At 27.0% G+C, this 57,671-nt stretch carries 64 protein-coding genes (2 of these 64 running past the window's edge); 43 read left to right on the forward strand and 21 right to left on the reverse strand.

Going from position 1 to position 57,671, the window contains the following annotated elements:
* The 6 genes from coaBC to CJ670_RS03945 form a co-directional block, all read right to left on the reverse strand.
* A protein-coding gene (gene coaBC, locus CJ670_RS03920) for a bifunctional phosphopantothenoylcysteine decarboxylase/phosphopantothenate--cysteine ligase CoaBC (RefSeq protein ID WP_105938921.1) crosses the window boundary here: on the reverse strand, nt 1-659 show its 5' portion. The gene continues 553 nt to the left of window position 1, outside the view; 659 of the gene's 1,212 nt are visible here — the first part of the coding sequence; it begins with the start codon at nt 657-659; its stop codon lies beyond the left edge, outside the window.
* 3 nt (nt 660-662) lie between these two features.
* Nucleotides 663-1,979 (reverse strand): bifunctional UDP-N-acetylglucosamine diphosphorylase/glucosamine-1-phosphate N-acetyltransferase GlmU, encoded by a 1,317-nt coding sequence (gene glmU, locus CJ670_RS03925; protein WP_105938922.1) that lies wholly within the window; start codon nt 1,977-1,979, stop codon nt 663-665.
* A 12-nt stretch (nt 1,980-1,991) separates the two neighbouring features.
* The gene (locus tag CJ670_RS03930; RefSeq protein ID WP_105938923.1) at nt 1,992-3,935 is read right to left on the reverse strand and encodes an ankyrin repeat domain-containing protein; all 1,944 of its coding nucleotides are present in this window, start codon (nt 3,933-3,935) and stop codon (nt 1,992-1,994) included.
* Nucleotides 3,936-4,007: 72 nt separating this feature from the next.
* Nucleotides 4,008-5,558, reverse strand: coding sequence for a helicase-related protein (locus CJ670_RS03935; protein ID WP_105938924.1), 1,551 nt, complete (start codon nt 5,556-5,558; stop codon nt 4,008-4,010).
* Between the two features lies 1 nt (nt 5,559).
* A complete protein-coding gene (locus CJ670_RS03940) occupies nt 5,560-5,805 on the reverse strand; it encodes a type II toxin-antitoxin system RelE family toxin (protein ID WP_066221451.1) in 246 nt (81 codons plus the stop codon).
* Entirely contained in the window at nt 5,789-5,983 is a 195-nt protein-coding gene (locus tag CJ670_RS03945) for a hypothetical protein (RefSeq protein ID WP_066221448.1), read from the reverse strand. Before CJ670_RS03945 ends, CJ670_RS03940 begins: the two co-directional genes overlap by 17 nt.
* 88 nt (nt 5,984-6,071) lie before the next feature.
* Between CJ670_RS03945 and trmA the strand changes: the two genes are divergently transcribed.
* From trmA to CJ670_RS03970, 5 genes are all read left to right on the forward strand, one after another.
* Entirely contained in the window at nt 6,072-7,208 is a 1,137-nt protein-coding gene (gene trmA, locus CJ670_RS03950; RefSeq protein ID WP_105938925.1) for a tRNA (uridine(54)-C5)-methyltransferase TrmA, read from the forward strand.
* 27 nt (nt 7,209-7,235) lie between these two features.
* Nucleotides 7,236-7,472, forward strand: a complete 237-nt coding sequence (locus CJ670_RS03955) for a hypothetical protein (RefSeq protein ID WP_066168219.1) — start codon at nt 7,236-7,238, stop codon at nt 7,470-7,472.
* Nucleotides 7,469-7,744, forward strand: a complete 276-nt coding sequence (locus CJ670_RS03960; protein WP_105913310.1) for a type II toxin-antitoxin system RelE/ParE family toxin — start codon at nt 7,469-7,471, stop codon at nt 7,742-7,744. The genes CJ670_RS03955 and CJ670_RS03960 overlap by 4 nt, the downstream gene beginning before the upstream one ends.
* 190 nt (nt 7,745-7,934) lie before the next feature.
* On the forward strand, nt 7,935-8,777 hold the full coding sequence (locus CJ670_RS03965) for a flagellin (RefSeq protein ID WP_105938926.1): 843 nt from the start codon (nt 7,935-7,937) through the stop codon (nt 8,775-8,777).
* 210 nt (nt 8,778-8,987) lie between these two features.
* Nucleotides 8,988-9,830 (forward strand): flagellin, encoded by an 843-nt coding sequence (locus tag CJ670_RS03970; protein WP_105938927.1) that lies wholly within the window; start codon nt 8,988-8,990, stop codon nt 9,828-9,830.
* Between the two features lie 10 nt (nt 9,831-9,840).
* On the opposite strand, the gene CJ670_RS03975 is transcribed toward CJ670_RS03970, so the two are convergent.
* Complete coding sequence (locus CJ670_RS03975; protein WP_105938928.1) at nt 9,841-11,862, reverse strand: motility associated factor glycosyltransferase family protein; 2,022 nt, start codon at nt 11,860-11,862, stop codon at nt 9,841-9,843.
* 137 nt (nt 11,863-11,999) lie between these two features.
* On the opposite strand from CJ670_RS03975, the gene CJ670_RS03980 reads away from it, so the two are divergent.
* The 23 genes from CJ670_RS03980 (at nt 12,000) to CJ670_RS04090 (ending at nt 32,197) form a co-directional block, all read left to right on the forward strand.
* Nucleotides 12,000-13,025, forward strand: coding sequence for a hypothetical protein (locus tag CJ670_RS03980; RefSeq protein WP_105938929.1), 1,026 nt, complete (start codon nt 12,000-12,002; stop codon nt 13,023-13,025).
* Complete coding sequence (locus CJ670_RS03985; RefSeq protein ID WP_105938930.1) at nt 13,022-14,041, forward strand: TDP-N-acetylfucosamine:lipid II N-acetylfucosaminyltransferase family protein; 1,020 nt, start codon at nt 13,022-13,024, stop codon at nt 14,039-14,041. Before CJ670_RS03980 ends, CJ670_RS03985 begins: the two co-directional genes overlap by 4 nt.
* A complete protein-coding gene (locus CJ670_RS03990; RefSeq protein ID WP_105938931.1) occupies nt 14,034-15,107 on the forward strand; it encodes a DegT/DnrJ/EryC1/StrS family aminotransferase in 1,074 nt (357 codons plus the stop codon). Before CJ670_RS03985 ends, CJ670_RS03990 begins: the two co-directional genes overlap by 8 nt.
* On the forward strand, nt 15,107-15,796 hold the full coding sequence (locus tag CJ670_RS03995; RefSeq protein ID WP_105938932.1) for a WbqC family protein: 690 nt from the start codon (nt 15,107-15,109) through the stop codon (nt 15,794-15,796). Before CJ670_RS03990 ends, CJ670_RS03995 begins: the two co-directional genes overlap by 1 nt.
* Nucleotides 15,797-15,813: 17 nt before the next feature.
* Nucleotides 15,814-16,473, forward strand: a complete 660-nt coding sequence (locus CJ670_RS04000; protein WP_105938933.1) for an acetyltransferase — start codon at nt 15,814-15,816, stop codon at nt 16,471-16,473.
* A complete protein-coding gene (locus tag CJ670_RS04005) occupies nt 16,473-17,111 on the forward strand; it encodes a class I SAM-dependent methyltransferase (RefSeq protein WP_105938934.1) in 639 nt (212 codons plus the stop codon). The genes CJ670_RS04000 and CJ670_RS04005 overlap by 1 nt, the downstream gene beginning before the upstream one ends.
* A 30-nt stretch (nt 17,112-17,141) precedes the next feature.
* The gene (locus CJ670_RS04010; RefSeq protein WP_207763607.1) at nt 17,142-18,062 is read left to right on the forward strand and encodes a glycoside hydrolase family protein; all 921 of its coding nucleotides are present in this window, start codon (nt 17,142-17,144) and stop codon (nt 18,060-18,062) included.
* A gap of 1 nt (nt 18,063) precedes the next feature.
* A complete protein-coding gene (locus CJ670_RS04015; protein WP_165785175.1) occupies nt 18,064-18,870 on the forward strand; it encodes an FkbM family methyltransferase in 807 nt (268 codons plus the stop codon).
* Complete coding sequence (locus CJ670_RS04020; RefSeq protein WP_105938937.1) at nt 18,863-19,627, forward strand: phytanoyl-CoA dioxygenase family protein; 765 nt, start codon at nt 18,863-18,865, stop codon at nt 19,625-19,627. The genes CJ670_RS04015 and CJ670_RS04020 overlap by 8 nt, the downstream gene beginning before the upstream one ends.
* The gene (locus CJ670_RS04025; RefSeq protein ID WP_105938938.1) at nt 19,624-20,313 is read left to right on the forward strand and encodes a methyltransferase domain-containing protein; all 690 of its coding nucleotides are present in this window, start codon (nt 19,624-19,626) and stop codon (nt 20,311-20,313) included. The genes CJ670_RS04020 and CJ670_RS04025 overlap by 4 nt, the downstream gene beginning before the upstream one ends.
* Nucleotides 20,310-21,479 (forward strand): nucleotide sugar dehydrogenase, encoded by a 1,170-nt coding sequence (locus tag CJ670_RS04030; RefSeq protein ID WP_105938939.1) that lies wholly within the window; start codon nt 20,310-20,312, stop codon nt 21,477-21,479. Before CJ670_RS04025 ends, CJ670_RS04030 begins: the two co-directional genes overlap by 4 nt.
* A gap of 10 nt (nt 21,480-21,489) precedes the next feature.
* Nucleotides 21,490-22,293: a glycosyltransferase family 2 protein gene (locus CJ670_RS04035; protein ID WP_165785176.1), complete on the forward strand. Its 804-nt coding sequence runs from the start codon at nt 21,490-21,492 to the stop codon at nt 22,291-22,293.
* A 22-nt stretch (nt 22,294-22,315) separates the two neighbouring features.
* Entirely contained in the window at nt 22,316-23,161 is an 846-nt protein-coding gene (locus CJ670_RS04040; RefSeq protein ID WP_105938941.1) for a hypothetical protein, read from the forward strand.
* A 1-nt stretch (nt 23,162) separates the two neighbouring features.
* The gene (locus CJ670_RS10985) at nt 23,163-23,591 is read left to right on the forward strand and encodes a cupin domain-containing protein (protein ID WP_105938942.1); all 429 of its coding nucleotides are present in this window, start codon (nt 23,163-23,165) and stop codon (nt 23,589-23,591) included.
* Complete coding sequence (locus CJ670_RS04050) at nt 23,592-24,713, forward strand: DegT/DnrJ/EryC1/StrS family aminotransferase (RefSeq protein ID WP_105938943.1); 1,122 nt, start codon at nt 23,592-23,594, stop codon at nt 24,711-24,713.
* On the forward strand, nt 24,710-25,468 hold the full coding sequence (locus CJ670_RS04055) for a class I SAM-dependent DNA methyltransferase (RefSeq protein WP_105938944.1): 759 nt from the start codon (nt 24,710-24,712) through the stop codon (nt 25,466-25,468). Before CJ670_RS04050 ends, CJ670_RS04055 begins: the two co-directional genes overlap by 4 nt.
* The gene (locus CJ670_RS04060; RefSeq protein WP_105938945.1) at nt 25,450-26,892 is read left to right on the forward strand and encodes a glycosyltransferase; all 1,443 of its coding nucleotides are present in this window, start codon (nt 25,450-25,452) and stop codon (nt 26,890-26,892) included. Before CJ670_RS04055 ends, CJ670_RS04060 begins: the two co-directional genes overlap by 19 nt.
* Before the next feature lie 63 nt (nt 26,893-26,955).
* On the forward strand, nt 26,956-27,189 hold the full coding sequence (locus CJ670_RS04065) for a type II toxin-antitoxin system Phd/YefM family antitoxin (RefSeq protein ID WP_105938946.1): 234 nt from the start codon (nt 26,956-26,958) through the stop codon (nt 27,187-27,189).
* Complete coding sequence (locus CJ670_RS04070) at nt 27,179-27,568, forward strand: type II toxin-antitoxin system VapC family toxin (RefSeq protein ID WP_105938947.1); 390 nt, start codon at nt 27,179-27,181, stop codon at nt 27,566-27,568. The genes CJ670_RS04065 and CJ670_RS04070 overlap by 11 nt, the downstream gene beginning before the upstream one ends.
* A 21-nt stretch (nt 27,569-27,589) precedes the next feature.
* Nucleotides 27,590-29,026: a mannose-1-phosphate guanylyltransferase/mannose-6-phosphate isomerase gene (locus CJ670_RS04075; protein WP_105938948.1), complete on the forward strand. Its 1,437-nt coding sequence runs from the start codon at nt 27,590-27,592 to the stop codon at nt 29,024-29,026.
* Nucleotides 28,968-30,161, forward strand: coding sequence for a GDP-mannose 4,6-dehydratase (gene gmd, locus CJ670_RS04080; RefSeq protein ID WP_425352270.1), 1,194 nt, complete (start codon nt 28,968-28,970; stop codon nt 30,159-30,161). The genes CJ670_RS04075 and gmd overlap by 59 nt, the downstream gene beginning before the upstream one ends.
* Nucleotides 30,154-31,131, forward strand: a complete 978-nt coding sequence (locus CJ670_RS04085; protein ID WP_105938949.1) for a GDP-L-fucose synthase family protein — start codon at nt 30,154-30,156, stop codon at nt 31,129-31,131. Before gmd ends, CJ670_RS04085 begins: the two co-directional genes overlap by 8 nt.
* Complete coding sequence (locus CJ670_RS04090; protein ID WP_207763608.1) at nt 31,103-32,197, forward strand: glycosyltransferase family 2 protein; 1,095 nt, start codon at nt 31,103-31,105, stop codon at nt 32,195-32,197. Before CJ670_RS04085 ends, CJ670_RS04090 begins: the two co-directional genes overlap by 29 nt.
* Here the strand turns inward: CJ670_RS04090 and CJ670_RS04095 are convergent.
* Both CJ670_RS04095 and CJ670_RS04100 read right to left on the reverse strand, forming a co-directional pair.
* The gene (locus CJ670_RS04095; RefSeq protein ID WP_105938950.1) at nt 32,187-33,464 is read right to left on the reverse strand and encodes a radical SAM/SPASM domain-containing protein; all 1,278 of its coding nucleotides are present in this window, start codon (nt 33,462-33,464) and stop codon (nt 32,187-32,189) included. The genes CJ670_RS04090 and CJ670_RS04095 overlap by 11 nt on opposite strands.
* Nucleotides 33,461-34,810, reverse strand: coding sequence for a capsular polysaccharide export protein, LipB/KpsS family (locus CJ670_RS04100; RefSeq protein WP_105938951.1), 1,350 nt, complete (start codon nt 34,808-34,810; stop codon nt 33,461-33,463). Before CJ670_RS04100 ends, CJ670_RS04095 begins: the two co-directional genes overlap by 4 nt.
* Nucleotides 34,811-34,900: 90 nt before the next feature.
* Here CJ670_RS04100 and CJ670_RS04105 point away from each other — a divergent pair, with 90 nt between their 5' ends.
* From CJ670_RS04105 to CJ670_RS04115, 3 genes are read left to right on the forward strand one after another with little or no spacing between them, the layout of a single operon-like run.
* Nucleotides 34,901-35,851 (forward strand): hypothetical protein, encoded by a 951-nt coding sequence (locus tag CJ670_RS04105; protein WP_105938952.1) that lies wholly within the window; start codon nt 34,901-34,903, stop codon nt 35,849-35,851.
* A 5-nt stretch (nt 35,852-35,856) separates the two neighbouring features.
* On the forward strand, nt 35,857-36,906 hold the full coding sequence (locus CJ670_RS04110; RefSeq protein ID WP_105938953.1) for an N-acetylneuraminate synthase family protein: 1,050 nt from the start codon (nt 35,857-35,859) through the stop codon (nt 36,904-36,906).
* Entirely contained in the window at nt 36,882-37,529 is a 648-nt protein-coding gene (locus tag CJ670_RS04115; protein ID WP_165785177.1) for an MBL fold metallo-hydrolase, read from the forward strand. The genes CJ670_RS04110 and CJ670_RS04115 overlap by 25 nt, the downstream gene beginning before the upstream one ends.
* Here CJ670_RS04115 and CJ670_RS04120 read toward each other — a convergent pair.
* Together CJ670_RS04120 and CJ670_RS04125 are read right to left on the reverse strand one after the other, a co-directional pair.
* Nucleotides 37,522-38,280 carry a GNAT family N-acetyltransferase gene (locus CJ670_RS04120; RefSeq protein ID WP_105938955.1) on the reverse strand — a complete coding sequence of 253 codons (759 nt, stop codon included), beginning with the start codon at nt 38,278-38,280 and terminating at the stop codon, nt 37,522-37,524. The two genes, CJ670_RS04115 and CJ670_RS04120, sit on opposite strands and share 8 nt — an antisense overlap.
* The gene (locus CJ670_RS04125; RefSeq protein ID WP_105938956.1) at nt 38,277-39,785 is read right to left on the reverse strand and encodes an amino acid adenylation domain-containing protein; all 1,509 of its coding nucleotides are present in this window, start codon (nt 39,783-39,785) and stop codon (nt 38,277-38,279) included. Before CJ670_RS04125 ends, CJ670_RS04120 begins: the two co-directional genes overlap by 4 nt.
* Before the next feature lie 92 nt (nt 39,786-39,877).
* Between CJ670_RS04125 and CJ670_RS04130 the strand changes: the two genes are divergently transcribed.
* The 8 genes from CJ670_RS04130 to CJ670_RS04165 are packed head-to-tail and all read left to right on the forward strand — an operon-like array spanning nt 39,878 to nt 45,640.
* A complete protein-coding gene (locus CJ670_RS04130) occupies nt 39,878-40,096 on the forward strand; it encodes an acyl carrier protein (protein ID WP_105938957.1) in 219 nt (72 codons plus the stop codon).
* Entirely contained in the window at nt 40,096-41,172 is a 1,077-nt protein-coding gene (locus CJ670_RS04135) for a 3-oxoacyl-ACP synthase III family protein (protein WP_105938958.1), read from the forward strand. Before CJ670_RS04130 ends, CJ670_RS04135 begins: the two co-directional genes overlap by 1 nt.
* Nucleotides 41,159-41,884: an SDR family oxidoreductase gene (locus CJ670_RS04140; RefSeq protein WP_165785178.1), complete on the forward strand. Its 726-nt coding sequence runs from the start codon at nt 41,159-41,161 to the stop codon at nt 41,882-41,884. Before CJ670_RS04135 ends, CJ670_RS04140 begins: the two co-directional genes overlap by 14 nt.
* Nucleotides 41,881-42,642: an SDR family oxidoreductase gene (locus CJ670_RS04145; RefSeq protein WP_105938960.1), complete on the forward strand. Its 762-nt coding sequence runs from the start codon at nt 41,881-41,883 to the stop codon at nt 42,640-42,642. The genes CJ670_RS04140 and CJ670_RS04145 overlap by 4 nt, the downstream gene beginning before the upstream one ends.
* Nucleotides 42,639-43,481 (forward strand): AAC(3) family N-acetyltransferase, encoded by an 843-nt coding sequence (locus tag CJ670_RS04150; protein WP_105938961.1) that lies wholly within the window; start codon nt 42,639-42,641, stop codon nt 43,479-43,481. The genes CJ670_RS04145 and CJ670_RS04150 overlap by 4 nt, the downstream gene beginning before the upstream one ends.
* 16 nt (nt 43,482-43,497) lie before the next feature.
* On the forward strand, nt 43,498-43,731 hold the full coding sequence (locus CJ670_RS04155) for an acyl carrier protein (RefSeq protein ID WP_207763609.1): 234 nt from the start codon (nt 43,498-43,500) through the stop codon (nt 43,729-43,731).
* Nucleotides 43,724-44,548 (forward strand): hypothetical protein, encoded by an 825-nt coding sequence (locus tag CJ670_RS04160; RefSeq protein ID WP_105938963.1) that lies wholly within the window; start codon nt 43,724-43,726, stop codon nt 44,546-44,548. Before CJ670_RS04155 ends, CJ670_RS04160 begins: the two co-directional genes overlap by 8 nt.
* Before the next feature lie 21 nt (nt 44,549-44,569).
* Complete coding sequence (locus CJ670_RS04165) at nt 44,570-45,640, forward strand: 3-oxoacyl-[acyl-carrier-protein] synthase III C-terminal domain-containing protein (protein WP_105938964.1); 1,071 nt, start codon at nt 44,570-44,572, stop codon at nt 45,638-45,640.
* A 5-nt stretch (nt 45,641-45,645) separates the two neighbouring features.
* Here CJ670_RS04165 and CJ670_RS04170 read toward each other — a convergent pair whose 3' ends face one another.
* Genes CJ670_RS04170 through pseB form a run of 5 tightly spaced genes read right to left on the reverse strand, consistent with a single transcriptional unit; the run spans nt 45,646 to nt 50,388 of the window.
* Nucleotides 45,646-46,200: a hypothetical protein gene (locus CJ670_RS04170; protein ID WP_105938965.1), complete on the reverse strand. Its 555-nt coding sequence runs from the start codon at nt 46,198-46,200 to the stop codon at nt 45,646-45,648.
* Nucleotides 46,201-46,215: 15 nt separating this feature from the next.
* Complete coding sequence (pseF, locus tag CJ670_RS04175) at nt 46,216-46,917, reverse strand: pseudaminic acid cytidylyltransferase (RefSeq protein ID WP_105938966.1); 702 nt, start codon at nt 46,915-46,917, stop codon at nt 46,216-46,218.
* Nucleotides 46,907-48,271 (reverse strand): RNA-binding domain-containing protein, encoded by a 1,365-nt coding sequence (locus tag CJ670_RS04180; RefSeq protein WP_207763610.1) that lies wholly within the window; start codon nt 48,269-48,271, stop codon nt 46,907-46,909. The genes pseF and CJ670_RS04180 overlap by 11 nt, the downstream gene beginning before the upstream one ends.
* Nucleotides 48,272-49,399 carry a UDP-4-amino-4,6-dideoxy-N-acetyl-beta-L-altrosamine transaminase gene (gene pseC / locus CJ670_RS04185; RefSeq protein ID WP_105938967.1) on the reverse strand — a complete coding sequence of 376 codons (1,128 nt, stop codon included), beginning with the start codon at nt 49,397-49,399 and terminating at the stop codon, nt 48,272-48,274. It abuts the gene before it with no gap.
* Nucleotides 49,396-50,388 (reverse strand): UDP-N-acetylglucosamine 4,6-dehydratase (inverting), encoded by a 993-nt coding sequence (gene pseB / locus CJ670_RS04190; protein ID WP_105938968.1) that lies wholly within the window; start codon nt 50,386-50,388, stop codon nt 49,396-49,398. Before pseB ends, pseC begins: the two co-directional genes overlap by 4 nt.
* 106 nt (nt 50,389-50,494) lie before the next feature.
* Here pseB and CJ670_RS04195 point away from each other — a divergent pair, with 106 nt between their 5' ends.
* Entirely contained in the window at nt 50,495-50,683 is a 189-nt protein-coding gene (locus tag CJ670_RS04195) for a hypothetical protein (protein ID WP_066402957.1), read from the forward strand.
* A 93-nt stretch (nt 50,684-50,776) separates the two neighbouring features.
* Nucleotides 50,777-51,826 carry a recombinase RecA gene (gene recA / locus CJ670_RS04200; RefSeq protein WP_105925930.1) on the forward strand — a complete coding sequence of 350 codons (1,050 nt, stop codon included), beginning with the start codon at nt 50,777-50,779 and terminating at the stop codon, nt 51,824-51,826.
* 149 nt (nt 51,827-51,975) lie between these two features.
* Here the strand turns inward: recA and CJ670_RS04205 are convergent, their stop codons facing one another.
* From CJ670_RS04205 to topA, 3 genes are read right to left on the reverse strand one after another with little or no spacing between them, the layout of a single operon-like run.
* Nucleotides 51,976-52,845 (reverse strand): biotin synthase, encoded by an 870-nt coding sequence (locus CJ670_RS04205; protein WP_105938969.1) that lies wholly within the window; start codon nt 52,843-52,845, stop codon nt 51,976-51,978.
* A complete protein-coding gene (locus tag CJ670_RS04210) occupies nt 52,835-53,347 on the reverse strand; it encodes a metallophosphoesterase family protein (RefSeq protein ID WP_105938970.1) in 513 nt (170 codons plus the stop codon). The genes CJ670_RS04205 and CJ670_RS04210 overlap by 11 nt, the downstream gene beginning before the upstream one ends.
* Nucleotides 53,348-55,681 (reverse strand): type I DNA topoisomerase, encoded by a 2,334-nt coding sequence (topA, locus tag CJ670_RS04215; RefSeq protein WP_105938971.1) that lies wholly within the window; start codon nt 55,679-55,681, stop codon nt 53,348-53,350. It abuts the gene before it with no gap.
* A gap of 254 nt (nt 55,682-55,935) precedes the next feature.
* On the opposite strand from topA, the gene CJ670_RS04220 reads away from it, so the two are divergent.
* Both CJ670_RS04220 and CJ670_RS04225 read left to right on the forward strand, forming a co-directional pair.
* Nucleotides 55,936-56,196 (forward strand): type II toxin-antitoxin system RelB/DinJ family antitoxin, encoded by a 261-nt coding sequence (locus CJ670_RS04220; protein ID WP_105938972.1) that lies wholly within the window; start codon nt 55,936-55,938, stop codon nt 56,194-56,196.
* A gap of 1 nt (nt 56,197) precedes the next feature.
* Nucleotides 56,198-56,473 carry a type II toxin-antitoxin system YafQ family toxin gene (locus CJ670_RS04225; protein ID WP_105912346.1) on the forward strand — a complete coding sequence of 92 codons (276 nt, stop codon included), beginning with the start codon at nt 56,198-56,200 and terminating at the stop codon, nt 56,471-56,473.
* An 11-nt stretch (nt 56,474-56,484) separates the two neighbouring features.
* On the opposite strand, the gene CJ670_RS04230 is transcribed toward CJ670_RS04225, so the two are convergent.
* Together CJ670_RS04230 and CJ670_RS04235 are read right to left on the reverse strand one after the other, a co-directional pair.
* Nucleotides 56,485-57,282, reverse strand: coding sequence for a UDP-N-acetylmuramate dehydrogenase (locus CJ670_RS04230; RefSeq protein ID WP_105938973.1), 798 nt, complete (start codon nt 57,280-57,282; stop codon nt 56,485-56,487).
* On the reverse strand, nt 57,279-57,671 hold the end of the coding sequence (locus tag CJ670_RS04235) for a menaquinone biosynthesis family protein (RefSeq protein ID WP_105938974.1). It continues 474 nt past the right edge of the window; the window shows 393 of its 867 coding nt (coding positions 475-867); the start codon falls outside the window, past its right edge; the stop codon is at nt 57,279-57,281. Before CJ670_RS04235 ends, CJ670_RS04230 begins: the two co-directional genes overlap by 4 nt.

Consider the following 57,671-nt stretch of genomic DNA (forward strand, 5'->3'; position numbering starts at 1 on the left):
CTTGATGCCATTTTTCCACTTGAAAAGTTTGAAATATATCTTACATCATCAATTTTTTCTATTGTTCCTCCACCACTTAAAACAGCTCTTCTATTTTCCCAGTAAGAAGTTTTTAGAAGTTCTTTGCAAGTTTTATGAAAAATATCAATTGGCTCAAGCATTGCACCATTTCCAACATCTTTACAAACTAACTCTTTTGTTTGTGTTTGTAAAACTTCAAATCCAAATTCTTTTAATTTGTTTATACTTTTAATAGTAATAGGATTTTCAATCATATTTGTATTTGCAGCAGGTGCAATAATAATTTTCTTTTTACAAGCAAGAACTGTTTGAAGTAGTAAATTATCAGCAATTCCACAAGATATTTTATTTATTGTATTTGCACTAGCTGGTGCAATTACTAAAATATCAGCCCATTTTGTTATATCTATATGATTATAATCACTATTTTTATCCCAGTTTTCACTATTTTCATCTAAAATCTTATTTTGACTAATTGCTTCAAAAGTTATTGGATTTATAAACTTTTTAGCACCATCACTCATAATTACTTTTACATTTGCACCAGCTTTTATATAAAGTCTTATTAGCTCTAAACTTTTATATATTGCAATTGAACCAGTAACTCCTATAAGAATTTTTTTATCTTTTAAAATCACTATTTATTTCTCTTCTTTTACTTTTTTGGCTTTATCAAAATGTTTATAAAAATATCCATCAATAGTTTTTGCTTTTGCTCTTGTTAAATAAAGTTCACCTTTTTTTACATTTCCAGTTACTGTTGAACCAGCTGCTATTAAAACATCATCTTCAATTTTTACAGGTGCAACAAATTGTGTGTCACTTCCTACAAAAACATTTTTCCCAATAATTGTTTGATATTTATTTACCCCATCATAATTACAAGTAATTGTTCCACACCCTATATTTGTGCCCTCATCTATAGAACAATCACCAAGATATGATAAATGCCCAGCTTTTACACCATTTAAAATAGCTTTTTTTGTCTCAACAAAGTTTCCAATATGAGTTTTATTTATTTCACTAAGCGGTCGTATTCTTGCCATTGGTCCAACATCACTATCTTTTATAATTGAGTCTTCAACTACACTATTTGTTTTGATATGAGAGTTTATAATTTTTGAGTTTCCAAGCAAACTTACACCATTTTCAATTATACTTTCGCCTTCAATTTCAACACTCTCTTCTATATAGATAGTTTCAGGCAATCTCATAATAACACCAGCTTTTAGAAACTCTTTTTTTATTCTATTTTGATGAATTACCTCAGCATCAGCTAACTCAACTTTTGAATTAACTCCTTTAAAATTCTCTTCATTTACAATCAAAGGTTTTAGAACCTTACCTTGATTAATTGCCATTTCTACTAAATCAGTTATGTAGTACTCTTTTTGGGCATTGTTATTATCTAGTTTTGCTAAGTTTTCAAGTAAAAAATTTGTTTCAAACTGATAAATTCCTGCATTTGCTGTTGTGATTTTAAGCTCTTCAATACTTGCATCTTTTTGTTCAACTATTTTTTTTACATTTTCATTTTCAATAATTACTCTTCCATATCCATCTGCACTTTCAAGCTTCAAAACAGACATTACAATAGTTGCATTTGGTATATCAAATTTCTCTAGCTCACTTGCTTGAATTAGTGGCATATCTGCATTTAAAACCAAAGTTTTCTCATATTTTGGTGTTATTCCCATAACAGCACCACCAGTTCCAGGGTAGTTTTTATGGTCTTGAATTACAAAATTTATGTTTGAAAAATATTTTTCTATTTCAGCTTTTACACGTTCAAATTGGTGATATAAAACAACTGTAATATCATCACTTAATTTTAAAGCCTCTTTAATTGAGTAATAAATCATAGGTTTTCCAGAGATTTTATGTAAAACCTTTGGTATATCTGATTTCATTCTTGTTCCTTGACCAGCTGCAAGGATTATTATAGATTTTTGATTCAAAAAAATTCCTTATTATTTTTTAAGCAAAGCTTCATTTATCTCTTTTTTAAAGTTTGTAACAACTTCAATAAGAGCATTTTTCATCTTACTATCACTAATATCTTCTGCTGCAACTAATTTATCAAGTATCTTCTCTTTACTTTTGAAAAATTCAGCTACTTTTTTATTTTTTGGATTGTTATTGTACATCAAAACTCCAGAAGAAATAAGAGTTATTACAAGTCTAGTATGTCCCAAAATTGCGGCATAGTTTAATATATTAAATCCACTATTATCAGGTTCATTCATATTTGCACCTGCTAGGATTAACCATCTTGCTATCTCATAATTTCCTTTCCATTGAGTGTGATGAAGAGCAGTTCGTCCGTGATTATCTTTTATATCAAGATTTGCTTTTTTTATCATTAATTTTTCAACAATAAGCAAATCATCAGCTATTACAGCTTTATGAATAACAGTTCTTCCATCTTTATCTTGAATATCCATATTTATTCTATACTTTAAAAAATTTTGTAACCTTTTAATAAAATATGCTTTCAAAGTTCTATCTTCTATTCTTAAACCCTCATCAACCATATACATCAAAGGAGTGTTTCCATCGAAATCTTTATAATTTAAATCTACTTTATACTCAACCAAAATATCAAGAATTTCAAAACTATCATAAGGAACCAAATCAAAAACTAGATTTTTTCCATCTACTCTTGTATAGCTTATATCAGCTTCATAAACTAATAGTTTTTTCAATAATATATCAAATCCACCATCTTCTTGTACATATTCATCTAAACTTTGATTTCTTGCTTTTTCGCCTTTTGAGATTAAGATAATTTCTATAAGATTGTCTACAATTGTTCTAAAATATTTGTCTCTTTGGTTTAAATTTGCACCTTTTAGGATTAAAAAATCTATTATTTTATTGTTTGAATAACCTTTTAAAACCTCTATATGAAATAAACTTCTATGATGCTCATCAAAAATATTTAAACTAGCTCCACAATTTAATAGAAACTCTGCATTTGTAAAATTTTTTCTCTCTAACTCTTTTTGTAAAGCAGTTTTTCCATATTTATCTAAAGTATCAACTTTAAATCCTAATTCAATAATTTGAAGAGCTAAAGACGAGTAATCATCTTTTGGATTTATAAGCATATATCTTTTATCTTCAATATCTTTATCATATTTTTGTAAAACCATTATGTAAAAAATTTCATCTAAAATAGATTTATCTCTATTATCAACTACATTAAAGTTTATTCCTCTTTTTGCTAAATGCTTTAGAAGTATCTCATTTTTCATACCTTGCAAAATAGTGTTATATAAAACATTTTGACCATTTTTATCTAAAATATTTAAATTTATTCCAATATTTATCAAAGCTAAAGCAAGTCTTAAATCATCTTTTAAAACAGCTTCAAAAAGTGCTGTTTGTCCATTTTTATCTACTGCATTTATATCTTTTACATTGTCAATAACTTTTTTCAAAGTCTCTAAATTTCCATTTTCTATGGCATCAAAAACTACATTTCTGCCATCACTATCTTTTATATCAAAATCCAAATTGTAGTGCAAAAGTATTTGAAAAACTTTATCATTTCCTAAAAGTACACTATCTTGCAATATTGTTCTACCAGCAGAGTTTTTTCTATTTCCATCAAAACCATTGTCTAGTAAAAATTTTATCATCATAAAATCATATTTTTCACAAGCCTCACTTAGTACTGTTTTGCCAAGTTTATCCTCTTTGTACATATCTATACCTAGGCTTATCAAAATTTTTATTGCGTTAAAATTTTTTTTAGCAGCAAAGAAAAAAAGATAATTTCTTCCTTTTTCATCAACTGCATTTATATTTACACCATTTGCAATATATTTTTTGAGTTTATCGATATTGATATTTGAAGACATCAACTCTTTTACAAATGCATCTTCATCGGCCCTAAAAAAACCTAGCACAATACTTTCCTTATTCTAAATATTCATCTTTATATTTATCTTCATTATGGATATATTCTATCAAAAAATATATTAAACTCTTTTTCTTCTTCTAGAGTAAGAATTATTGTTTTTATCCTCTTTATCTTTATAAAAAGGTTTTTCATCTCTTTTTTCATCTATTAAAACACCTTTTAAAGATTTTTCAATAAATCTATTAAAAGATTCTCTCAAAATAAAAGCCTTATCATGGTCAGGAAAAAGATCAGGCAGTTTATACGAAAGCCAAAGATATAAAGATATTTTTTTCACTTCATCTTCAACCAAAAGCAGATCTTTTTGTGTAATTGCCTTTTTTGGTAAAGTAATTGATGGTTTATAATGATTTGGTCTTTTTTTAATCACACTTGCAATATATGAGCTATAAGCTTGAACTATAATAGTTGATTTTGTAGTAATTGGAGCTTGTGCCAAAAGATATTTCTCTTCTAAACTCAAACCATCTTTACTATCAACAATTCTTGAAGCTTCAAGCATACTTGATAGATTTGCAGCTTCAAAAGGACCAGCAAATTTCATATTTAAAGCAAAAAAATTTAAAACTTTTGTAAGTGATTTTGTCTTTAAATGCATTGAAAGATTTTCTAGTTGAGAGTTATTTATTTTTACTTTAAATGGTGGTTTTATTGTTTTTATAGAAGCTGTAAACTCCTCTTTTATATACTCTAAAACATCTCTTCGTGTAGCTCCTAAATATCCAGCTTCAAATAATCCAAATCTTCCAGCACGACCTGCTATTTGAACTATCTCATTTACACTTATTTTTCTTTTACTAACTCCATCAAATTTTGTATCAGTTGTGAAAAGTATAGTTTTTATAGGTAAATTTAATCCCATACTAATAGCATCTGTTGCAATTAAAATTTGACTCTCACCTCGTCTAAATCTACTTGCTTCATCACGTCTAACCTCAGGAGAAAGATTTCCATAAATTACAGATACAGAGTATTTTTTTTGCAGTTTTTGTTTTAGTTTTAAAACTTCGGCTCTTGAAAAAGCTATCAAAGCTGTTCCTTTTTCAAGTTTTTCAAGAGGTGTCCATTTTTCAAGAACCAACAAAGGATTTTTTCTTTTATGTCTTACAACCTCTAGCTCTTCATCTAAATATTGAACTATCTTTTTTACAGCTTCAAGAGCATTTACACTTCCAGTCATAATAACTTTTTTAGCAGGAACTCCAATAATAGCATTCACCCAAGCCCAACCTCTATCGTTGTCTTCAAGCATTTGAACTTCATCAATAACTGCAACATCAACTTCAAGGTCAAAATCCAACATCTCAATTGTTGAGCAAATATGAGCTGCTTCTTCATTTAAAATCTGCTCTTCACCTGTGATTAATGAAGCATCAATATTTGACTCTTTTAAATCTTCATACCCTTCAAGTGCCAAAAGTCTCAAAGGTGCAAGATACAATCCACTATTTGCCTCTTTTAATTTTTTCATAGCATTATAAGTTTTTCCACTATTTGTTGGGCCAACATAAAATTCTAATTTTCGATTCATACTTCTTGCTAGTGGATAAAGTGTTTTTAAATCACAATTTAATAAATCTTTTAGTTGTTCTTGCCAATTTTCTTTCATTTTATAAATAACTCTCTTTTCTGTGTAAAACTCTACCAATTATTAAATTATCATCTTCAATATCAAAAAGAACTCTATAATCACCAATTCTATATCTATATGCTGGTTCAAAATTTGTTAATTTTTTAATATTTGTAAGATTTGGAAATTTTTTAAGCTCTAATATTTTTTTCTCAATTTTTGTTTTAAAAGGTTCGCTAATAGATTTTAAATCTTTTATAGCGCTACTTCTAATTACAATTTTCATTTTTTAAATACTCTTCAAAATCTATTGTTTCATCTTCTCTTGAAGCTTTTAAAAGTTTTAAATCATCTAAATCCTCTTTAGAAACTATCTCTAATCCATCATTTTTAAAATGTTCTAAAAGCCATAAAACTTTATCTTTTAAAATTTCATCTTTTATATTTATTACAAATGAGTTCATAAAGTCTCCTTTTTTAAAATTCCTAAATTATATCTACTTTTACCAATATTTACATATAATACGAACTTTAAAAAAAGGATAAAATCTTATGAACTGTAAATATTTTGGCTCTTGTGCTTCTTGTACACTTTATGATAAAAATTATGATGAACAACTAAACTACAAAATCCAAAGAGAAAAAAATAGATTTTCAAATATTGTAAATTGCGATTTTGATATTATAAAAAGTGCTTCAAAAAACTTTAGAAATAGAGCTGAATTTAGGATTTGGTGGGAAAAAGATGAGCAAAATAACAAAGATATTTTAACTTACGCTATGAATGATTTTAATAAAGAGATTTTAAAAATCGATTCATGTGAGATAGTAAGCGAAGATATAAAAAATCTTATGCCAAAACTCTTAACTGAGCTTGAAAAATCTATGATTTTGTCTTTTAGGCTTTTTGCTATTGAGTTTTTGGTTAGTTCAACTTCTGATATGCTTGTAACTTTGATTTATCACAAAAAACTTGAAGATGAGTGGATAAATCTTGCACGTGAAATTGAGCAAAAATTAAATATAAAAATAATTGGAAGAAGCAGAAAACAAAAAATAGTTTTAAGTAGCGATTTTATAAACGAGAGCTTAAATATAAACAATCAAGAGTTCAAATTTGCCTATGAAGAGAATGGTTTTACTCAACCAAATACTTCTGTAAATATAAAAATGATTGAGTGGGTTTTAAATAATATAGAAAAGTCAAATAAAGATTTATGCGAACTTTATTGTGGTGGTGGAAACTTTACAATTCCACTTTCAAAAAAATTCAATAAAGTATTAGCAACAGAGATTTCAAAAACATCGATAAAATCAGCTTTGAGAAATTGTAGTTTAAATGGTATAAACAATATTGAATTTATAAGAATGAGCTCTGAAGAGTTTGTTGAGGCTTTAAATGAAGTTAGAGTTTTTAATAGATTAAAAAATATAGATTTAAAATCTTATGATTTTGATACTATTTTTATGGACCCACCAAGAAGTGGACTTGATGATACAACAAGAGCTTTAGCAAAAAATTTCGAAAATATTATCTATATATCTTGCAACCCTGAAACTTTACATAGAGACTTAGAAGAGCTTTTAAAAACCCATAAAATAGTAAGATTTGCCCTATTTGACCAGTTTGCATATAGTGAGCATATAGAGTGTGGTGTGATTTTGGAAAAATATAGTTTTGTAGTATAATCAAAAATCAAAATAAAAGGAGAACTTATGAGTATATCTTCAACTTTACGACTAAATGCAAATGAATTAGATAATAATTTCGTTGAATCTATTAAAACTCTTTTTAAAGGAAAAGATATAGAAATAGTTACAAAAGTTATTGATAAAGAATTTGAAAAAGAAAAACTAGAATATCAACAAGCTTTAAAAGATGTTGAAGCTGGAATAGTACTTGAATTAGATGAAGATTATTGGAAAAATATTGATAAGTATATAGAAAAATGAAAATACTATATTCAGAAAAATTCAATATGGATTTAAAATCTATTTTAGATTTCATATCTGAAGATAGCAAGAAAAATGCAAAACAGTTTGCTAAAGATTTAAGAGAAATTATAAATCAAATTCCACCATTTTTATATAAATATAGACAATCTATCTATTTTGATAATATTTCAATTAGAGATTGTATGTTTAAAGGATATGTAATACCTTACAAAATATCTAAAAACTCAATTACTCTTTTAGGAATTACAAAATATAAAGAAAACTTGTAAAAGCAAAATTAATTTAAACTAATTTTAAGAAAAGTTATATAATACTTCGTTTATAAATTTAGGGTTGAATTCAATCCGAAGAGAGTAAAAGAGATTTTACAATCTATGCTAGGTAAAACTAGAATGTTTTTAGGCTTGAATATTTTTACAATATTCATAAAATATTTTACAAATTCATAAAGGAATTATTATGAGAATTAATACAAACGTATCTTCACTTGGTGCTCAAGAAGCATCTAAAAATACAAATGCTAACATAAGTAGCTCTTTAGAAAAACTTAGTTCTGGTTTAAAAATAAACAAGGCTTCTGATGATGCTTCTGGTCTTGCTATTGCTGATAAACTAAGAACTCAAGCTTCAAGTATAAATCAAGGTGTTGCAAATGGTAATTCAGCAATATCTCTTTTACAAATAGCTGATAAGTCTATGGCTGAGCAATCAAAAATTTTAGATACTGTGAAATCTAAATTAATTCAAGCAAATACGGCAACTACTTCAGCTGACGGTAGAGAATCAATTAGAAAAGATATTAATAAATTATTAACTCAACTAGATAATATAGCAAAACAAACAAATTATAATGGTACTAATCTAATATCTAATTCTGCTGGTAATGCTGCTGCTGCAACACTTAATTTCCAAGTTGGAGAGAAGAGCACCGATATTATTACTATGTCAGCAGTTGATTCTAATACTACAGGATTAGGTGTTGATTCTCTTAAAGGACTTGGTGCAAATGCACTAACTTCTTCTTTAGCAGGATCTAACCAAGCTACAGTTGATACTGCTATTACTAGGCTAAATGGATACAGAGGAGACATAGGTTCTACTCAAAATCAAGTTGAATCAGCTGTAAGAAACTTAATGACTCAGGCTACAAATATAAAAGCAGCTGAGTCTGTTATTAGAGATGTTGATTATGCTGAAGAGAGTGCAAACTTTAATAAACTAAACATAGTTTCTCAAGCTGGTTCTTATGCAATCAGCCAAGCGAATGCTACTCAACAAAACGTTCTTAGACTACTTCAGTAGTTTGGAAATTGGACTTTAGTCCAATCTTTAATATAATAATGGGACTTAAGTCCCTGTTCCGAATAAGTTCTCTTTTATTAAAAAGTGGAGAAAAATCTCCACTTTTTCTTTTTTTAATATTCATTTAAACTAATTTTATGAATTAGTTTGTAATAATTGTCTAATAAAGTTTTATTTACACTAAAATAAATCAAAAATAAGGACAAACTTATGAAAATTAACACAAACGTATCTTCACTTACAGCTCAAGAAGCAGCTAAAAATACAAATGCTAGTATAAGTAGCTCTTTAGAAAAATTAAGTACGGGTTTAAAAATCAATAAAGCTAGTGATGATGCTTCTGGTCTTGCAATTGCTGATAAACTTAGAACTCAAGCTACAAGTATAAATCAAGGTGTTGCAAATGGTAATTCAGCAATATCTCTTTTACAAATTGCTGATAAATCTATGGCTGAGCAATCAAAAATTCTAGATACTGTAAAATCAAAACTAATTCAAGCAAATACTTCAACTACTTCAGCTGACGGTAGAGAATCAATTAGAAAAGATATTAATAAGTTATTGACTCAATTAGATAATATAGCAAAACAAACAAATTATAATAGTACTAATCTAATATCTAATGCAGCTGGTAATGCAGCTGGTGTTCCTCTAAATTTCCAAATTGGAGAGAAAAGCACGGATATTATTAGCATGGGTGCTGTAAATTCTAATACTACTGGATTAGGTATTAATGCTCTGGCAACACTTGGTGCAAATTTACTAACTTCTGGTCTAGCAGCATCTAACCAAACTACAGTTGATACTGCTATTACAACACTAAATGGATACAGAGGAGACATAGGTTCTACTCAAAATCAAGTTGAATCAGCTGTTAGAAACTTAATGACTCAAGCTACAAATATTAAAAATGCTGAGTCTGTTATTAGAGATGTTGATTATGCCGAAGAGAGTGCAAACTTTAACAAACTAAACATAGTTTCTCAAGCTGGTTCTTATGCAATCAGCCAGGCGAATGCTGTTTCTCAAAATGTTCTTAGACTACTTCAGTAGTCTAAGTTTATTAAACTACTCTTTTTAGACACAAAATATAATCATCTATTAAAACTTCTATTTGATTTATAAAAATTTCTTTTATTTTTTGTACTTTTTTATATTCTTGGTTTAACCCTCTATCATTAAAATGATAATTTAGATACGGTATAACTATCTCTATATATTTATATAATACTAAAAATAAAGGGTAATCAAAATCTTTAATTAAATATATAAAGTTTATTGATACTTCTCTAAATTCTAAAAAACTTTTGTTTTCAGTTGCCTTAAGTTCATCTAAATAGTTTTTTATATCTTTCTCTAAAATAGTTATTTTTGTTATATATTTTTGTTTATCTTCAATACTAAAACTATTTTTTATAAAAAATTTTAGCTTCTCTTTTATATTTAAACTATCTTTATCTATTTTTTCAAACTCTTTTATATTCAGATTATCTATTTTTTGTGGAATAGTTCCTTGAAAAAATGCACCACTAGAAGATAGATTAAATATTTTTGTATCGCTTTTCTTATTAATTAAAATCTCTTGCAAATAATATATAGAATTATAAAAAGTTGGAATAGTAGAAACTTGTGTTTTTAAATTACCTTTTACTTTAAAAATTGTTTTTCTATTTTCTAAAATATTTTCTTTATTTTCTCTATTTAAATTAACTTTTCTTATTCCAGAACCAGCTTCTTTAGAGTGTGTTTCTCCTGTATCTTGGTTTAATGCTAAATCAAGTCCTACAAGATAAATACTTTTTATATTTAATTGTAAAAGAATATATAATGTTATTTCTCCTATACTAAAACCTTCTACAGTATCTATTTCTTCAAAAAAAGAGCCAAGTCCTTCATATAGAATTAAATTTTTATCTTTTAATCTTTTTAAAATCTTTTCATTAGTTAAGGTAGAAGCTAGAAAAACTGTATTTTTATCTGCTTTTTCTATCGTTGATTCTGGAAATTGAATTCTTTCTAGCCATTTTTGCTCATCAACAGTTGTTACTAAATCTACTTTAATTTCTCTATTTAGAAGCTTTTTATATACCGAACCAATAGTTACAATAAAAAACTTATCCTGATTTTGTTTAATCCACTCTATATTTTCATCCAAAGATGGACCAGCTGCTAAATATAAAACTGGTATATCTTCCAAAGCCTTAAAGCCTTGCTTAGTTTTATTAAACTGTAAAAAATAATATTTATCTTTTATATATTTTGTAGTTCTATTTAAGTAAACATAGATATACCTCAAATAACTATATTGAGAGCTTCTCATAGAAGATAGAATTGCTATAAATAAATCTAAATAATCTTGTAAATAGTTTCCTATTTCTAAATATTTTATAGCGTAGTTTGAAAATCTATTAAAATCTAAAAATTGTTTGATTTTTTTTTCTACTTCAGTAGTATCATCCATAATAGAAAAAATAACACCTTTATTTGCAATAATTTTATAATCTAAAGTAAACAAAGATAGTCTAAAAGTCTCAAGATTTTTTTCAAAAATCATATATGATTCAGCATTAATTTTTTGTGCAATTTCTGGAATATGCCTTCCTGTTAAGACTCCAAAAAAAACAAATTTTTCTATTTTTTTATACTTTTTAGTTGGATTATCTACATAATCATTTAAGGCTATTGAAAATTCTTGCATGTTTTTTTGTAACAATGAGTCATACTCTCCAACTTGTTCATTTGACAAATTTATACTTGGACTATTTTTATATCTTCTAAAATGGTTTTCTATATTCAAAATAGTTTTTGAACTTGAAAAATCTACATTTTTTATCAATTCATTATTTATTTTTGTTGGTTTTTTCCCATACAAATATTTATTTGTTTGATTATCAAAAATATCAAAATCACCATTTTCCTTGATAAATTCCAACTCATATCTCTCTTTATATTCACCTGTTTCAATCATTCTTGATAGTTTTTCAACTCTTTGAAAAAGATCATTGTCATACTCACTTAAAAAAGCCATATTTGCTAGGAAAGTGGTTGTAAGAGCATTTTGTAATTTGATTTCTTCATCTGTCATAGTTTATTACCTTTTAATCTATTTTTAATTATAAAGAATTGCATTATAGCTTATAAATATATAAAATATTAAAATAGATGTTTACCTATTTTAATAACATATTTGATAAAATTGATACAAAATTAAAAAGGTAGAAAATGATTAGTCCTATACAAACTGGTAAAACTTATGGTGTTCTTCATAAAGAGAGTTATTTTTCATTTTTAGGTTTTGCAAAAAAAGTAGGAAGTGACGAAACACAAAAAATAGATGTTTTTTTAGATAACAAACTAATTGATACTATAGAAGCAAATAAGTTTATAGAAAAAATCGATGATATGTATGATGTTGAAAGTAAAGCTTTCAGATATCATCTACCGACAAAATATATATGTAAAAAATCTATTATATCTTTTAAAAATCATGACTCTGGTGAGGAGCTTCTAAACTCTCCATATACTTTGATTGATAAAACTCATGAAAAATTTAATGAAACTAAATTTTTACATAGTTTGAGTGAACCTTTAAGCGAAGAGTTAAAAAATATGTATAAACAAAATAGTGTGGGATTTTTGGCTACTAAGGAGAATTTGGAAGATGAAGAGTTTGTCGAATATGTAAATGAAATAATAAAAGATTTTCCAGAGTATGATTTTAAGGCTTTATATTTTGATAAGAATTCAATAAAAGAGATAAAAAATAAGTTTCAACATAGCAATTTAAATTTAATAGAACTAAAAAGTGCAAAAGATATTTTTGAAAACTTAGAAGTATATTTAAGTAATTATGAAAAAACATTTAAAGATAGATTTGAAATGCCTATTATGAATCTTTTAAGATATAAATCAAATGATATTCTACTATTAACTTTAGGGCTTAGTAGAGATAAAAATCTTACTTTACGAGAATTTGAAAATCAAAATAAAGCATATTTTAAAAAACTACTAAATAATCTTGAATATTTAGGTTTCAATAAAGATGATATAGATAAATATGGAAATAGTTTTAATGCAATAAGTTTTAAATCATATAGTGAAAAATATAATATAAATATAAATTTTAATTTAGATGAATCTACTAGAATAGCTTATATTTACTATCATTTAAAATTAGGTTATAAAAATCATATTTATTTTAAAGAAATTATAAATAGAGTAAAAAAATCCATAGAAGTACAAAAATGAATGAAAATAAAATACTACATGTGATGATTCTTGATAAGTTTTTAGCTCCATTTATAGATTTTGTAGATGAAAATTTTGGAAGAGAGAATCATCACTATGTATTTATCACGAGTGAAAAATATGAGTACGGATTAACTCCTGAACACAAAGTAGAATTTTTGCATACAGATGATGATATATTTATAACACTTTTAGACTATATGAAAATGGCAAAAAAAATTATACTTCATGGACTTTGGAGAGACAAAGTTGATATATTACTCTATTTCAATCAAGAATTACTTAAAAAATGCTACTGGGTTATGTGGGGTGGGGATTTTTATTTTCCTGAAAAACAAACTTGGTTTAGAAATCAAATTATTAAAAATATTCGTAATTTCATAACTTTAAATATATATGATTTTGAATATGTCAAAAACAAATACTTTACATTTGGTACTTTATGGAAATGCCCATTTTATCCAAAGAATCTTTTTAAAGAAATTTCTACGTTTAAGGTTAATCAAAAATTAAAAATTTTAGTTGGAAATTCTGCTACGATTACAAATAGACATGAAGAAATATTTAATTTACTTACTAATTTAGAAAATAAAGAATTTGAAATCTATTGTCCTTTATCTTATGGAGATAAAATTTATGCAAACAAAATCATACAATTGGGAAAACTTTTATTTAAAAATGATTTTCATCATATTGATAGATTATTAACTCCACAAGATTATTTAGATTTTTTAGAAACAATAGACTTAGCAATTTTTAATCATAATAGGCAACAAGGAGGAGGAAATATTATTTCACTTTTAGGCTTAGGAAAAACTGTTTATCTAAATCGGGAAAATAATATGTATGATTTATTCAAAAATATGAATTTAATATTTTATTCTATCGAAGATTTATCAAATGGAATATTGAAATTAATTGACCAAAATGCAAAATTTAATAATATTTCAATAGTTCAGGATAATTATTCTGAAAAAGAAAGTTCAAAACAATGGCAAAAAATATTTAATGATTAATGTAACAAAAACTTATCTACCAAATAAAGAAAAATATTTAAAATATATCGATGAGATATATGAAAATGGTTGGATTACAAACAATGGTCCACTAGTTCAAAAACTAGAAAAAAAATTAGCAAAATATCTTGGAGTTAAAAATATTGTATTAGTTGCAAATGGTACAGTTGCTTTGGAAATAGCGTATAGAACATTAGAATTAAAAGGTTTCGCTATAACTACTCCTTTTAGTTTTGTAGCTACTACAAGTTCACTTGTTACAAATCAACTTTTACCTATTTTTGCTGATATAAACCCAAATAGCTTAAATATTGATCCAAGAAAGATGGAAAAGCAAATTACTAAAAATACATCTGCTATAGTTGCTACTCATGTATTTGGAAATCCTTGTAATGTAGAGGATATAAAAAAGATTGCAAAAAAATACAACCTAAAAGTAGTTTATGATGCAGCTCACGCTTTTGATGTAAAATATAAAGATACCAGTGTATTAAACTATGGAGATATTTCAACTCTTAGTTTCCATGCTACAAAACTTTTTCACACTATTGAAGGTGGTGCTTTAATTATAAATGATGATGAGCTTGTAGAAAAAGCTAGATATCTTATTAACTTTGGTATAAAAAATCAAGAAGAAATACCTCACTTGGGAACAAATGCAAAGATGAATGAATTTGAAGCTGCGATGGGGCTTTGTGTTCTTGATGATATAGAAGAGATAAAAGAAAAACGAAAAGTTATTTTAGAAAAATATAGAAAAGAGTTAAAAGATTTAGTTCAATTTCAAGAGCAAAATGAAAATTCCACAGAGAATTATAGCTATTTTCCAGTAGTTTTCAAAACTGAAGAGCAACTTTTAAAAGTACAAAAAGCTTTAAGCAAAAAAGATATATTTCCTAGAAGATATTTTTATCCTTCACTTGATACACTTGATTATATAGAACCAAAACAAGAGTGCAAAATATCAAGAGATATAAGCAGAAGAATACTTTGTTTACCAATTTTTACTGAACTTAAAGAAAATATCCAAGATACTATTATTGAAATAATAAAGGATAATTTATAATGACATTAGCAATAATGCAACCATATCTTTTCCCATATATTGGCTATTGGCAACTTATAAATGCTGTTGATACTTTTGTATTATATGATGATGTAAATTATATAAATAAAGGATACATAAATAGAAACTATATTTTAGTTGATGGTAAGGCTCAACAGTTTACACTTGAGCTAATAAATGCAAGTCAAAATAAGCTTATAAATGAAATAGAAGTTGGAAACAATAGCAAAAAGCTTTTAAAAACAATAGAGATGGCATATAAAAAGGCACCTTATTTCTTTGATATATTTCCAATAATTGAAGCGATATTAAATAATAAAGAAAAAAATTTAGCTAAATTTATTGGTTACTCTTTGGAAGAGATATCAAATTATTTAAAAATTAATATAAAATTTATATACTCAAGCGACATAGGAAAAGAAAATAGCTTAAAAGCTCAAGATAAAATTATAGATATTTGTAAAAAGTTAGAAGCTAGAGTTTATATTAATTCAATAGGTGGACAAGAACTTTATAATAAAGAGAAGTTTAAAGAAGAAAATATAAAATTAAATTTTTTAAAAACACAATTTATTGAATATAAACAATTTAAAAATGATTTTATATCACATTTATCTGTAATAGATATCTTAATGTTTAATAGTGTGATTGAAATTAAGCAAATGCTATTCAGATATGAACTGATTTAATAAGGAAGGAATAAACAATGGCAAAAGTAATAATTTTTGGAATTGGACAGATAGCTGAGATAGCACACTTTTACTTGACAAATGACAGTGAACATGAAGTGGTAGCTTTTACGGTTGATAAAGAGTTTCTTGAAAAAGAAAAATTTCATGATTTACCAGTAATTGCATATGAAGAATTAATAGAAAAATATCCACCAAATGAATACAAAATGTTTATCCCTATAAGTTATAAAAAAGTAAATAAGTTAAGAGTTCAAAAATTTGCTGATGCAAAATCAAAAGGCTATACATGTGTAAGTTACATTAGCTCAAAAGCTACTTACTATAATACACCAGTAGGTGATAACTGTTTTATATTTGAAAATAATGTCATTCAACCTTTTACTAAAATAGGTGATAACTGTATCCTTTGGAGTGGAAACCATATAGGACATCATACAACTATAGAAGATCACTGTTTTTTAGCTTCACATGTAGTTGTATCTGGAAATGTAACTATTGGTGAAAGTTCCTTTCTTGGTGTAAATTGTACTATAGCTGATAATGTTATTATTGGTAAATCAAATGTCATTGGTTCAAGCGCTGTAATTTTTAATGATACTGATGATAATTCAGTATATTCTCCAATTGAAACAGAAAAATCAAGAGTTCCAAGTAATAGATTGAGAGGTTTTTGATGGAGTATACAAAAATAATAGAACATTATGAAGAGTGTTTTGATAAGTATGGAGACACACCACGAGGAGTGGATTGGACAAAAGAAGAGCAGGTTGAATTTAGATATCAAACAATGCTTGAGCTTGTTAACTTTCGTGAGAAATCATTTCAGGTTACTAAACAAGTTTCCCTTTTAGATTATGGTTGTGGACTTTCACATCTATATGAATTTATACAAAAGAATAATATAAATAATATTGAATATACTGGATTGGAAATATCAAATAAATTTTTTAATGAATCTAAGCAAAAATTTCCTAAAAATAATTATATTCTTGGGGATATCTTAAAAGATAACAATCTTTTACAAAATAAGTACGATTATATTGTTATGAATGGAGTATTTACAGAGAAACGAAATTTGTCATATGAAGATATGTTTGAATATTTTGAAAAAATGGTAGGATTAGTTTATAGTTACTGTAATAAAGGTATATCATTTAATGTGATGTCAAAACAAGTAGATTGGGAAATAGATACTCTTTTTCATGTTCCAATGGATGATATGGCTAATTTTCTGACTAAAAAAATTAGTAGAAACTTTATAATACGAAATGATTATGGACTATATGAATATACAGTTTATTTATATAAGTAGAACAATAATATGAAATGGATTAAAAAAGGTTTGATATATGAGCCGAACACAAGTTTTGAGTGGAATTCAAAAGGTTATGCTTCAGTACCAACTGTATATAAAATTTCCGAAGATGTATTAAGAATATATTTCACCGCAAGAGATATTGACAACAAAACTAATATTTCATATATTGAGGTAGAAGCAGAGAATCCTACAAATATTTTATATACACATGAAAAGTCAGTTCTAAGTTTTGGAAAAATTGGAATGTTTGATGATTGTGGTGCTATGGCTTCACATGTTATCAATGTGGGAAATGAAGTTTGGATGTATTATATAGGCTGGAATGTAAGAAATACAATTGCTTATCACAACTCAATAGGATTAGCTATAAGTAAAGATAGAGGAATGACTTTTGAAAAATTTTCAGAAGGTCCTCTCTTTGATAGGACATATAAAGAACCATATTTTAATGCGGCACCTTTTATATTAAAAGAAAATGGTATTTGGAAAATGTGGTATTTGTCAAATACAGACTGGGTTGAGTATGATGGAAAAAGTGAACCGTTTTATCATATCAAATATGCAGAATCAAATAATGGAATCGATTGGAAAAGAGAAGGTAAAATTGCTATTGACTATAAAGATGAAAATGAGTGTGGGATAGTTAGAGCTTGTGTTTTAAAGGATAATGATACTTATAAAATGTGGTATGCACATAGAAATCTTCAAAACTATAGAACAAATAAAAATAGTAGTTATCGTATAGGGTATGCTGAATCATCTGATGGGATGGATTGGACTAGAAAAGATGATGAAGTTGGAATTGATGTGAGTGAAAGTGGATGGGACAGTGAAATGATAGAGTATCCGTTTGTTTATGATCATAAAGGTAAAAGATATATGATTTACAATGGAAATACATTTGGTAAAACTGGCTTTGGTTATGCTGTATTGGAGGAAAATTAAAATGCAAAAATTTATACCGCTGGAAGAGCTTGTTGAGAAAGAGAAATTAGATTTTATAGAATCTGTAGAAAATATAGATAAATATATAACAAAAGTTAAAATTAGAGATGTTGAATGTTGTTATTTTACAAATTCGAAAAGAACTTTATGGCAAGCAGTTGGTATCGAATATATTGAGCCTGAAATGCTTGATTATATAGAAAGTTTGGAAGAAGATTCAGTTTTTTACGATATTGGTGCTAGCAATGGAATATTTTCAGTGTATGCTATGCAAAAATCTCTAAAGGTATTTTCATTTGAACCAGAAATACAAAATTTTTCACTTTTAGGAGCTAATTCTTATTTGAATAAAAATTCTAAACATCAACATAAATTATTTAATATTGCAATAAGTGATAAAAATAGTATAGGGAATATGTTTATCGCGAAGTTTGAGGGGGGAGGACATATGAAAATTTTAGACAAAGCTAAAAAAGTTGGAGAAAAAGAAAATTTCATACCAGACTTTACTCAAAATGTTTTGACATACAATCTTGATAGTTTCATTGAAAAATATTCATTACCTGCTCCTGAACATATAAAAATCGATGTTGATGGTGCGGAAATGGCGGTAATAAAGGGCGCAATTAATACATTAAAAAATAAAACTTTAAAATCAATATTTATTGAATTAGAAGATAATAATAAATATACTATTGAGATTATAAATATAATTAAAAAATCTGGATTTATCGAATCTAAGAAAGTACAAGTTCAAAATTATGAAGGACTTAATAATTATATTTTTACTAGGAACTTGTATGAATGAGATAATAAAAAATTATTTCGAAAATGGGTTTTATGTAACAAAATCTTTAGTTCCTAAAGAAGTTATTGATGAAACTATAGTAAGTATTAAAAAGCACTTTGATAATCAATTGATATATTTAAATCAAGAGATACCAAATGATATTTATGATTCCATGAAGCTACTTCATAAAGTAGATATTGAAAGGTATAAAAAGACTGCTGGTTCTCTTTGGCGAAAAATGAGCTTATATAATCTTTTACATCATGAAAATATTCAAAACTTTGTAAAAGAAAATTTTGGATGGAATGATATAGTGATACCAGGGGGGCAAGTCGTGCATATACAAGCAGATAGCCTTAAAATACCTAATGGTTACTTTGGCTTAGTAGCTCACCAAGATTTCCCATCTGTTCAAGGTAGCTTAGATGGATTTGTAGTTTGGATTCCACTCGTTGATATAGATGTGAATAGATATCCTCTTGAAGTTATTCCGGGAAGTCATAAAAATGGAGTATTGCCATCTATTGAAAATAATAGTTCAAGCTGGGAAATAAAACCAGAGTGCTATAATGAAGCTGATTTTATACCTGCTGTTTGTGAAGTGGGTGATGTGATATTTATGTCCAACTTTACAGTGCATAGAAGTTCTCAAAAAGGTGATGATAGATTAAGATTGGCATGTAGTACAAGATATGACAATGCAGATGAAGAAACTTTTGCAGATAGATGTTATCCGAGTGCTTATATTAGAACTGTACAAAGAATTTTAATATGAAACCAAGTAAATTTCATCATAATAGAAAACTATATAATTGGGTAGGATATAATATTACAGATAAATGGCTTTTAGAGTACTCAAAACATTATAAAGGAATATTGATTGATTTAGGTTGTGGCACTGCTCCATACAAAGACTTCTTTTTACAATATGCAGATAAATATGTTGGTGTTAATTGGACAAAAACTTTACATAATTCAAAAGCAGATATTATTTCTGATTTAAATAAAAAGATAGAAATAGAAAATGACTTTGCAGATACGATAATTTCAATTTCTGTAATGGAACATCTCTGTGAACCTCAAATATTTTTAAATGAAAGTTATAGAATATTAAAAGATAATGGAACTATAATTTTACAAGTTCCATTTATGTGGTGGGTTCATGAGGCTCCTTATGATTATTTTAGATATACTCCTTATGGATTAAAATATATGTTTGAAAAAGCAGGCTATAAAGATATTCATATACAGCCAACTTCAGGGTTTTTTACTATGTGGTTTTTAAAAATGAATTATTTCAGTCTAAAATGGATAAAAGGTTCAAAAATTCGTAGAAGTTTTACAAGAGGATTGTTAATTCCATTTTGGTATCTTTCACAAAAATTAACTCCATGGCTTGATAGTAAACATAGAGGTTGGTCACTTGAAAGTGCTGGTTTTTTTGTAGTAGCAAAAAAATGAAAATATCAATAGCAGGAACAGGTTATGTAGGCTTATCAAATGGATTACTCTTAGCTCAACATAATGATGTAATAGCTCTTGATATAGTTCCACAAAAAGTAGAAATGCTGAATAATAAAATATCTCCTATAGATGATATTGAGATAGAAGAGTATTTAAAAAAAGATAACATAAATTTTAAAGCTACTTTAGATAAAAATGAAGCTTATAAAGATGCTGATTTTATAATAATAGCAACTCCTACTGATTATGATGCTCAAACTAACTATTTCAACACAAAAAGTGTTGAAGCTGTTATAAAAGATGTACTAGAGATAAATCCAAATGCAACTATGGTTATTAAATCAACTGTTCCAGTTGGATATACAAAAAGCTTAAAAGAGAAATTTAATACCAATAATATAATCTTCTCTCCAGAGTTTTTAAGAGAAGGAAAAGCTCTATATGATAATTTATATCCAAGTAGAATAATTGTAGGTGAGAAATCTGCTAGAGCTGAACTGTTTGCTTCACTACTAGCTCAAGGTGCTATTAAAAAAGATATTCCAATTTTATTTACAGATTCAACTGAAGCAGAAGCTATTAAACTATTTTCAAATACTTACCTTGCTATGAGGGTTGCATATTTTAATGAACTTGACTCTTATGCTCAAATACACAATCTTGATACTAAACAGATAATTGATGGTGTAGGATTAGATCCACGAATTGGAACTCATTATAATAATCCAAGCTTTGGATATGGTGGATATTGTTTACCAAAAGATACAAAACAACTTTTAGCAAACTATAGTGAAGTACCAAGTAATTTAATAGAAGCTATAGTAAAATCTAACTCTACAAGAAAAGATTTTATAGCAGATTCAATAATCTCTAGAAATCCCAAAGTTGTAGGTATCTATAGACTTGTAATGAAAACAGGCTCAGATAACTTTAGAAGCTCTGCAATACAAGGTATAATGAAAAGAATAAAAGCAAAAGGTATTGAAGTAGTAATATATGAACCAGTACTAAATGAAGATACTTTTTTTAACTCAAAAGTAATAAAAGATTTAGATGAGTTTAAAAAAGTATCAGATGTAATAGTAGCAAATAGATTAAGTGAAAAACTCAAAAATGTAGAAGAAAAAGTTTATACTAGAGATATTTTTGGGAATGATGATTAAGGAGCAAAGTTTGAATAATTTATTTATCAGTGTTATTATTCCAATGTATAATAGGTCAAAAACTATTATAGAGTGTTTAGATTCAGTCTGTGCACAAACTTTTAAAAATATTGAAATCATAGTTGTAGATGATTTTTCAACTGATAATTCTATAGATTTAGTATCTTCTTATCGAGATAACCGAGTAAAACTTATAAGACTAGAAAAAAATAGTGGTGCACAAGTAGCACGAAATAGAGGAATTATTGAAGCAAAAGGAGAATGGATAGCTTTTAATGATTCAGATGATTTATGGGAAAAAGATAAACTAGAAATACAAACTAAAGAGCTAGAAAAAATTAATTTTAATAAAGATACTGTTATACATTCAAATTGCTTTTGTTTGGACAAAAATAATAGTAATTTTTGGGAATGGAAATTACCTATTATAGAAAGAGATTCTTATACATCATTACTAGAGAAATCATCTCCTATGTTTCAAGCATTACTCACATCAAAAAAAGCTCTACTAGAAATTGGATTATTAGATGAAAATGTACCTTCTTATCAAGAGTGGGATACTTCTATAAGACTTGCTAAAAAATGTAAATTTATACATATTGAAAAACCTCTATTTACATATATTTTTCATGATGGTGAAACCATCTCAAAAAATCATAAAAGAGATATTGAAGGGTATTTATATATTATAAATAAATTTAAAAAAGAGTTACAAGAATATAATTTTTATGAAAAACATATCAATCAATTATCAAAAAGGGCTAATTCATTTTCACTATTTCAAGAAGCAGAAGAAATTTTAAAAATGATATAATACAAGCTTTTAAGGAGAAATTATGACAAATGATGAAAAAGTACTATTTGGTAAAATTTTAGTCAATCAAATACTAAGCAAAAATATATCTTCTTTAAAAGATGTTGAATTTAAAATATTTTCACAATTTGGAGATGATGGGATAATCCAATGGCTCATCAATAATATAGAAATAGATAATGAATTTTTTGTTGAATTTGGAGTAGAAAATTATAAAGAAGCAAATACAAAATTTCTGATGTTTAATAATAACTGGAGTGGTTTTGTTATGGATGGTTCGAATAACAATATAAAAAATCTTAAAAAACAAGATTATTTTTGGAAATATAACTTAATTGCAAAAGATGTATTTATAACAAAAGATAACATAAATAATTTATTGTTAGAACAAAATATAAATCCTAATATTGGATTGCTTCATATAGATTTAGATGGCAATGATTACTATATTTTTGATGAAATTAATTGTATAAATCCAAACATACTTATTTTAGAATACAATAGTTTATTTGGTATTGATAGAGAGATTTCAGTACCTTATAGAGAAGATTTTAATAGAACAAAAGCCCATTATAGTAATCTATTTTTTGGAGCTTCTCTTAAATCTTTGCACTCTTTAGCATATAAAAAAGGCTTTATCTTTATAGGTTGCAATCAAGCTGGAAATAATGCCTATTTTATAAGAAAAGATAAAATAAATTCAAAAATCAAAGAAGTATCATTAGAAGATGGCTATGTTATCTCAAAATTTAGAGAATCAAGAGATATAAATGGTAGTTTGAATTTCCTTGATAAATTACAAGCTTACGAAGAGATTAAAGGGCTTGATGTATATAATACTAATACAAAAAGAATAGAAAAGTTTTAAAATGATACAAAATATAACACACAACGAAAAGCTTTTATCAATAATAATAAAAGCAAACTATCAAAAAGATGATATAGAGTTTTTTACTCCAGATGACTTTTCTCAACAATTAGGATATATGAATAGACCAAAGGGCTATATTATACCACCTCATGTACATAATCCTGTAACAAGAGAAGTTCAATATACAAAAGAGGTTTTATATATTAAAAATGGCAAGGTAAGAGTTGATTTTTATGATGAAGAGCAAAATTACCTACAAAGTACTATATTAAATGGTGGTGATGTGATACTACTTGCATATGGTGGGCATGGATTTGAAATGATAGAAAATAGTGAGATTATAGAAATAAAGCAAGGTCCTTATGCTGGAGAATTAGATAAAACTAGATTTGAACCAATAAGTAAAGAAGAAGTGAGATTAAACTAGATGAATTTTATTCCTGTAAATGAACCACTATTAAATGGAAATGAAAAAAAATATCTAAACGAATGTATAGATACAGGTTGGATAAGTAGCGAAGGTCCATTTATAAAAAGATTTGAAAAAGGTATGGCAAACTATGTTGGACGGAAATATGGTGTTGCTTGTGCAAATGGAAGTGCAGCTTTAGATATTGCTGTAAGAGCTTTAGATTTGCAAAAAGGAGATGAAGTTATAGCTCCATCTTTTACTATTATATCAAGTATTCAATCTTTGGTTACAAATGGTTTAAAACCTATTTTACTTGATTGTGATTTTTCAACTTTTAATATAAATCCAAATGAAATAGAAACAAAAATTACACCAAAAACAAAAGCTATTATGGTTGTTCATCTGTATGGATTAACTGTTGATATGGATATAGTACTAAATATTGCAAAAAAATATAATCTAAAAATCATAGAAGATTCAGCTCAAATGCATGGGCAAGAGTACAAAGGTAAAAAGTGTGGTAGTTTTGGAGTTGTAAGTATTTTCAGTTTTTATCCAAATAAACAAATAACTACGGGAGAGGGTGGAATGGTACTTATGGATGATGAAAATATCTATGAAAAATCAAAAGCTTTAAGAAATCTATGTTTCTCATCAGATCCAAATAAAAGATTTATTCATGAAGAGATAGGTTGGAACTATCGTATGACAAATCTACAAGCAGCTTTAGGAGTTGCACAACTTGAACAAATAGATAAAATTGTAGAGAAAAAAAGATATATAGGAAAACTCTATACTAAATTATTAAAAGATACAAAAGGTATAAATCTTCCAATAGCACAAACACAATATTGTGAAAATATATATTGGGTATATGGAGTTACTTTAAAAGATAGTATAAAAAAGTCTGCAAAAGAGATTATGGAAGAGTTAGGTAAAAAAGGGATTGGAACTAGACCATTTTTTTATCCTATTCATAAACAACCAGTATTTAATAATATGGGGTTATTTATAGATAACTACTTACCAAATAGTGAAAAATTATATGAAAGAGGTTTTTATATACCTAGTGGCTTAGCTCTTACTAAAGAACAGATAGAAGAAGTATCAAAGAGCTTGAAAGAGGTTTTACAATGAACCAATTTGGAGATTTATATTCACAATATTATGATTTACTTTATAGTGATAAAGATTATATTAGTGAAGTTAAGTATGTAGATAGTTTGATAAAAGCTAATGGTAAAAATACAAAAACTTTACTTGATATGGGGTGTGGAACAGGAAAACATGCTGAACTATTTTGTGATATGGGATATGAAGTTCATGGGATAGATTTAAGTAAAGGTATGCTTAAAATTGCAGAAAGCAGAAGAAAGAATAAAGGAGATAGCTTAAGTTTTAGCCAATCAAATATTCAAAATCTATCTTTAAATAAAAAATTTGATGTAGTTATTTCTTTATTCCATGTTATGAGTTATCAAAACTCAAATAGTGAATTAATAAAAGCATTTGAAGTAGCTAAAAATCATTTAAATAATGATGGTATTTTTGTATTTGATTTTTGGTATGGACCAGCTGTGCTTACAGATTTACCAACAACAAGAGTAAAAAGACTTGAAAATGAAAATATAAAAGTCACACGAATAGCTGAACCAGTAATTTATGCTAAAAAAAATATTGTAGATGTTAATTATGATATATTTATAGAAGATAAAGTATCAAACAAAATAATAGAAAAAAAAGAACTGCATAAAATGAGATATTTTTTTGATACAGAGTTAGAAATGATTTGTGAAAAAGTAGGATTTAAAATTTTAAATAAATTTGAATGGCTCAGTAAAAAAAAGCCAAATTTTAGTAGTTGGAATGTGGTATGGATAATAAAAAATTAAATATAGGTATTTTTTTGGGCTCTTCAAAAAAAGTTGGTGGAGGTTTTCAATACGAGTTAAGAGTTTCCCAAATTTTAAAAGGACTCTTAAATAAATATAATTTTAATTTTTTTACACTAAACCAAATTATTTTAAATGACTTTATACAAAATGATATAGAAATAAAATTAATATCTACGAAAAATTTAGAGGCTAATTTAATTAATAATTATAAAATAGACTTAGTATATTTTTTATATCCAGCTAATATTGATTTTATAAATTTACACTATATTGTAACTATTTGGGATTTATGTCATAGAGATTTTAATGAATTTCCAGAAGTAAGAAACAACCATGAATTTGAGAATAGAGAAATTTTTTATAGTGGTTTAGGATTAAAAAAAGCAGTAGCTATTATTTCAGATTCGAAACATGGTAAAAAAAATATAGTTAAAAGATATAATATAGATAAAAATAGAATTCATATTTTAAAATTTTTACCAAGATTAGATACAAAAAATACCTATTTAGATATAAATAAAAAATACAATCTTGATAAACCTTACATATACTATCCTGCACAATTTTGGGCTCATAAAAATCATATTTATATTTTAAAATCTTTAAAAATATTAAAAGAATCATTTAATATAGAAATTTTTGCTTTATTTAGTGGTACAGATTATGGAAATTTATCATATATTTTAGACCAAGCTAAATTGATGGGGATTGATAAGCAAATAAAATATTTAGGATTTGTAGATGATATAGAAATTCCAAATTTATATAAACAATCTTTAGCATTAGTAATGCCTACATATTTTGGACCTACAAATATACCACCACTTGAAGCTTTTAAATATGAAACTCCTGTTTGCTATTCTGACTTAAAAGGTCTTAGAAATCAAGTTAAAAATGCTGCTTTCTTATTGGACTTAAAAAATCCAAATTCATTGGTAAATGCTTTGTTATCGATTTTAAATAAGCATAATAAGGTTGAAAAGAAAATAAGAGCTGGGAAAAAAATATTAAGAAAATGGACTCTTAATGACTTTAAAAATTCCTTAGAAAAGATTTTTGACAATTTTAATAATATAAGAAAATGTTGGTCTAATACTGAAACTCCAAAAACTAAAACTTTTAGTGATATTCCAAAAGATTTTGTCTCAATAATAAGTAATATTATCAAGTTTCAAAACTCGGATAATAAATACGTTGTCTATGGCAACGGAACTATTGGAAAAACTATTCGAGCTTTAATTCCTGATAAAATCGTAGGATATGTAGATATAGCAGATAAAAATAATCCTCCTAAGAATTTAGAAAATATGCAATATGATAAAATTATTATCAGTGTTTTAGGTAGAGAAGAAGAGATTATCAAATATTTAGTAGAAGATTTAAAAATAGCTAGAGATAAAATTATTACTTTAGAATTATAAAATAAGATACTATTTAGCTTTCTTTGTTTACAATTAAAGTATAAACATATAAGGAGTTTTAAAATGATTGCAAGTGCAAAAGATTTAAGATTTAATATAAACTTACTTTTTGATGTAGTAAGCAAAGGCGAAGATGTTACTATTACATATCGTGGTAAACCAAAAGCAAAATTAATCTCAAGTGATAAAGTACACCAAAAAAAAGATGATTCTATTTTTGGTATGCTAAAAGATGATAAAACAGATGTAAATAACACGATAAGAGATTTGAGAAAAGGTAGAAGCTTTGATATATGACTACCTTATAGATACTGATGTTTTGATTTGGTACTTAAGAGGAAATGAAAATTCTTACAATCTTATCCATAGTTTAGATAGGTTTTGTATATCTTCAGTTACTTATATGGAACTTGTTCAAGGTATGAGAAATAAAGATGAATTAAGGGCTTTACAAAAAACTTTAAAACAGTGGGGAGTTAAAACTATTTATATAGATGAAGAGATTTCTTCAAGGGCATTGTTTTATATGGAAGAGTATTTTTTAAGTCATAGTATGCAACTTGCTGATAGTTTAATAGCTTCAACAGCTATAACATATGGAATGAAATTAATAACTGCAAATGATAAACACTATAAAATACTTAAAGATATAGATTTACAAATTTTCAGACCTTAAAATATAAATTTGGAATAATAAATGACAAACATAATATTATGCGGTGGAAGTGGAACAAGACTTTGGCCAATAAGTCGTACACTTATGCCAAAACAGTTTGTAAAACTATTTAACAATAAATCACTTTTTCAACTAACAGTTGAAAGAAACTCTAATCTGTGTAACTCTCAGCTTGTAGTTTCAAATGCTGAACAATATTTCTTAGCTTTAGATCAACTTGAAGAATTATATAAAAAAAACAATAAATATCTTTTAGAACCAATAGGAAGAAATACAGCACCAGCAATTGCACTTGCTTGTATGCAACTTGATTATGATGAAATAGTTCTTGTAACTCCAAGTGACCATTTAATAAAAAATGAAATAGAGTACGAAAAAGTAATACATAAAGCAAAAGAGCTTGCAAATGAAAATAAACTTGTAACATTTGGGATAACTCCAGCATTTGCTGAAACTGGATTTGGATATATTGAAACTGTAAATGAGTTTGATGTAAAAGCTTTTCATGAAAAACCAAACTTTGAAATAGCAAGTTCATATTTAAAAGCTGGAAACTATTATTGGAACTCTGGAATGTTTTGTTTTAAAGCAGGAGTATTCCTTGATGAACTTAAAAACTATTCACCTGAGATATATGAAAAATCAAAAATAGCTTTTGAAAATGCAATTGGAACTGAGACTTTAGTCTCAGCAAAAGGTGAGGTTAAAACCTCACTTCCGAATCTAATTAGAATAAAACATGAAGATATGGCAAACATTCCTGAAGATAGTATAGATTATGCTGTTATGGAAAAATCAAATATTGTAAAAGTAATTCCTTCAAATATCTCTTGGAGTGATGTAGGAAGCTTTGATTCACTTTATGAAGAACTTCCTAAAGATGAAAACAACAATACTATAAATGAAAATCATATAGCAATTGATTCAAAAAATAATTTAGTATATGGAAGTGAGCGAAAAATAGCAACTGTAGATATAGAAGATTTAATTATAATAGATTCTGGTGATGCACTATTAATTTCTAAAAAAGGTTCTAGCCAAAAAGTTAAAAAAGTAGTTGAAAAACTAAAAGAATCAAACTCACAACTTCATAATATTCACTTAACAGGTTATAGACCATGGGGAACTTATACAGTACTTGAAGAATCAAATGGATATAAGATAAAAAGAATAGAGGTAAATCCATGGAAAAGGTTATCTTTACAAACTCATAAATATAGAAATGAGCATTGGGTTGTTGTAAGTGGTATTGCAACTGTTGAAGTGAACAATAATACATTTTTATTAAATGAAAATGAAAGTACTTATATAAAAGCTGGACAAATTCATCGTTTGAGTAATAATAGTGATGCTCCTTTAGTTATAATAGAGGTTCAAGTAGGAATTTATACAGGTGAAGATGATATTACAAGATTTGAAGATGATTTTAAAAGAGAAAAAATACATGAAAAACAATAGAAAAGTAGCACTAATCACAGGAATAACAGGACAAGATGGAAGTTATCTTGCTGAATTTTTACTAAAAAAAGGTTATATAGTTCATGGTATTAAAAGAAGAAGTTCTTTATTTAATACAGATAGAATAGACCACTTATACGAAGATCCTCATGTAGAAAATAGAAATTTAATCTTACACTATGGTGATATGACAGATTCTATGAACTTAACTAGAATTATTCAAGAGACTCAACCAGATGAGATATATAACCTTGCTGCTATGAGTCATGTTCATGTATCTTTTGAAACACCTGAATATGTTGCAAATGCAGATGGAACTGGAACTCTTAGAATCCTTGAAGCTGTAAAACTTTTAGGACTTACTAATAAAACAAAAATATATCAAGCAAGTACAAGTGAACTATATGGAAAAGTTCAAGAGACTCCTCAAAGTGAAACAACTCCATTTTATCCAAGAAGCCCTTATGCAGTTGCTAAAATGTATGCATATTGGATAACTGTAAATTATAGAGAAGCTTATGGAATGTTTGCTTGTAATGGTATTTTATTTAACCATGAATCGCCAGTTAGAGGTGAAACATTTGTAACTAGAAAAATTACAAGAGCAGCAAGTAAAATTGCTCTTGGACTTCAAGATAAACTATATCTTGGAAACCTTGATGCAAAAAGAGACTGGGGTCATGCAAAAGATTATGTAAGAATGATGTGGATGATTTTACAAGCAGACGAACCTGAGGATTGGGTAATTGCAACTGGGCAAACAACAACTGTAAGAGACTTCGTAAAATTCTCATTTGCATATGCTGGAATAAATCTAAGATTTGAAGGTATTGGAGTAAATGAAGTAGGTATTATTGACTCTCTTGATTTAAATAAAACAAAAGAGTCAAATATAGATATCTCTCACTTAAAACTAAATCAAGCTGTTGTAGCAGTAGATCCTAGATACTTTAGACCAACAGAAGTTGATCTTCTTTTAGGAAATCCTTCTAAAGCTGAGAAAAAGCTAGGATGGAATAGAGAATACAATCTTCAAGACCTTGTAAATGATATGATGAAGTCAGATTTAAAACTTATGACAAAAGATGTTTACCTAAAAGATGGTGGATATAAAACTATGAGTTACTATGAATAAAAATAGTAAGATATATGTAGCAGGGCATAGAGGGCTTGTTGGAAGCGCAATAGTAAAAAACTTAGAATCAAAAGGTTATACAAATATAATCACAAGAACTCATAAAGAACTTGATTTAATAAATCAAAAATCTGTAGAAGAGTTCTTTGAAAATGAAAAACCTGAGTATGTAATACTTGCTGCTGCAAAAGTTGGTGGAATAGTTGCTAATAATACATATAGAGCAGATTTTATTTATGAAAATTTACAAGTTCAAAACAATGTAATTCATCAAGCATATGTTCATAAAGTTAAAAAATTACTATTTTTAGGAAGTACTTGTATCTACCCAAAAAATGCTCCTCAACCTATGAGTGAAGATTCTTTACTAACAAGTCCACTAGAATATACTAATGAACCATACGCAATAGCAAAAATAGCAGGGATAAAAATGTGTGAAAGCTACAATATCCAATATGGTACAAACTTCATATCTGTGATGCCCACAAATCTATATGGACCAAATGATAACTTTGATTTAGAAACATCTCATGTATTACCTGCTTTAATGAGAAAAATTCATGAAGCTAAAATAAATAATCTTGATAGCATAGAAGTTTGGGGGAGTGGTAAACCAAGAAGAGAATTTCTATATAGTGAAGATATGGCTGATGCTTGTATCCATGTTATGAAAAATATTGATTTCAAAGATATTATAAAAATTTCAAATTCTGAAAAAAATAAAAAAATAAAAAATACACATATAAATATTGGAACAGGAATAGATATATCAGTCAAAGAGTTAGCTTTTCTTATTAAACAAATAATTGGTTTTGAAGGTACACTTTATTTTAATGAAGATAAACCTGATGGAACAATGCTAAAAAGAACAGATGTCACAAAGCTTCATAGTTTGGGATGGAAACATAAAATAGAACTTGAAGAGGGAATTAAATTAATGTATGAATGGTATAAAAATGCAACAAAATAAGTGTCCAAAAGTAACCGTTGTTACAGTGACTTACAATGCTGAAAAATATCTTGAACAAACCATTAAAAGTGTAATAGAGCAAGATTATCCTAATATTGAGTATATTATTATAGATGGAGCAAGTACTGATGGTACAATAGATATTATCAAACAATATGAAGAGCATATTGATTATTGGATCAGTGAACCTGATAGAGGAATTTATGATGCTATGAATAAAGGTATAGATGTAGCAACAGCGGAGTGGATAAATTTTATGAATGCAGGAGATAGTTTTGCTTCAAATAATATACTAAAAGATATATTTAATAAAAAAACATTTGAAAAAGATTTTGACGTTTTATATGGTGGAGTCAAAATAGTTGATGAAAATTACAACTACAAAGAATATATTTCTGCAAAACCAATGAGTGAAATCTGGAAAGGCTCTTATTGTAACCACCAATCATTATTTGTAAAAACTTCTATTATGAAAAAAAATAAGTTTAATCTTGATTATAAATTAGCTGCAGAAAAAGAATTATTTATCAAATTATATGTAAATAAATACTCTTATAAGATCTTTGATTTTCCTATATCTAACTTTATTATATCTGATAATTCCTTTAGTACAAAACACAAAATAATTGACTCTATTGAAATGTTATACATACTTACCAAGTACATTAATTCTGAAGAGAAAATATTAAATCATAATCACTATAAAAGGTTGGTTTCATATACGCCAAAATTTTCTGCTTCATATAATAACAATCTATCAATTGACTTAAATATTCTTTATGACTTTGCAAAAGAAATTTCAAAAAAATATAATAAAATTGCTATATACGGAAATAGTAAGTTATTTAAAATGATAAAACATATTTTCGTAAATAATGAGATAAAAATTTATGATAAATTTAATCATAATGAAAGTATTAATGCTTTAAATAATATTAATAAGTTTAATTTTGAGGTGGTCTTTATTACCGTACTAGGCAGAGAAGAAGAAATTATCAAAGACCTTATAGATACCTATAAAGTAGAAAAAAGTAAAATTATTAGTATATTGTCAACTAATCAATAATACTTGAAACATATTGCACAGCAGAATTTGTTTTGTTTACAATTGAAAATCCACAACTAATGCATGGTTCTTTCTTTTTTAGATTAAAATTATATAAGCTATTTCTCCATTTTATAGCTGTATCTGAAAAGTAAATCTCAAAAATAGAATTCTTCATTGATGTAAGTTTTCCAAAAGTCATCGCTTTATGTTCTTTATTATCTGAACGAATATTACAACAAGGAACAACCCTGCTATTATAATCTATATAAACATCTGTAAAAACTACAGTACAGGGAGACGTTCGATTAACTTCTTTGTTTGTAACTTCTATTCCTGAACGATTAACTCCATTTTTTTTAAAATCTCTGGCATACATTCTTATACTCATATTTCTATATGTACACTGATATTCAATCCAATCATCTCTTATAAAATCTAATTTAATGTCAACATCACTAATTCTTTTTATTATTCTCTGAGCTTTTGTATCTATTGTAAAAAAATCAAATTCCTCATTTTCATTTGAATATATTTGTATAAAAAGACTTCTTAGTCCACTTGAATATGCTTTATGTAAAGTTTCATTATTTAAGAAATCTGAATTTGTATTGGCGTGTAATATTGCGTTGGGTAAATAAGAACTTACAAGCTTTAATCTATCATAGAAAACTTCATTCCCAAAAGGTTCTGAGTATCTTGTAAAAGCTATTTTTTTATCATAATTAATTGAAGCAAGATCTTTTAAAAGTTGCTCAAGTATTTCTAAGTCCATATATTTAATCACACTTCTTCTGTCAATAAAACTATTAGGACAAAACCAACACGTTCGATTACAGTAGGAATGAGGTTCTATCTCAATCATAGAAACTAATTCTTTAAACAATTTTTTCTTTTCTTCTATAGTATAATTATTTTTTAAATACTCTTTTGTTATTTGAAATAAAGACGGTAAATCTTCTTTGACAATATAAACTTCTCCTCTTATTCTATATTTATTTATATCTGCTAAAATATATTCAACATGATTACCAAGTATTACTAGTATGGCATCTTCTAGTAATAGAAAATCTTCAAATGAAATAATAGGAATAGATTTATAGAGTGTCCCGATGAGCTTGATATCTTTATCTATAATATAGTCTACTTTAAACTCTTTTTTTTCTATTAGCATTTTAACTTTTCTTGATAATCCCCAAACCACACTATTCTTCTTTTTGTTATAAAAAAAATAAGTTTTGATCTTATCAAGGTTTTTTAACTTGTAGTTTTCTTGTATTATTTTCATTTTATCCTTTCTGTCAAATTATTGTCATAATATTCCTTATTTAAATAAGTAACCACAAATGACGTTATTTTATTTTTAATATCTCTTTTATTAGTAAGATTAATACATTTTTCATGAATGAAATAGTGTAAAAATAATTTGATTTTATCTCTTTTATCATCATCGAGAAAATACCAAGGATTTTTCTCGATTTCATTCAGATTTGTTATATGTTTAGTTACACTCATATAATCCGATTTACCAAAAGTAACCACAGGTTTAAGATGCAATAGTGCTTCAAAACCAACTCCAGAATTAATAACATAAACTGTAGTACATTTTGAAATAGCATCATGAATAGAGCCATTAAAAAGTTTTATTTTCTTTTCTTTTTCATATTTTATTAAAAGTTTTTCCAAAATAGTATTATTGCAAAGAGGATGTCTTTTTACAAGTAACTGTATATTTTTTTTATTTAGTATTGTAACTATATCTTTAAATAATTTCAAAGGTTCAAAATTACTTTGTAGCATAACAGTATCATTAAACAATTGCAAAGGAAAAAATATAAACTCTTTTGGAAAATCAAACTCTATATTTGTTTGTTTATACTTACTTATATTTTTTTTGATATATTTTTTTTCTAATTTCTTAAAATAATTATTAAAAGTAAATTTACTAATTTTATCGTTATAAATAACTTCAGGATTTAGAGCTAAAGAACTCCAGCCACTATATCCTTTATCATCAAAAGTTATAGTTTTATATAAATAGCCAATTTTCCATCTAAAAATTTGTGGATTACTATCTCCTACAGTATGGGCACTAAAAATTAAAGTATCTTTAGGTGGATTTATATCGATTGCTACAATATTTTGAAACACATCTTCTGCTGTTCTATCCATTGGCCAATCCAAATATTTATATGGTTTTATATGACACTCTATAAGGTTTTCCTTACAAAACTCTATAATAGTATCACAAAACTCTTTTTGTGTTTCAAAGGTTACATAATCTATCTTAATAATTAAATCTTTTTTTATAAAATTTTTAGAATACTCATAGTCTATTATATAATTTCTGAAATTAGTAGTTTTTATTTGGGAAACGATACTTGAAATATGGTTTCCTAATATAAAAATAAGTAAATCTTTTTTTTCTAATGATTGTTTAAAAGAGATAATTTGTATATCTAAATAAGTTTTACCTTGAAGTTCTACATTATTATCAATAATACAAAAAAAACTTTCACAAAGATTTGGATATTTTGTAAAAAACCTTTTTGTAGCATCAGATAATCCCCAAATAGCAATAATTCCTTTATAGTTAATGATTTTTTCTAAAACTCTGCTATGGCTTAAAAACATTATACTCCCAAAACTTTTTTATAATACAGCTATAACCTACAATGTTTTATAATATCTAAATAAATCTTAATAATTTTACTAGGTTGTAGTATGATAGCAATACACGCAAAAGGAAATAGCCAGCTAGGTATTGGAAATCTTTCGAGGTCTTATGAGTTAATAACACATTTATCTATTACAAAAAATGTAATTGGTATTTTTGAGTGTGATGAAAATATTTTTAAAAGATATGATAAAAAAAATATTTTTAGAATAAATAGTTTGGAAGAGTCTTTATCTATAATTAAAAAAAATAGCTGTTCAATTTATATAAGCGATTTAGTAAATCCAAATAAAGATTTAAGTGATAAATTGAAGAATTTGGGTGTGAAATATATTTTACATTTTAATGATATAAATTTTGGTTTTGAACCTGATATTTTATTTATAACCGATAGTTTTGATTATGAATTTTTTGATAATAGATTTAAAATTTATCGAGGATTTGAATATTATATAGTTGGGAATGAGATATTAAAAAATAGAAAAAAAGATTTTAAAAGAAAAGAGTCTATAAAAAATATTTTAATTTGTTTTGGTGGTGCTGATCCCGCATTATTTACTGAATATTTTGTAAATAGAATAGAAGATTCTAAATACTACTATACTGTTATCTTAGGTCCTGCAATGCCTCAAGATAGAAAAGATTATATTTTGAGCATAAAAAAAGAAAATATAGAATACATAGATAGCCCAAAAAATATGATTGAATTACTATTAAATAGTGATTTATTAATAACTCTTGGAGGAATGACTACATATGAAGCAATGTGCTTAGGAGTTCCAGCAAGTGCTGTGAGATGGAACTATTTAGAATATATTGTAAAAAGTTTTGGAGAAAAAAATATGATTACAGATTTAGGAAATATAGATGAGGCTTATCACAACCTATTAAATTTAGATATAGATAAAGTAAATAGTATTTGTAAAAATGCTTATGATATAATTGATGGAAGTGCTTTAGAAAATATTAAAAAAGTAATTGATTTACTAGAAAGATAGAATTTATGATAAAAATTGAAGATAGAATAATATCAAATGATAGTCCAACTTTTATAATTGCAGAAGTTGGTGCAAATCATAATGGAGATTTAAAACTTGCAAAAAAATGTATAGATGCAGCAGCTCTATGTGGAGTTGATGCTGTAAAATTTCAAACATATACAACAGAAGAGCTATTGTCTCATAAAGAAGCGATTGTAACAATCGGTCAAAATGGAGAAATAACTCAAACATTAAAAGAGTTATTTGACAATGTAACTCTAAAAAGAGAAATTCATAAAGAGATATACGATTATGCAAAATCAAAGGGGCTTATTTGCTTTTCTACACCATTTAGTGTAGAAGGAGTTGCTTTTTTAGAAGAACTTGATAATCCAATATATAAAATAGCCTCTTCAGATGTAAATTATGTAGATATGTTAGAAGTTATTGGAGCTACAAAAAAGCCAGTATTTTTATCTACAGGAAAATGTACACTTCCTGAAATGGATATGGCTATAGAGTTATTACAAAAAAGTGGCACTACTGATTTATGCTTATTGCACTGTATTGCAAATTATCCATCAAAAATGGAAAATATGAACTTAAATGTGATAAAGACTTTAAAACAGATGTATCCAGAGTTTATAATAGGATTTTCAGATCACTCTTTAGGAATTACTGCTTCTTTGGGGGCTGTTTGTTTTGGAGCAAAAATCATAGAGAAACATTTCACTATTGATAAAAATCTTGATGGACCAGATCATTGGTTTAGTATGGATCCAAATGATATGAAAAATCTTGTTATAGGAATTAGAGATTTAGAAGTAGCATTTGGAACACAAAGAAAAATTTTGGCACAAAATGAAGTACCAGAAAAATATTGGGCAACTAGATCTCTACATATAAATAAAGATTTAAAAGCTGAAGATATTATAAATAAAGAAGATTTAGATATGTTAAGACCAGGATATGGAATCTCTCCTTTTGATAGAGATAAAGTTATAGGGATAAAATTAGCAAAAGATATAAAAAAAGGTACGGTTTTAGAGTGGGCTCATCTTCAATCAAAATAGTAACTTGTAATAATAATGATATAAAAATTAATAGTTATGTTTTAATATATCAAAATTACTCTATTGTTATTGACCCAAATAACTTTGATGAAATAGAAAAAGTTTTAGATGGTACAAAATTAGAGTATATTTTTTTAACTCATGAGCATTTTGACCATATTATGGCAGTTGATAAACTAAGAGAAAAATATAATGCAAAATTAATTGCTCAAAAACTTACAAGTAAGAATATACAATCTTCATCAAAGAACTTATCAAAATTTTCTGAAATAATCTTTGATTTTATGAAAAAAACTCAAACTTCAAAAATAGAAGAAATATCTATAAATAGTGCAGATATTGAATATGAAGATAGTTATAATTTAAATTGGTATGGAAATACTTTTTTCTTTAAACATACGCCAGGTCATAGTGAAGGAAGTAGTTGTATTTATATAAATAACTACTTGTTTACTGGTGATTCTTTATTTGAAAAAGTTGATACCTCTTTTCTTGGTGGCAGAAAAACAAGAGATGATTATTTGAATATTACAATGCCTTTTTTTTACTCATTAGATAAAAAAATGCAAGTTTTTGCAGGTCATTATGATAGTTTTATATTAGAAAATAAGCTTTCTAGTTAGAAATATTTCTAATAAATATATAATTCTTTAAACCATCAATAGTAAAGCCGATTGATTTGTTTAAATGAATTGAAGCATAGTTATTATCATCAATCCAACATTTACATATTCTCTTATCATTTGGTAAACTAGCAACAAAGTCATATCCTAGTCCCATAGAACGATATTTAGAAGATATACAAAAAATTCTCAATTCATAACCATAAGGTTGTTTTAAATATAGAGCAAATCCCAATATCTCATCATTCTTAGCTACATAAAGTTCTTTATTATGAATAAAGTTTTCCAATTCGTTAATTGTTGGAATAAAATCACATAATGGATCAAAATTCTCTATAGCCATACTGTGAATTTCTTCTATATCATTTTCATCTGCAAGTTGAATTGAGTTTTTTATACTTTTAGGTAATATTCTATTTTCCTTATTGACAAAATATCTAGAAAAAACCTTATAAAAAACAAATCCAAAATCTTCAAATTTAGGAATATCTTTTATATCTTTTGTAACAAACTCAAGTGATATAGGAGTATTTATATTTTTTAAAAAAATATCAGATTTCTCAATATCTTTTAAACTATTTACAAAATATAAAAACTTAAAAATCCCATTTTCACTTTTTAGTATAAAAATATTATTTCTCTCTATAAAAAATATTTCATTTTCAATAAGAGTTAGGAATTTATTATAATTTATAAAACAATTTGTATATTTTGGTCTATTCTTAAAAATTTCTATAGCTTTTTGTTTCATAAGTAATCTTTTAATTTGTTTCTATCAATTTTGCCATTGATATTTAAAGGCATTGCCTCTAGTAAAATAAATTTAGTTGGAAGCATATACTTTGGTAATTTACTATGAAGAGCTAATAAAATATCTCTTTGAGTTGTTTTAACAGATGATTCATAAATCAGAACTATATTTTTATTTTCACTATCATATAAAATACAAGCATTATCTACTCCATTTATAGCCAAAATTGCTGTTTCAATCTCTCCTAACTCTATTCTATAGCCCATATGTTTGATTTGAAAATCTTTTCTTCCTTTATAAATTAGTTCTCCTCTCTCATTATAGTAAACTATATCACCTGTTCTATAAATCTTTTCAGTATAAGCTTTATTTAAAGGATTTTGAGTAAAAGCAAGTGTAGTTTTCTCTGGCTCATTATAATATCCAAGAGCTAAAGAGCTTCCTCTTACACAAAGCTCTCCAATCTTATTCTGTTCTGTTACAAGTCTATCTTGTTCATCAAGAACTAATACATCTGTATTCTTACAAGCAAATCCAATAGGAAGTGGCTCATCATCTGAAAAATCTCTATCTAAAATATAGTGTGTACAAATTACTGTTGTTTCAGTAGGACCAAAAAAATTAGAATAAATTGTATTTGGTAAATGTTTTTTCCAATACATCAAATGTTTTGTAGGCATTAATTCTCCACCATAAAAAACAGTTTTAATATCTAAATTTCTATTTTTTAATAAATCTAATTTAGAAATAGTTGTTAGAATTGATGGTACCCAATAGATAAAATTAACTTGCTTTTCTTCCAAATAATCAAGCAATTTAGGAGGAAACATAAATAAGCTTTCAGGTATTAAAACTAACGTTGAACCTGTAGCTAATGTTATATAAAGGTCTGAAGCAGAAATATCAAAATGAAGTGGAGATTGATTTCCTAGTATTAAATTTTCATCAAATTTATACTCCTTTATAACCCACTCAATATAATCTATCATCGCTTTATGTGGTAATGTAACTCCTTTAGGTATTCCCGTTGAACCAGATGTATTCAGGATATATACAGGATCCATATCTATTGATAAATTATAGTTTTTAAAATCAAACTCTATTTTTTCTGTAATATTAATATTATCCAACAAAATTAGCTCTACTTGACTACTTAAATCTTTTAATAGTTTTGCATTATTTGAATCTGTTATAATATATTTTAAATCTATATTTTTTATAATAGCTTCGATTCTAGAAAATGGATTTTTAGTATCTAATGGTACATAAAAATCAGCATTATAGAGTATCCCTAAAAAAGATTTTATTGCTTCAATGGATTTTGGTAAAAATACACCTATTGGTAAATTTTTACTTATATTTTTTGATTGTAAATAATATGTAATATTTTTAGCTTGCTGTTGTAAATCTATAAAATTTATAATTTCTTTTTCATCTATTACTGCTATTTTATTTGGAAATTTTTTAACTGTATCTTCTAAATATTCTAAAACATGTTTTTTCATAATAAGTCCTTTATAAAGTAGCTTTATATTAATACAAAATTTATTCTATCTTAAATATAATAATTTAAAATTAAAAAACAAAAGGGGTTAGTATGGAATTAGAAAAAAAATTGGAGTTATTAGCAAATTTATTAGAGTTAGAAATTGGTGAATTCTCTCCTGAAACTAATCTTGATGATTTAGAAGAGTGGGACTCTTTAGCTGCTATTTCTTATGTTGTTATGATGGATGAAGAGTTTGGTATAGTTGCGAATCCAACAGATATTAAAAACTTCAAGACTATCCAAGATATATTAGATAGTATGAAATAATGGCAATAGACTATATAAAAAATGTAAAAATTTCAGCTGTTTGTTGTGCCGTACCAACAGATAAATTAACTGCTGAAGACTTTTATCAATATCTTGATAAAGATAATGTAGATAGATTTGTAAAAGATGCTGGTGTAAAACAAAAGTTTTATAGTAAAAATAGAAAAACTATAACATCTGATTTATGTTTTGAGGCAGCAGAAGAGATTTTTAAGAAAAAAAATATTGATAAAAATAGTATAGATGCTCTTATATTTATAACACAATCTCCTGATTATGGTGTTCCTACTACCTCTAGTACTTTACAATATAGACTTGGTTTATCTGAAAATTGTATGGCTTATGATGTAAATCTTGGTTGTTCTGGGTATGTCTATGGACTTCATCTTGCTGCTTCAAAACTTCAAAGTGGATATTTAAAAAGAGTTTTACTTTTAGTTGGAGATACAGGAGAAGCCGTTAGTACTTCACCAACTTTAAATGATTTGCTTTTTGGAGATTGTGGAAGTGCAACTTTGATAGATTATGAAGATGGTGCAAAAGGTTTTAGATTTGATTTACAAACAATCGGTAGTGGATTTAAAGCTTTAGGGGCTACAACAGGGCTTAGATATGCCTATGTTGGCTATCCAACTTTTGACCCAGCTATTCATATGGATGGTTTAGCAGTCTTTACTTTTAGTATTACAAAAGTTCCAAAACTTTTTAAATCCTTTTTAGAAACTTTTGATATGTCAATAGATGATTATGATACAGTCTTGCTTCATCAAGCAAATAAATCTATGCTAGATGTAATTACAAAAAAAATAAAAGTAGATAAATCAAAAGTTCCACTTTCACTTGATAGATATGCAAACACATCTTCAGCTACTATTCCAAATGTTATGTGTGATTATTATGCTTCAAATAATGAAGATAAAGAAGTTCCTATTATTATGGCAGGTTTTGGTATAGGTTTATCTTTAGGTATTGCTGATGCTTATATAAATCCAAAAGATATTTTTCCAATCATATCAACGGATATTACTTGGGATGAAGGAAGAGAGAAGGTATTGGAAGCAAATGCTAAATCTTAAAGATAAAAAAATACTTGTAATGGGTGCAACAGGTGGTATAGGAAGAGAGACTGCTATTTTATTAAGTAAATTAGGAGCAAAGCTAGTTATTAGTGGTAGAAATATAGATAGATTAGATGAAGTTTTTAATCTTCTAGAAGGAACTTTACATAGAAAAATATCATTTGATATTATAAATATTGATGAAGTTTCTAAATTTATAAAAGATATAGTTGAATTTGATAATATAAAATTAGATGGTTTAGTTTATAGTACAGGTCTTATCCCTACTATGCCAATTAAAAATACAGATTATAAATTTTTACATAATATAATGTTGGTAAATTATTTTGGTTTTGCAGAGATGGTTCGAAATTTTAGTAATAAAAAATTATCTGATGGTGGAAGTATTGTTGCTTTATCTTCATATGCATCTATAAATGGAGATAAAGGACAGCTTGCCTATAGTGCTTCAAAAGGAGCTATTGATAGTAGTATAGTTGTTATGGCTAAAGAACTTTTTGCAAAAAATATAAGAGTCAATGCTATTCGTCCTGCTATAGTAAATTGTGAAGAATTAAACTTGAACGATAGAACCAAAGAACTGGTTAATCTTATGCAAACAGGACCAATAGATCCTAAAAATATTGCAGAACAAATAGTATTTTTATTGAGTGATTGTTCAAGTGGAGTTTATGGTAGATGTTTTGATGTAAGAGGTTATTTATCATGATATCTTTTAAAAATAAAAAAATATTAGTTACTGGAGCTAGCTCAGGATTAGGAAGAGAAGTTGCTATTCATTTAAGTGAATTAGAAGCAAAAGTAGTTCTTATAGCAAGAGATGAAGATAGACTAAAAGAGACTATATCTCTTATGAAAGAACCTAAAAAACATAAATATTTTTTATATGACTTAGAAAATATAGATGATATTTCTACTTTAGTTACAAATTGTGTTGGGTATAATAATTTAAAATTTGATGGTTTTGTCCATTGTGCTGGAGTACCCGCTATTTATCCATTAAAAGTTTTAGACTATAAAAAATTTGAAAAAGTTTTTAAAATAAATACTTACTCCTATTTGGAAATTATAAAACATTTATCAAAAAAACAAAATTCAAATGATGAAGCTGGAATAGTATATTTATCTTCTTTACTTAAATCAAAAAAAGCACAAATGACTTATATTATAAGTAAAGTTTCAGCTGATGCTATATCAAAGACACTCTCTTTAGAACTTATAAAAAGAAGAATCAGAGTAAATAGTATTTTAATAGGTTCTTCTGCAACTAAAATGATAGAAGATACAGAAAAGTATAGATTATTAACTAGTGATGTAGAAAAAGCTAATTTACCAGAGCATTATAATCCTATGTGGAAACTATTAAGTACAAAAGAAGTTTCTAATATGATAATATTTCTTTTAAGTGATAGTGCAAGATATATTGTTGGTGAAAATTATTTTATAGATGGAGGATATTTTATATGAAAATGGAATTGTTCAAAGATACTAAAGGTCAAATATTTACACTCGAAGATGCTATTAAAACTTTAAAAGAACTTGGTGCAAATAAAGCTAAAATACTCTATATTCATACAGATATAGGTTTTGGGAAACCTTTAGTAAAAAGAAAAGAGTTTATATCGAAACTTTATGAGGCTATCATTTCTTTGGGTGTAAAAACTTTGATATTTCCTACGTATACATTTAGTTTTTGTAATTATGAAGACTATGATATAAAAAATTCTAAAACAACTATGGGAATTTTAAATGAGTATGCAAGAACTCAAGAAAATAGTTTTAGAACAAGAGATCCCTTAATGTCAGTTTGTGTAATAGGTGAAGTTCCAGAAGAGTTTCATAATTTATCTAATCTTTCTTGTGGAGAAGGTAGCTCATTTGATATTATGTCAAAAAGCGATGAAAATATGTTTTTATTTTTTGGTGCAAAACCAACTGAGTGTTTTACCTTTTTACATTATGTTGAAGCAGTATATAAAGTTCCTTATAGATACGATAAAGAGTTCGAAGGCAATATAATAGATGAAAATGGTTTAAAATCAAAAGAAAAGTATCTTTTGTATACTCTTTATGATACAGTAATTCCTTATGTAAAAATAGATTTTCAAAATCATTTAGAAAATAAAAATATTTTAAATAAAATTTCTTTTGGAGAAAAAGAACTATTCCTTGTAAAAGGAAAAAGCGTTTTTGAAGAGACAATAAAATGTTTAGATAAAGATATAAATTTACTTTTAGCAAGACCTTACGATAAATATAAATTAGGTACTAGCTATGCTTATGGTAATGTCAATAGTGTAAAATAATAAAGGGAAAATAATAATGGAAGAGATTAGAGAAATACTTATAGATACTAGACCAGAATATGATTTTTTAGACGAGGTTGATTTTATAGAATCTGGAATGCTTGATAGCTTTGATGTTCTTACTTTAGTTACAGAGTTAGAAGAAAAATTTAATATTCGTATAAATGGAAGTGATATTTTACCAGAAAATTTTTGTAGTATAAAAGCCATAGAAAATCTTATAGTAAAAAGTGGAGGAACTTTTGAATAAAGATAATACTCACATTGAAGAAATAAAAAGTATTATTAATTCAAGAATAAAAAAAACGAATTGTTTCTCTTTTTTTAATGAAATATGTGATTGGATAGAAAAAAACAAAGCAGATTTTTATCTCGTAGATAACTCTATTTTTGTATTTTTTAAAGCAAATGGATTTTATAAGTTTTACTATTGGGTAGACAATTTTGAAGATATAAAACTTGCCAAAACTCTATTAGATCAATATAGAAATAAAAGTGAAATATCACTAGAATTTACTACAAAAAACAATAGATTTTTAGTAGAAATTAAAGAACAAATCTACTCTATAGGTTTTGAATTTTGTGCAGAGTTTGCAAGATTGCTTTCTGGTACAAATAAACTTCAAGATAAAGAAAATAAATATTTTGATATGTTTGAAATCGCAAAAGTTGAAGATAAAAATGAATTACTAGAGATTATGCATAAAGAGTTTGATAAAATAAAAGATGATATTCCAACAGAAGATGAATTATTAGAGTTAATAGATAAAAAATCTATTTTAATAAGAAAAATAGAGAATCAAATTGTATATATACAAATATATGAGTATTCTCATGGAATTTTATATTCAAGAATGACTTGGATAAAAAAAGAGTATAGAAAAGCAAAATATACAATAGAATTTTATAATGCAGACTCTGATTATATTGAACAGCTTAATATTCAAAATAAACAGATAAGATGTTATTTTTGGGTTGATACATCTATCAAAAACTATAAGATTACACTAAAACTTGGGGCTACTTTAGATGGTTTAACAAGTAATATTTTTGTATATAAGAAATAAAAAAAAGGCTACAAAAAGAAAATGAAAACTACATTTTATGGTAAAAGAATATCGGGTATTTTAGCACTTCTTCCAGAAACTGAATATAATTTTGAAGATGATATGAAATACAATAATCTGTCAGAAAAACAAAATAGAAAACTTCAAAAAACTATGGGGTATGATAGACATAGATTTTTTAAATCTGATACTTATGTTTCAAAAGTTGCAACTTTTGGGCTAAAATATATGTTTAAAAATAAACTTTTAAATAAAGATGAAATTTCTGCAATAGTTGTTGCTACAACAACACCTGATTTTTTAATGCCACCAACTTCAAATTTAATAATGGGTGGTTTAGATTTAGATAGCAGTACCGTTTGTATTGATACAAATCAGCAATGTACAGGTTTTACAAATGGTTTATTACAAGCATTTATGCTTTTGAATAATGACAATATGAAAAAAGTTATTTTAATAACTGGAGATGTTTTAGCAAGAAACCCTGATAGAAGTAATACAAGTTCTTACCCTCTTTCAGGAGATGCTATTTGTATTACTATATTAGAAAATTGTGATAAAAATCTTCCTATATATTTCCACTCAATTGTAGATGCAAATTCTTATGATGCTTTAGTTTTTCCTGCTATGGGATTTAGAGTTTTAACTGAAGATGAAAGACAAAAATTTGCAAGTGATAAATATGGTGGATATGGCTATCTTCCTTGTGTTCATATGGATGGACAAGCAGTATTTCAATATGTAATGCAAGATGTACCAAAATATATAAATGAAACTTTAGACTTTGCAAAAGTACAAAAAGATGATTTAAACTACTATTTTTTTCATCAACCAAATAAATTTATGGTAGATAAATTAGCACAAAAGATTGGTGTTTCAGAAGAAAAAGTTCCAAGTAATGTAGTAACTTTTTATGGTAATTCAAATAGCTCAACTATTCCCGTTGCTATTTGTCACAATACAAAAAATGAGATGCTTTCAAATGAATATAAATGTATGTTAGCAGGATTTGGAGCAGGACTTTCTTATTCTGGAGTAGTTATGAATTTAGGAGAGTTTGATTTTTGTGATATGTTGATAACAACTTTCTAAAATCTCTATATTTGACACTCTTTTATTTGATAAAGTTTGTCAAATAGTTTTCTTGGTTTTGACTTTAATATATCTTTATCGAAAAAATCTAAAACTTCAGCTATCTCTGAAAAAAAACCATCTTTTTCTGTATAAGAGTTAATTTTTGCTATTGAACCTGTTCTAAAACCTCTTGTATTCGAGTATTTTATATCATAAGTTATATATTTTATATTTAGCTTATTACAAATATATAATAGACAAAATCTATTAACAACTCCTCCCCCTTCAAATTTATAATCTTCTTTTACAAGATAATCTCCTATTGAATATGTATCATCTTCAATCTTTTTTAAAGTAATAATTCCATAATCTTGCTCATTATTTATAATCAAAAAAGCAAAATATTTATCTTTCTTTTTTAATAATTCTAAATAGTCTTTATGTTCTTTTTTACTAATAATATTTTCATTAATGGATACTTTTCTAATATACTCTTGATTCCTGTATTCTAAAATTTTATTATATTTTTTTTCATCTAAGTATAAAAAATTTACTATTTTTATCTCTCTTTTTTTCATAAACTTATTCCTGTATTAGTTTTTTGATTTTAAAATAGCTTCATACATAAATTCAGCTCTAGTCCAATCCTCAAGTGTATCAATATCTTGCACCAAATATCTAGGAAGTATTATTGGAATACTATCTTTACCAAATATAATATCATCTGATTTTACATTTAAATTTGTCCAATAAAACTGTCCAGCATCTTGAAAAGCTTCTTCTAAATCTTGACTTCGTTTAGAAAAATTCTCTGGCCAAAACATTTCACATCTTTCATCTTTTGTTATTTTAAAAGTTCTTTGAATAGGAAATGGCATAGAGGTACAAGAAAAAGCATTTCTTGCATTTGAATTTTTTAATTTTTCGTAAGCTTCAATTAAATATTTCTCTTGCAAAAATGGTGCTGTGGCATAGATTGTACATACGAAATCTATTTTTTCACCTTGAGCTTTTAAAAATTCTATAGCATGATTTACAACAGCACCCGTACCTGTAAAATCATCACTTAACTCTTTTGGTCTTAAAAACGGAACATCTGCCCCATAACTTCTAGAAATTTTTACTATCTCTTCATCATCTGTTGAAACAATAACTTTATCAAAAAGTTTTGATTTTATAGCAACCTCAATACTATAAGCAATAAGTGGTTTACCATGAAATAATTTTATGTTTTTTTTAGGAATTCTTTTACTTCCACCTCTTGCTGGAATTATTGCAACACAACTATTTTGCATAGTATCCTCCTGTTTTTGGTATTCCTCGAAATTCTATTTTATTTTCATCTTTAAGTTGTTTTATATATCTCTCTATTGTTCTTTGAGTTATTTTTGGGAAATGATTTGATATTGCCTTTGCTCTTATAGGTTGATTTTGTTTTATATACTCATATATTTCATTTACACCGACATTTACACCGACATTTACACCGACATTTACACCGACATTTACACCGACATTTACACCGACATCTATTATCTCATTTTCCACTCTTTTATAAAAAGTAGTTCTTACAGCTTCCCACTCATACTCAAATGTTGGTTTTGGAAGTCCATATTCTAAACACTCATTTATTATATTTATAGTTCCCTTTCCCCAATTTTCTATAAATCCACACTTATAAAATACAGATGCCATTGTTGGATTAAATGGTTTTGATTGATGTGGTTTATCAAATTTTTCAATTGGAACTTCAGGATTTAGTGTTGCACCATTATAAAGAACTAGTTTATCATCATAAACTCTTATTTGTAAATTTGAGGTATTTGTATAGTCTCTATGAATTAATGCGTTTATAATGGCTTCTCTCAAAGCCTCATAAGGATACTCTAGTTTTTCTCTTCTGTGAACTCCTTCATAAGAGATATATGCTTTTAGATATTTAAGTCTTAAAATATCAAGTATCATATCCACTTGATTTATCAAATTTCCCTCTACTATATCACTACTTTGTATATCTGTCTCACTTAAAAATCTTCCTATTTTTGAGTGCGATTGAATATAGTATTGCTGTGGATTTTTACCAAAAAGTAAAATGGCTGCTCTTTTTAGATAATTTCCATCATATAGATTTAATTTTCGTAAAAGCTCTTCTAAGTTATCTTCATTTACAATATCAGGGACTCTATCTTTTGCTAGTTTTTTAAACTTTTCAATAGTTTTTAAATCTATCTCTTCTAAAGTAAATCTCTCTTCAGCAACATCATCCCAGGTTTTACCATATTTTTTTAGTAAAAAGTTTGTAAGATTTCCACCATTTAACTCTATTGTGTTACTTCCACTTCTTATATAAAATTTACCATTATATGAAATTGGTGCATAGGTTTTATTAACCTTTACTTCTAAATAGTTCTTATTATTTGAATTTTTTAAAATAATATCTACAACTAATCCCAAACGATTATTTATCTTATTTGGAAGAAGTTCAATCAACTCTTCAATATTTTCAATACCTAGAATCACTGCATCATCATTTAAACCAATATATAAAATACCGCCTTCACTATTTGCAAAGGCACAAATAGTTTTTAAATATTCATCTTTCCATATTTGTTTAAACTCAACAGTTTGAGACTCTAGAAGTTTATGCATCTATTTTAAAATCTCAAACAAAGTTTTAATAACATACTCTTGCTCTTCATTGCTCAAACTTGAATACATAGGAAGCGAAAAACACTCATCATAGTATATATTCATAATAGGTGTATCTTCGTTTCCATATCCAAGAGATTTATAATATGGCTGTTTATTTATAGGAATATAGTGAAGTTGAAGCCCTATGTTTTTCTCTCTCATTTTGTTAAAAAGTTCTATTTTAGAGATATTTAATTTTGAAAAATCAACTTTTACAACAAAAAGATGATAAGATGAGTTATTAGTAAAACTATAAAGTGGTTTTACAAAACTATTTAAAAAAGCTTTATCATACTTTAAAGCTATCTCTTTTCTTCTTTTTATAAAACTATCTAATTTTTTTAATTGACTAATTCCCAAAGCAGCCTGCATATCTGTGATTCTATAATTAAATCCTAAAGAGTGCATCTCGTAGTACCAAGGAGCAGTATCAGGAAATCTTTTTATTCCATGAGCTCTTAGCTCTAGTAATTTTTCATAAATCTCTTTAGAGTTTGTGGTAACTGCTCCACCCTCTCCTGTTGTTATATGTTTTACTGGATGAAAAGATAAGATACTGCAATCACTATTTTCACAGCTTCCTGCTTTTACTCCTTCAAATGTAGCTCCCAAAGAGTGAGCACAATCTTCTAATATTTTTATATTGTAAGTTTCTTTCAAATATTTTAGCTTTTCTTGCTCTATTTGATTTCCACTAAAATGAACTACATATAAGGCTTTTATTGAACTATCTTTTTTAAGCTCCTCTTCACACAAATCTAAATCTATATTTCCATCTTCTTGTATATCTACAAAAATAGGAATTGCTTCAACATATAAAACACTATTTGATGTTGCTACAAAAGAGTTTGGAGTGGTTATTACTTTATCGCCTTTATTTAATAAAACTAAAGAAGCTAAGTGAAGTGCAGCTGTTCCGTTTGCAACAGCTACACAATATTTTGCATCTGTATATCTACAAAGTTCTTCTTCAAACTCTTTTATTTTTGGACCAGTTGTTAAAAAGTCTGATTTTAAAACTTCAACAACACTATTTATATCATCTTCATCAATGCTTTGTTTACCATAAGGAATAAAATCCATCATGCTTTATCTACCATTTTCAAAAACTCTTCACTACTTAGCCATTTTGTGTTGTTTCCAGAGTTATACTCAAATCCTTGCTTTACTGGAACTCCTACTTCACCTAAAAGATTTTTTGAAAAATCTGCCCCACTTGTAAATTTAATAGTTGGTTTTATTACATAGTGATCATTAAACTCCAAAGTTAGATGACTATCATCTGCTGGACACATGATTTCATGAAGTTTCTCACCAGCTCTTATTCCAATAATTTTATGACTTAAATTTGGAGCTAATGCCTTTGCCATATCAACTATTTTCATAGATGGAATTTTTGGAACAAATATCTCCCCACCTTGCATTCTTTCAAAGTTTTTTAAAACAAAATTCACTCCATCTTCAAGTGTTATAAAAAATCTTGTCATTCTCTCATCTGTTATTGGAAGCTCTTTTACACCTTCACAGATTAATTTTTTGAAAAAAGGAACAACCGAACCCCTACTTCCTACAACATTTCCATATCTTACAACTGAAAATTTAATATCTTGATTTCCTACAAGATTATTAGCAGCAACAAAAAGTTTATCACTTGCTAACTTTGTAGCACCATATAGATTTACAGGATTTGCTGCTTTATCAGTTGAAAGAGCTATTACTCTTTTTACACCGTTTTCTAAAGCTGCTTCAATTACATTTTGAGCACCATCAATATTTGTTTTAATACACTCCATAGGATTGTATTCAGCTATTGGAACATGTTTTAAAGCAGCTGCATGAATTATAAAATCAACATCTTTAGTAGCTTGTTTTAATCTTTGATTATCTCTTACATCCCCTATAAAATATCTCATACATTTAGCACTGAAATCTTGAGCCATCTCATACTGTTTTAACTCATCTCTACTAAAAATAATTATCTTATTTGGACTATATTTTGATAATAAAATTTCTGTATATTTTTTACCAAAACTACCAGTTCCACCAGTTATAAGTATATTTTTTCCGTTAAACATATTTTTGCCTCAAGTGTAAATTAGTTTCTATTTTATCGAAAATTGGATTTATTTAATATTTTATTAAATTATGCAATAATAGATTTATATTTTTAGAGGAAAAAAAATGAGTGAAGTTATCCCTGATGACATTTTAAAAATACAAAAAAAACTTGCATCTTTTGAAAAAGACTCAAGGAATTACAAAAAATATACAAAAATATTAGCAAAACATATAAAAACTCACACTATGAGAAAAAGAGTAAACTCCCATATAAAAGTGATTGAAACAGTAAAAACTTTAAATCAAGAGTAAAATATTACAAATTGACATATTTCTAATAACTTTTAAAAAATTGTGCTAAGATTTCAAAATAAACAAACAAAGAAAACTAAAAAAGGAAATAATATGGATGAAAATCAAAAAAAATCACTTGAACTTGCTATTAAACAAATAGACAAAGCTTTTGGAAAAGGTACGCTTATTAGATTAGGAGACAAAGAGGTAATTCCAACTGAAGCTATTAGTACAGGTTCACTTGGTCTTGATTTAGCTCTTGGTGTTGGAGGATTACCAAAAGGTAGAGTTATTGAAATATATGGACCTGAAAGTTCTGGAAAAACAACTTTAACTCTTCACGCAATTGCAGAAGCTCAAAAAGCTGGAGGTGTATGTGCATTTATTGATGCAGAACATGCTTTAGATGTAGGATATGCAAAAAATTTAGGTGTTGATACTGATAATTTACTTGTTTCTCAACCAGATTTTGGAGAGCAAGCTTTAGAGATACTTGAAACTGTTATTAGAAGTGGAGCTGTTGATTTAGTTGTAATTGATTCAGTTGCAGCACTTACTCCAAAAGTAGAAATTGATGGGGATATGGATGACCAACAAGTTGGTGTTCAAGCTAGACTTATGAGTAAGGCTTTAAGAAAAATTACTGGACTTTTAAGCAAAATGAACTGTACAGTTATTTTTATTAATCAAATAAGAATGAAAATTGGGATGACAGGATATGGAAGCCCTGAAACAACAACAGGTGGAAATGCTTTAAAATTCTACTCATCAGTAAGACTTGATATTAGAAGAATTGCAACACTAAAACAAGGTGAAAATTCGATTGGAAATAGAGCAAAAGTTAAAGTTGTAAAAAATAAAGTTGCAGCTCCATTTAAACAAGCTGAATTTGATATTATGTTTGGAGAGGGTATTTCTAAAACAGGAGAACTTGTTGATTATGGTGTTAAACTTGATATTATCGATAAAGCCGGAGCTTGGTTTAGTTATGGTGATACAAAAATAGGTCAAGGAAGAGAAAACTCAAAAATTTTCTTAAGAGATAATCCAGCTATTGCAAAAGAGATAGAAGATAAAATTTTAAGCTCAATGGGAATAAATGATGCAATAATCACAGGAAGTATAGAAAGCGAAGATGACGCATCTTCTTTAGATGACTAATTTTTCTATAATAAAAAGATTAATCAAATAAATAAAGGCTTAAAACCTTTATTTATTGATGGAAAGCAAAAGCTATTTCATATCTAAAAAAATTGGGATTTCCTTTATTACTTATATTTAAATAGATAAAGGAAAAAGTTTAAAAAAGTCTATTTCTCGTCCGGCATTAAATGCATATGCTTAGCAATTTTAAAACCAAGTTTTTCAAGAGCTTCTACATCATCTTTTGGAGTTTTTCCAGCAGTTGTAAGATAGTCTCCAATTACAAAAGCATTTGCTCCTCGCTTAAAAATCTCATATTGTCTATTTCCAAACATTAGCTCTCTTCCACCTGCAACCATTATTTTATGTGCATTTGGAATCATTTTTCTAGCAAGTTCTACTAAATCAAAAGCTTGTTCAATATCAATTGTGTTTTCTACTATTGGCAAAGCTTCATTTGGATGAAAGAAGTTTAAAGGCACGTTCATAGGATCTAGTGAGTTTATAGCTTCAATCATAGATATTCTATCCTCTTGAGTCTCTCCCATTCCAAAAATTCCACCACAAACAAGTTTTAATCCAGCCTCTTTTACATTTAGACAAGTTTGGTATCTCTCATCCCATGTGTGAGTTGTACAGATTGTTGGATAAAAATCTCTTGAAGTCTCTAAGTTGTGGTTATAGTTATCAACTCCAGCAGCTTTTAGCTCTTTTAGTTGCTCAACAGTTGCAATACCATTACAAGCGATTAATCTTAAGCCTAAATTTGCAGCCTTAACAGCTTTTGCAGCTTCTGCAATAAATTTTGTTTTTTTATCTGTAAGTCCAGCTCCAGCAGTAACCAAACAAAATCCAACAGCTCCATTTGCTCTTGCCACTGTTGCTTCTTTTACAATTTGTTCAATATTTTTTAGTTTATATCTTTGAATATCAGCTTTATATTTTACGCTTTGTGTACAAAATTTGCAATCTTCGTTACAAGTACCACTTTCAACATTACAAATAGCACATAAAAAAATCTCTTCATTATTGTTCATATTTAATCTCTTCTTTCATAAAATTATCTTCATCTATTTTTCTAAAAAATCTTGTGATTATATACTCATTTGCATTAATCTCTAGTTTTACACACTCTACAAACTCTTTTTCTCTAGCGCAAATTTCACCAGGATTTAAGAATAATTTTTTGTTTATATATTGGCAACTAAACTCATGAGTATGACCAAAAATTATGACATCTGTATCAGGAGTTAAGTGCATTGGAAGATGCATAAGTTTAAAACTTTTATCTTCTATTTTAAAGTAGTAGGGCTCTTTTTTTATATTATAATCTTGTGAAAATTGAAATAAATCTCTATCATTGTTTCCAAAAACTGCAATATATTTTAAATTTGAATTTTTTAAAATATCCAAACCAACTTTTGAGCAAATATCTCCAGCATGAATTAGATATTCACAATTTTCTTTTTTTAAAAACTCAATAGCCTCTTTTAAATAATCTACTTTAAAGTGGCTATCTGAAACAATGGCTATTTTCATCTACTCTTTTTTAGCCTTAGTAGTTTTTTTTGTAGTTGTACTTTTTGAAGCTACTTTTCTAGTAGTTTTTTTAGCCCCTTTGCTATCTTTTTCAATAATCTCTAAACACTCTTCTAAAGTAAGATTTGAAGCCTCTTTTGTTTTTGGTATTTTGAAATTTTTTCTACCTTGTTTTATATATGGTCCATATTGTCCATCTAAAACTTGAATTTTCTCTTTTTCAAACTCTTTGATTAAAGCTTTACTTTTTACCTCATCAATCTCTTTTATAATCTCTTTTGCTCTTATCTCATCAACTGTATATGGATCATCAGTTTTTAGTGAGTAATATTTTGTTTTAACTTGTAAATATGGACCAAATCTTCCAATATTTGCCTTGATCTCATTTCCATCATCATCAACTCCAACAACTCTTGGAAGATTAAATAAAAATAGAGCTTCATCAAGTGTAATTGTATCCATATTTAGTTTTTCAGGAATTGCTACAAATTTTGGTTTCTCTTCATCATCTTTTGTTCCAATTTGAACAAATGGTCCAAATCTTCCAACTCTAGCACTTACAGGTTTTCCAGATTTTGGATCAAGTCCAAGCTCTCTTACTTGTGAATAATCAGACTTACTGATATTCTCCTCTTTATCTTTTATAGTCTCTTTAAAATCACCATAAAAATTTCTCATAACATCAACCCAAACTTTTTTACCCTCTGCTATCTCATCAAACTGCTCTTCAATTTTTGCTGTAAATCCAAGGTCAATAATATTTGAAAAGTGATCAGTTAAAAAGCTATTTACAATCTCACCTGTTGGTGTTGGAGCTAATTTCTTATCTTCTGTTTTTACTACATATTCCCTTGCTTGAATAGTTGAAATTGTTGGAGCATAAGTTGATGGTCGTCCAATTCCTTCGCTTTCAAGTTTTTTAACCAAAGAAGCTTCTGTATATCTTGCTGGTGGTTTTGTAAAAAGTTGTTCACTATTTAAGTTTTCTAGCTCCAAAATAGTTCCAACTTTTATATTTGGAAGAATTTTTTCAGTACTATCAAGTGCAGCTTCAGGATTATCACTTCCTTCTGTATAAGCTTTCATAAAACCAGCAAAAATAATTCTTTGACCTTTTGTTTGAAATTCAAACTCATTTTTAGATCCAGCTTCTATTTTATATGTAGTATTTGCAATTTTTGCAGTTGCCATTTGAGTAGCAATTGTTCTTTTCCAAATTAAGCTATATAACTTATATTGAGCATTGTCTAAATACTGTTTTACAAGGCTTGGTTTTAAACTCATATCAACAGGTCTTATAGCTTCGTGAGCCTCTTGAGCACCTTTTGCAGTTGATTTAAAAGCTCTTGGCTTAGAAAGTGAATAATCTTTTCCATACTCCTCTTCAATAACTTTTTTTGCAGCAGTTGTAGCAAGAGTTGAAAGATTTAAAGAGTCCGTTCTCATATAAGTAATTAAACCCCCCGTATGATTTGGAATATTTGCAACATTTCCTTCATAAAGCTGTTGTGCTATCATCATAGTTTGAGCAACACTAAGTCCTATTTTTCTACTTGCTTCTTGCTGTAGTGTTGAAGTTGTAAATGGTGGGGCTGGATTTCTAGTGCTCTCTTTTTCTTCTATATCTACAAGTTTGTATGAGCCACTATTTAAAGAGTTTTCAATATCTCTTGCCTCTTTTTCATTTTTTACTTTGATATTTTTGCCATTTTGCTTTGCTAATTCACTTGAAAGTTCTGGGTTTATAAAATCTGCTTTTATTTTCCAATACTCTTCTGGATTAAAAGCTCTTATTTCATTCTCTCTATCTACTATTATTTTAACAGCAACACTTTGAACTCTTCCAGCACTTAAACCGTATCTTACTTTTTTCCACAAAAGTGGTGATAGTTCATATCCAACAGCTCTGTCAAGTATTCTTCTTGCTTGTTGAGCATCAACTAAATTTTGATCCACATCTCTTGGATTTTGTAAGGCTTTAAGTATTGCATCTTTTGTAATTTCGTGAAAAACTATTCTTTTTATTGGATTTTTTTCAATTTTAAGTGCAGGAATTAAGTGCCAAGCAATAGCTTCTCCCTCTCTATCTTCATCGGCCGCTAGGTAGATTGTTGTATCTTTTGAGATCTGTTTTTTTAGCTCTGCTATAACCTTTTTCTTATCACTGCTTACTTGATAGCTTGGTTTAAAATTATCATCTGGATCAAAACCTAAAGTAGATTTAGGCAGATCCCTAACATGCCCCATAGATGCCATAACTACATAGTCAGAGCCTAAAAATTTTGATATTGTTTTTGCTTTTGCTGGTGATTCCACTATTACTAAATTTTTCACTTAAATTGCCTTCATATTTTCTAAAAGTATGCATTCTAACATAAAAAATGTAAGATTTTATTAATAAGTAATGAAAATTAAATTTTACTTTTTATCTCATCATGTAGATTTTTGTATTTTTGCAGTTGTATTTTGATAAGTTCTTCTATACTATTTGGTACGAAGGGGAGCAAATCAATCTTTTTATTTTTCATTCTTAAAGTATTGACAAAAACACACAATGTGTGTTAAAATTTATTTTTAAGGAAGTGAAAATGACTACAAATCTAAATAAAATAAGAACAAATGTATATCTTGATGCAACAACAAAAGAGAAAGCACAAGAGATTTTTAAACAATATGGTTTAGGATTGAGTGAAGCTTTTAATATTTTTTTAACTCAAAGTGTTTTGCAAAGAGGCATTCCATTTGAGATAAAAATTCCAAATGATGAAACATTAGAAGCTATAAAAGATGCAAGAGCAAAGAAGAATATGTCTAAAGTTAGCCTTGAAGATTTAAAAAAAGATATATAAAATGCTTGAATTAGAAGTTCATAAAACTTTTACAAAAGATATAATCAAGGCGAAATTAAATCCCACAAATAGTGCAAAACTATTTTTATATATTTCAAAACTTTTAAATAATGAAGAGTTACCAAAAGAGGCAAAAAATCATTTTTTGAGTGGAGAGTGGAGTGATACGCAAGAATTTCATATTAGTGGAGATTTACTTGTAATTTATATGATAAGTGAAAGTAGTTTACAACTTCTTAGGATTGGAACTCACTCCCAGCTTTTTAAGAAATTTTAGAGATTATAAACCTACTCAAAAATTATAATCTCAGTTTCAAGCTCTATATTAAACTGCTCTTTGACTTTTTGCTTTGCAAGATTTATTAAATTAATTGCTTCATCAAAAGTTCCAGAACCGTGATTTACCAAAAAGTTTGCATGAGTATTTGAAAATTCCATATCTCCAACTCTATATCCTTTTAAACCAACTGCTTCTATAAGTCGTCCAGCAAAATCACCTTTTGGATTTTTAAAACAGCTTCCAGCACTTGCTATTTGTGGTTGATTATCTCGCATTTTTGTAAACTCATTTTGCATATCTTTTGAAAAACCCTTTTTGATATTAAAAACTGCTTCATAAATAATAGAATTGATATTTGTATGTCTATACGAAAAATCTACATCCTCTTTTTTTATATATCCATCTTTAGTTTTTATACTGTGAAGATAGTTGAAAATTTCCCACTCTTTTAGCCCTGCATTCATCTTTACAAGTCCACCCATATTTCCAGGTAATTTTGCCAAAAACTCTAAAGAGGCAATATCATTTTTTCTTGTATATGTAAGAAGTTTCCCACTACTAGTAGCACAACCAACATACAAAAGATTATTTTCCTCTTTGATATAATCAAACTCTTCACCTAAAATTGCAAATTTTTTATTGCAATTTGGAGAAATTAGTAAATTATTTCCTCTTCCAATTATCTGATAATCAGGATATTCACCTATTTCATTTATAACTAAAACTTCTTTTTCTCCACCAATATGTATAGAAGAGTATCTTTTAAAATCTACTGTTTTATAGTAATTAGCTATTTTTTCACTCATCTAGCTCTTAACTCTTCATATTCACTTGGGATTAAAAAATCTTCTGCTTTTATTAAATTTTGATAGTGTCCATTTTTATATCCCAGCTCAAAAAGTTTATTTAGAGCTTTATATTGAATTTCACTCATTTTTACAGAATTATCGTTTGCATATAAATCTAAATATTTGTCTAAAGTTTCAGCATCTACACGAATTAAGCCTTTTTCTAAAAGCATTGGAGCTAAAGTTTTTCTATTTTTATTTGCAACATCAACAGCTTTTATTAAAGCATTTTCATATTTTATAGCATCAGTAAGTGGAATTGAACGTCTTAAGCACATTCCACCAAGAGGAAGCGGCAAAGCTTCACCATTGCATAGTTCTACCCAAATATCCCAAATCTCACGTTC

It is taken from the genome of Arcobacter cryaerophilus gv. crypticus (assembly GCF_002993025.1).
GTDB classification, from domain to species: domain Bacteria; phylum Campylobacterota; class Campylobacteria; order Campylobacterales; family Arcobacteraceae; genus Aliarcobacter; species Aliarcobacter cryaerophilus_B.

Bases quoted from the DNA above. Each gene is read 5' to 3' on its own strand.
- CJ670_RS04125 (WP_105938956.1), bottom strand. From the start codon at position 39,785: ATGAAAAAACATGTTTTAGAATATTTAGAAGATACAGTTAAAAAATTT.
- CJ670_RS04085 (WP_105938949.1), top strand. From the start codon at position 30,154: ATGAATAAAAATAGTAAGATATATGTAGCAGGGCATAGAGGGCTTGTT.
- CJ670_RS04230 (WP_105938973.1), bottom strand. From the start codon at position 57,282: ATGAGTGAAAAAATAGCTAATTACTATAAAACAGTAGATTTTAAAAGA.
- CJ670_RS04055 (WP_105938944.1), top strand. From the start codon at position 24,710: ATGAACCAATTTGGAGATTTATATTCACAATATTATGATTTACTTTAT.
- recA (WP_105925930.1), top strand. From the start codon at position 50,777: ATGGATGAAAATCAAAAAAAATCACTTGAACTTGCTATTAAACAAATA.
- CJ670_RS03945 (WP_066221448.1), bottom strand. From the start codon at position 5,983: ATGAACTCATTTGTAATAAATATAAAAGATGAAATTTTAAAAGATAAA.
- CJ670_RS04210 (WP_105938970.1), bottom strand. From the start codon at position 53,347: ATGAAAATAGCCATTGTTTCAGATAGCCACTTTAAAGTAGATTATTTA.
- CJ670_RS04030 (WP_105938939.1), top strand. From the start codon at position 20,310: ATGAAAATATCAATAGCAGGAACAGGTTATGTAGGCTTATCAAATGGA.
- CJ670_RS04005 (WP_105938934.1), top strand. From the start codon at position 16,473: ATGGAGTATACAAAAATAATAGAACATTATGAAGAGTGTTTTGATAAG.
- CJ670_RS04100 (WP_105938951.1), bottom strand. From the start codon at position 34,810: ATGTTTTTAAGCCATAGCAGAGTTTTAGAAAAAATCATTAACTATAAA.
- CJ670_RS04180 (WP_207763610.1), bottom strand. From the start codon at position 48,271: ATGCATAAACTTCTAGAGTCTCAAACTGTTGAGTTTAAACAAATATGG.
- CJ670_RS03940 (WP_066221451.1), bottom strand. From the start codon at position 5,805: ATGAAAATTGTAATTAGAAGTAGCGCTATAAAAGATTTAAAATCTATT.
- CJ670_RS04105 (WP_105938952.1), top strand. From the start codon at position 34,901: ATGATAGCAATACACGCAAAAGGAAATAGCCAGCTAGGTATTGGAAAT.
- CJ670_RS04110 (WP_105938953.1), top strand. From the start codon at position 35,857: ATGATAAAAATTGAAGATAGAATAATATCAAATGATAGTCCAACTTTT.
- CJ670_RS04065 (WP_105938946.1), top strand. From the start codon at position 26,956: ATGATTGCAAGTGCAAAAGATTTAAGATTTAATATAAACTTACTTTTT.
- CJ670_RS03990 (WP_105938931.1), top strand. From the start codon at position 14,034: ATGATTAATGTAACAAAAACTTATCTACCAAATAAAGAAAAATATTTA.
- CJ670_RS03975 (WP_105938928.1), bottom strand. From the start codon at position 11,862: ATGACAGATGAAGAAATCAAATTACAAAATGCTCTTACAACCACTTTC.
- CJ670_RS04225 (WP_105912346.1), top strand. From the start codon at position 56,198: ATGCTTGAATTAGAAGTTCATAAAACTTTTACAAAAGATATAATCAAG.
- CJ670_RS03980 (WP_105938929.1), top strand. From the start codon at position 12,000: ATGATTAGTCCTATACAAACTGGTAAAACTTATGGTGTTCTTCATAAA.
- CJ670_RS04165 (WP_105938964.1), top strand. From the start codon at position 44,570: ATGAAAACTACATTTTATGGTAAAAGAATATCGGGTATTTTAGCACTT.
- CJ670_RS04040 (WP_105938941.1), top strand. From the start codon at position 22,316: ATGACAAATGATGAAAAAGTACTATTTGGTAAAATTTTAGTCAATCAA.
- CJ670_RS04135 (WP_105938958.1), top strand. From the start codon at position 40,096: ATGGCAATAGACTATATAAAAAATGTAAAAATTTCAGCTGTTTGTTGT.
- CJ670_RS03970 (WP_105938927.1), top strand. From the start codon at position 8,988: ATGAAAATTAACACAAACGTATCTTCACTTACAGCTCAAGAAGCAGCT.
- trmA (WP_105938925.1), top strand. From the start codon at position 6,072: ATGAACTGTAAATATTTTGGCTCTTGTGCTTCTTGTACACTTTATGAT.
- CJ670_RS04140 (WP_165785178.1), top strand. From the start codon at position 41,159: ATGCTAAATCTTAAAGATAAAAAAATACTTGTAATGGGTGCAACAGGT.
- CJ670_RS04120 (WP_105938955.1), bottom strand. From the start codon at position 38,280: ATGAAACAAAAAGCTATAGAAATTTTTAAGAATAGACCAAAATATACA.
- gmd (WP_425352270.1), top strand. From the start codon at position 28,968: ATGATATTACAAGATTTGAAGATGATTTTAAAAGAGAAAAAATACATG.
- CJ670_RS04155 (WP_207763609.1), top strand. From the start codon at position 43,498: ATGGAAGAGATTAGAGAAATACTTATAGATACTAGACCAGAATATGAT.
- CJ670_RS04060 (WP_105938945.1), top strand. From the start codon at position 25,450: ATGGATAATAAAAAATTAAATATAGGTATTTTTTTGGGCTCTTCAAAA.
- CJ670_RS03985 (WP_105938930.1), top strand. From the start codon at position 13,022: ATGAATGAAAATAAAATACTACATGTGATGATTCTTGATAAGTTTTTA.
- CJ670_RS04000 (WP_105938933.1), top strand. From the start codon at position 15,814: ATGGCAAAAGTAATAATTTTTGGAATTGGACAGATAGCTGAGATAGCA.
- CJ670_RS04195 (WP_066402957.1), top strand. From the start codon at position 50,495: ATGAGTGAAGTTATCCCTGATGACATTTTAAAAATACAAAAAAAACTT.
- CJ670_RS04220 (WP_105938972.1), top strand. From the start codon at position 55,936: ATGACTACAAATCTAAATAAAATAAGAACAAATGTATATCTTGATGCA.
- CJ670_RS04075 (WP_105938948.1), top strand. From the start codon at position 27,590: ATGACAAACATAATATTATGCGGTGGAAGTGGAACAAGACTTTGGCCA.
- pseC (WP_105938967.1), bottom strand. From the start codon at position 49,399: ATGATGGATTTTATTCCTTATGGTAAACAAAGCATTGATGAAGATGAT.
- CJ670_RS10985 (WP_105938942.1), top strand. From the start codon at position 23,163: ATGATACAAAATATAACACACAACGAAAAGCTTTTATCAATAATAATA.
- CJ670_RS03965 (WP_105938926.1), top strand. From the start codon at position 7,935: ATGAGAATTAATACAAACGTATCTTCACTTGGTGCTCAAGAAGCATCT.
- pseB (WP_105938968.1), bottom strand. From the start codon at position 50,388: ATGTTTAACGGAAAAAATATACTTATAACTGGTGGAACTGGTAGTTTT.
- CJ670_RS04095 (WP_105938950.1), bottom strand. From the start codon at position 33,464: ATGAAAATAATACAAGAAAACTACAAGTTAAAAAACCTTGATAAGATC.
- pseF (WP_105938966.1), bottom strand. From the start codon at position 46,917: ATGCAAAATAGTTGTGTTGCAATAATTCCAGCAAGAGGTGGAAGTAAA.
- CJ670_RS03960 (WP_105913310.1), top strand. From the start codon at position 7,469: ATGAAAATACTATATTCAGAAAAATTCAATATGGATTTAAAATCTATT.
- CJ670_RS03955 (WP_066168219.1), top strand. From the start codon at position 7,236: ATGAGTATATCTTCAACTTTACGACTAAATGCAAATGAATTAGATAAT.
- CJ670_RS04025 (WP_105938938.1), top strand. From the start codon at position 19,624: ATGAAACCAAGTAAATTTCATCATAATAGAAAACTATATAATTGGGTA.
- CJ670_RS04145 (WP_105938960.1), top strand. From the start codon at position 41,881: ATGATATCTTTTAAAAATAAAAAAATATTAGTTACTGGAGCTAGCTCA.
- CJ670_RS04015 (WP_165785175.1), top strand. From the start codon at position 18,064: ATGCAAAAATTTATACCGCTGGAAGAGCTTGTTGAGAAAGAGAAATTA.
- CJ670_RS04020 (WP_105938937.1), top strand. From the start codon at position 18,863: ATGAATGAGATAATAAAAAATTATTTCGAAAATGGGTTTTATGTAACA.
- CJ670_RS03995 (WP_105938932.1), top strand. From the start codon at position 15,107: ATGACATTAGCAATAATGCAACCATATCTTTTCCCATATATTGGCTAT.
- CJ670_RS03935 (WP_105938924.1), bottom strand. From the start codon at position 5,558: ATGAAAGAAAATTGGCAAGAACAACTAAAAGATTTATTAAATTGTGAT.
- CJ670_RS04170 (WP_105938965.1), bottom strand. From the start codon at position 46,200: ATGAAAAAAAGAGAGATAAAAATAGTAAATTTTTTATACTTAGATGAA.
- CJ670_RS04150 (WP_105938961.1), top strand. From the start codon at position 42,639: ATGAAAATGGAATTGTTCAAAGATACTAAAGGTCAAATATTTACACTC.
- CJ670_RS04130 (WP_105938957.1), top strand. From the start codon at position 39,878: ATGGAATTAGAAAAAAAATTGGAGTTATTAGCAAATTTATTAGAGTTA.
- CJ670_RS04090 (WP_207763608.1), top strand. From the start codon at position 31,103: ATGAATGGTATAAAAATGCAACAAAATAAGTGTCCAAAAGTAACCGTT.
- CJ670_RS04050 (WP_105938943.1), top strand. From the start codon at position 23,592: ATGAATTTTATTCCTGTAAATGAACCACTATTAAATGGAAATGAAAAA.
- CJ670_RS04205 (WP_105938969.1), bottom strand. From the start codon at position 52,845: ATGAACAATAATGAAGAGATTTTTTTATGTGCTATTTGTAATGTTGAA.